The organism is Brevundimonas basaltis, assembly GCF_014202075.1.
Taxonomy (GTDB): Bacteria; Pseudomonadota; Alphaproteobacteria; order Caulobacterales; family Caulobacteraceae; genus Brevundimonas; species Brevundimonas basaltis.
In genome coordinates this window covers 110647-165788 of sequence record NZ_JACHFZ010000004.1, presented here as the reverse complement: position 1 = coordinate 165788, position 55142 = coordinate 110647, and the positions used below count along the sequence as shown (strand labels likewise).

59 protein-coding genes, 1 pseudogene and 1 riboswitch (2 of these 61 only partly in view) are annotated in these 55142 nt (G+C 68.8%); of the genes and pseudogenes, 35 read left to right on the top strand and 25 right to left on the bottom strand.

Translation table 11 applies throughout. The features are described from left to right. From HNQ67_RS10510 to HNQ67_RS10495, 4 genes are all read right to left on the bottom strand, one after another. Nucleotides 1-48: the beginning of a peptide chain release factor 3 gene (locus tag HNQ67_RS10510; protein ID WP_183255133.1), read on the bottom strand. Its footprint begins 1584 nt before the window's first position; 48 of the gene's 1632 nt are visible here — the first part of the coding sequence; the start codon lies at nt 46-48; the stop codon falls past the left edge of the window. A gap of 344 nt (nt 49-392) precedes the next feature. Continuing rightward, complete coding sequence (locus tag HNQ67_RS10505; protein WP_183255131.1) at nt 393-1964, bottom strand: tetratricopeptide repeat protein; 1572 nt, start codon at nt 1962-1964, stop codon at nt 393-395. Between the two features lie 66 nt (nt 1965-2030). Continuing rightward, complete coding sequence (locus HNQ67_RS10500; protein ID WP_183255129.1) at nt 2031-2411, bottom strand: hypothetical protein; 381 nt, start codon at nt 2409-2411, stop codon at nt 2031-2033. A 118-nt stretch (nt 2412-2529) separates the two neighbouring features. Beyond that, on the bottom strand, nt 2530-2880 hold the full coding sequence (locus HNQ67_RS10495; RefSeq protein ID WP_183255127.1) for a DUF1491 family protein: 351 nt from the start codon (nt 2878-2880) through the stop codon (nt 2530-2532). A 56-nt stretch (nt 2881-2936) separates the two neighbouring features. On the opposite strand from HNQ67_RS10495, the gene HNQ67_RS10490 reads away from it, so the two are divergent. The 8 genes from HNQ67_RS10490 to flhA all read left to right on the top strand — a co-directional run bounded on the left by HNQ67_RS10490 (nt 2937) and on the right by flhA (nt 12066). Continuing rightward, entirely contained in the window at nt 2937-3797 is an 861-nt protein-coding gene (locus tag HNQ67_RS10490; protein WP_221247847.1) for a hypothetical protein, read from the top strand. 136 nt (nt 3798-3933) lie between these two features. After that, nucleotides 3934-5574 carry a flagellar basal-body MS-ring/collar protein FliF gene (fliF, locus tag HNQ67_RS10485; RefSeq protein ID WP_183255126.1) on the top strand — a complete coding sequence of 547 codons (1641 nt, stop codon included), beginning with the start codon at nt 3934-3936 and terminating at the stop codon, nt 5572-5574. Further along, entirely contained in the window at nt 5574-6611 is a 1038-nt protein-coding gene (gene fliG / locus HNQ67_RS10480) for a flagellar motor switch protein FliG (protein ID WP_183255124.1), read from the top strand. Before fliF ends, fliG begins: the two co-directional genes overlap by 1 nt. A 1-nt stretch (nt 6612) precedes the next feature. Further along, on the top strand, nt 6613-7281 hold the full coding sequence (locus HNQ67_RS10475) for a FliH/SctL family protein (protein ID WP_183255122.1): 669 nt from the start codon (nt 6613-6615) through the stop codon (nt 7279-7281). Beyond that, on the top strand, nt 7281-7613 hold the full coding sequence (fliN, locus tag HNQ67_RS10470; RefSeq protein ID WP_168045029.1) for a flagellar motor switch protein FliN: 333 nt from the start codon (nt 7281-7283) through the stop codon (nt 7611-7613). The genes HNQ67_RS10475 and fliN overlap by 1 nt, the downstream gene beginning before the upstream one ends. Before the next feature lie 36 nt (nt 7614-7649). Continuing rightward, on the top strand, nt 7650-9047 hold the full coding sequence (flbD, locus tag HNQ67_RS10465) for a sigma-54-dependent transcriptional regulator FlbD (protein WP_183255120.1): 1398 nt from the start codon (nt 7650-7652) through the stop codon (nt 9045-9047). A gap of 2 nt (nt 9048-9049) precedes the next feature. Next, nucleotides 9050-9952, top strand: a complete 903-nt coding sequence (gene bla / locus HNQ67_RS10460; RefSeq protein ID WP_183255119.1) for a class A beta-lactamase — start codon at nt 9050-9052, stop codon at nt 9950-9952. A 20-nt stretch (nt 9953-9972) separates the two neighbouring features. Then, the gene (gene flhA, locus HNQ67_RS10455) at nt 9973-12066 is read left to right on the top strand and encodes a flagellar biosynthesis protein FlhA (RefSeq protein WP_183255580.1); all 2094 of its coding nucleotides are present in this window, start codon (nt 9973-9975) and stop codon (nt 12064-12066) included. Between the two features lie 9 nt (nt 12067-12075). On the opposite strand, the gene HNQ67_RS10450 is transcribed toward flhA, so the two are convergent. Continuing rightward, nucleotides 12076-12783 carry a hypothetical protein gene (locus tag HNQ67_RS10450; RefSeq protein WP_183255117.1) on the bottom strand — a complete coding sequence of 236 codons (708 nt, stop codon included), beginning with the start codon at nt 12781-12783 and terminating at the stop codon, nt 12076-12078. Nucleotides 12784-12897: 114 nt separating this feature from the next. Between HNQ67_RS10450 and HNQ67_RS13655 the strand changes: the two genes are divergently transcribed. The 3 genes from HNQ67_RS13655 (at nt 12898) to HNQ67_RS10435 (ending at nt 15051) form a co-directional block, all read left to right on the top strand. Beyond that, nucleotides 12898-14271: a sensor histidine kinase gene (locus HNQ67_RS13655; protein WP_246347550.1), complete on the top strand. Its 1374-nt coding sequence runs from the start codon at nt 12898-12900 to the stop codon at nt 14269-14271. A 24-nt stretch (nt 14272-14295) separates the two neighbouring features. Then, the gene (locus tag HNQ67_RS10440; protein WP_183255116.1) at nt 14296-14739 is read left to right on the top strand and encodes an NUDIX domain-containing protein; all 444 of its coding nucleotides are present in this window, start codon (nt 14296-14298) and stop codon (nt 14737-14739) included. 126 nt (nt 14740-14865) lie between these two features. Next, nucleotides 14866-15051 (top strand): CsbD family protein, encoded by a 186-nt coding sequence (locus HNQ67_RS10435; RefSeq protein ID WP_183255114.1) that lies wholly within the window; start codon nt 14866-14868, stop codon nt 15049-15051. Between the two features lie 285 nt (nt 15052-15336). Here the strand turns inward: HNQ67_RS10435 and HNQ67_RS10430 are convergent, their stop codons facing one another. The 6 genes from HNQ67_RS10430 to HNQ67_RS10405 form a co-directional block, all read right to left on the bottom strand. Next, nucleotides 15337-15846, bottom strand: coding sequence for a hypothetical protein (locus HNQ67_RS10430; protein ID WP_183255112.1), 510 nt, complete (start codon nt 15844-15846; stop codon nt 15337-15339). Between the two features lie 35 nt (nt 15847-15881). Then, a complete protein-coding gene (locus HNQ67_RS10425; protein WP_183255110.1) occupies nt 15882-17060 on the bottom strand; it encodes a vWA domain-containing protein in 1179 nt (392 codons plus the stop codon). Next, nucleotides 17060-17392 (bottom strand): HepT-like ribonuclease domain-containing protein, encoded by a 333-nt coding sequence (locus HNQ67_RS10420; RefSeq protein WP_183255109.1) that lies wholly within the window; start codon nt 17390-17392, stop codon nt 17060-17062. Before HNQ67_RS10420 ends, HNQ67_RS10425 begins: the two co-directional genes overlap by 1 nt. After that, entirely contained in the window at nt 17382-17669 is a 288-nt protein-coding gene (locus HNQ67_RS10415; RefSeq protein ID WP_183255107.1) for a nucleotidyltransferase family protein, read from the bottom strand. The genes HNQ67_RS10420 and HNQ67_RS10415 overlap by 11 nt, the downstream gene beginning before the upstream one ends. Before the next feature lie 87 nt (nt 17670-17756). After that, nucleotides 17757-18404, bottom strand: a complete 648-nt coding sequence (locus HNQ67_RS10410) for a hypothetical protein (RefSeq protein WP_183255105.1) — start codon at nt 18402-18404, stop codon at nt 17757-17759. A 96-nt stretch (nt 18405-18500) separates the two neighbouring features. Next, nucleotides 18501-19031: a GNAT family N-acetyltransferase gene (locus HNQ67_RS10405; protein WP_183255103.1), complete on the bottom strand. Its 531-nt coding sequence runs from the start codon at nt 19029-19031 to the stop codon at nt 18501-18503. 63 nt (nt 19032-19094) lie between these two features. On the opposite strand from HNQ67_RS10405, the gene HNQ67_RS10400 reads away from it, so the two are divergent. From HNQ67_RS10400 to HNQ67_RS10345, 12 genes are all read left to right on the top strand, one after another. Continuing rightward, nucleotides 19095-20015: an arginase family protein gene (locus HNQ67_RS10400; RefSeq protein WP_183255101.1), complete on the top strand. Its 921-nt coding sequence runs from the start codon at nt 19095-19097 to the stop codon at nt 20013-20015. 36 nt (nt 20016-20051) lie between these two features. Beyond that, nucleotides 20052-20705: a histidine phosphatase family protein gene (locus tag HNQ67_RS10395; protein ID WP_183255099.1), complete on the top strand. Its 654-nt coding sequence runs from the start codon at nt 20052-20054 to the stop codon at nt 20703-20705. Between the two features lie 49 nt (nt 20706-20754). Then, a complete protein-coding gene (locus HNQ67_RS10390; RefSeq protein ID WP_183255097.1) occupies nt 20755-21006 on the top strand; it encodes an exodeoxyribonuclease VII small subunit in 252 nt (83 codons plus the stop codon). Further along, complete coding sequence (locus tag HNQ67_RS10385; protein ID WP_183255096.1) at nt 21006-21374, top strand: tRNA-binding protein; 369 nt, start codon at nt 21006-21008, stop codon at nt 21372-21374. Before HNQ67_RS10390 ends, HNQ67_RS10385 begins: the two co-directional genes overlap by 1 nt. A 35-nt stretch (nt 21375-21409) precedes the next feature. Further along, on the top strand, nt 21410-22279 hold the full coding sequence (locus tag HNQ67_RS10380) for a farnesyl diphosphate synthase (protein WP_183255575.1): 870 nt from the start codon (nt 21410-21412) through the stop codon (nt 22277-22279). A 129-nt stretch (nt 22280-22408) separates the two neighbouring features. Next, the gene (dxs, locus tag HNQ67_RS10375) at nt 22409-24319 is read left to right on the top strand and encodes a 1-deoxy-D-xylulose-5-phosphate synthase (protein ID WP_183255094.1); all 1911 of its coding nucleotides are present in this window, start codon (nt 22409-22411) and stop codon (nt 24317-24319) included. 68 nt (nt 24320-24387) lie between these two features. Next, complete coding sequence (locus tag HNQ67_RS10370; RefSeq protein WP_183255093.1) at nt 24388-24741, top strand: hypothetical protein; 354 nt, start codon at nt 24388-24390, stop codon at nt 24739-24741. A 992-nt stretch (nt 24742-25733) separates the two neighbouring features. Continuing rightward, a complete protein-coding gene (locus HNQ67_RS10365; protein WP_183255091.1) occupies nt 25734-26096 on the top strand; it encodes an AtpZ/AtpI family protein in 363 nt (120 codons plus the stop codon). 7 nt (nt 26097-26103) lie between these two features. Beyond that, nucleotides 26104-26886 (top strand): F0F1 ATP synthase subunit A, encoded by a 783-nt coding sequence (locus tag HNQ67_RS10360; protein WP_183255089.1) that lies wholly within the window; start codon nt 26104-26106, stop codon nt 26884-26886. 51 nt (nt 26887-26937) lie between these two features. Then, entirely contained in the window at nt 26938-27162 is a 225-nt protein-coding gene (locus tag HNQ67_RS10355) for a F0F1 ATP synthase subunit C (RefSeq protein WP_183255088.1), read from the top strand. A gap of 72 nt (nt 27163-27234) precedes the next feature. Continuing rightward, nucleotides 27235-27828 (top strand): F0F1 ATP synthase subunit B family protein, encoded by a 594-nt coding sequence (locus HNQ67_RS10350; protein ID WP_183255086.1) that lies wholly within the window; start codon nt 27235-27237, stop codon nt 27826-27828. Further along, complete coding sequence (locus HNQ67_RS10345; RefSeq protein ID WP_183255084.1) at nt 27828-28340, top strand: F0F1 ATP synthase subunit B; 513 nt, start codon at nt 27828-27830, stop codon at nt 28338-28340. The genes HNQ67_RS10350 and HNQ67_RS10345 overlap by 1 nt, the downstream gene beginning before the upstream one ends. A 78-nt stretch (nt 28341-28418) precedes the next feature. On the opposite strand, the gene HNQ67_RS10340 is transcribed toward HNQ67_RS10345, so the two are convergent. The 6 genes from HNQ67_RS10340 to HNQ67_RS10315 form a co-directional block, all read right to left on the bottom strand. Then, complete coding sequence (locus tag HNQ67_RS10340; protein ID WP_183255082.1) at nt 28419-28925, bottom strand: DUF6789 family protein; 507 nt, start codon at nt 28923-28925, stop codon at nt 28419-28421. A 96-nt stretch (nt 28926-29021) separates the two neighbouring features. Beyond that, a complete protein-coding gene (gene gcvPB, locus HNQ67_RS10335) occupies nt 29022-30605 on the bottom strand; it encodes an aminomethyl-transferring glycine dehydrogenase subunit GcvPB (RefSeq protein WP_183255080.1) in 1584 nt (527 codons plus the stop codon). After that, nucleotides 30605-31945, bottom strand: coding sequence for an aminomethyl-transferring glycine dehydrogenase subunit GcvPA (gcvPA, locus tag HNQ67_RS10330; RefSeq protein ID WP_183255079.1), 1341 nt, complete (start codon nt 31943-31945; stop codon nt 30605-30607). Before gcvPA ends, gcvPB begins: the two co-directional genes overlap by 1 nt. A 117-nt stretch (nt 31946-32062) precedes the next feature. Beyond that, nucleotides 32063-32428 carry a glycine cleavage system protein GcvH gene (gcvH, locus tag HNQ67_RS10325; protein ID WP_183255077.1) on the bottom strand — a complete coding sequence of 122 codons (366 nt, stop codon included), beginning with the start codon at nt 32426-32428 and terminating at the stop codon, nt 32063-32065. Nucleotides 32429-32448: 20 nt separating this feature from the next. Continuing rightward, nucleotides 32449-33567, bottom strand: coding sequence for a glycine cleavage system aminomethyltransferase GcvT (gene gcvT / locus HNQ67_RS10320; protein WP_183255075.1), 1119 nt, complete (start codon nt 33565-33567; stop codon nt 32449-32451). Nucleotides 33568-33709: 142 nt separating this feature from the next. After that, a riboswitch (glycine riboswitch) is annotated at nt 33710-33805 on the bottom strand. Between the two features lie 83 nt (nt 33806-33888). Beyond that, nucleotides 33889-34533 (bottom strand): hypothetical protein, encoded by a 645-nt coding sequence (locus HNQ67_RS10315; protein ID WP_183255073.1) that lies wholly within the window; start codon nt 34531-34533, stop codon nt 33889-33891. 184 nt (nt 34534-34717) lie between these two features. On the opposite strand from HNQ67_RS10315, the gene HNQ67_RS10310 reads away from it, so the two are divergent. Beyond that, complete coding sequence (locus HNQ67_RS10310; RefSeq protein ID WP_183255072.1) at nt 34718-35188, top strand: protease inhibitor I42 family protein; 471 nt, start codon at nt 34718-34720, stop codon at nt 35186-35188. Here the strand turns inward: HNQ67_RS10310 and HNQ67_RS10305 are convergent. From HNQ67_RS10305 to HNQ67_RS10295, 3 genes are read right to left on the bottom strand one after another with little or no spacing between them, the layout of a single operon-like run. Then, a complete protein-coding gene (locus tag HNQ67_RS10305; RefSeq protein ID WP_183255070.1) occupies nt 35170-36180 on the bottom strand; it encodes an adenosine deaminase in 1011 nt (336 codons plus the stop codon). The genes HNQ67_RS10310 and HNQ67_RS10305 overlap by 19 nt on opposite strands. Before the next feature lie 32 nt (nt 36181-36212). Beyond that, nucleotides 36213-38015, bottom strand: coding sequence for an arginine--tRNA ligase (gene argS / locus HNQ67_RS10300; RefSeq protein ID WP_183255068.1), 1803 nt, complete (start codon nt 38013-38015; stop codon nt 36213-36215). Beyond that, on the bottom strand, nt 38015-38707 hold the full coding sequence (locus tag HNQ67_RS10295) for a Tat pathway signal sequence domain protein (protein ID WP_183255067.1): 693 nt from the start codon (nt 38705-38707) through the stop codon (nt 38015-38017). The genes argS and HNQ67_RS10295 overlap by 1 nt, the downstream gene beginning before the upstream one ends. Nucleotides 38708-38856: 149 nt before the next feature. On the opposite strand from HNQ67_RS10295, the gene ispH reads away from it, so the two are divergent. From ispH to HNQ67_RS10270, 5 genes are all read left to right on the top strand, one after another. Next, on the top strand, nt 38857-39828 hold the full coding sequence (gene ispH, locus HNQ67_RS10290; RefSeq protein ID WP_183255065.1) for a 4-hydroxy-3-methylbut-2-enyl diphosphate reductase: 972 nt from the start codon (nt 38857-38859) through the stop codon (nt 39826-39828). Between the two features lie 80 nt (nt 39829-39908). Continuing rightward, a complete protein-coding gene (locus HNQ67_RS10285; RefSeq protein WP_183255064.1) occupies nt 39909-40814 on the top strand; it encodes a DUF4232 domain-containing protein in 906 nt (301 codons plus the stop codon). Between the two features lie 47 nt (nt 40815-40861). Then, nucleotides 40862-42052, top strand: coding sequence for a glycine C-acetyltransferase (locus HNQ67_RS10280; protein ID WP_183255063.1), 1191 nt, complete (start codon nt 40862-40864; stop codon nt 42050-42052). Next, nucleotides 42052-43104, top strand: a complete 1053-nt coding sequence (gene tdh / locus HNQ67_RS10275; protein WP_183255062.1) for an L-threonine 3-dehydrogenase — start codon at nt 42052-42054, stop codon at nt 43102-43104. The genes HNQ67_RS10280 and tdh overlap by 1 nt, the downstream gene beginning before the upstream one ends. A 13-nt stretch (nt 43105-43117) precedes the next feature. Continuing rightward, nucleotides 43118-43570 (top strand): opioid growth factor receptor-related protein, encoded by a 453-nt coding sequence (locus tag HNQ67_RS10270; protein WP_183255061.1) that lies wholly within the window; start codon nt 43118-43120, stop codon nt 43568-43570. Between the two features lie 2 nt (nt 43571-43572). Here the strand turns inward: HNQ67_RS10270 and HNQ67_RS10265 are convergent, their stop codons facing one another. From HNQ67_RS10265 to HNQ67_RS10255, 3 genes are all read right to left on the bottom strand, one after another. Next, nucleotides 43573-43965 carry a hypothetical protein gene (locus HNQ67_RS10265; protein WP_183255060.1) on the bottom strand — a complete coding sequence of 131 codons (393 nt, stop codon included), beginning with the start codon at nt 43963-43965 and terminating at the stop codon, nt 43573-43575. Between the two features lie 102 nt (nt 43966-44067). Then, nucleotides 44068-44595: a thermonuclease family protein gene (locus HNQ67_RS10260; RefSeq protein ID WP_221247845.1), complete on the bottom strand. Its 528-nt coding sequence runs from the start codon at nt 44593-44595 to the stop codon at nt 44068-44070. Nucleotides 44596-44704: 109 nt separating this feature from the next. Beyond that, a complete protein-coding gene (locus HNQ67_RS10255; protein ID WP_343054890.1) occupies nt 44705-45709 on the bottom strand; it encodes a DNA topoisomerase IB in 1005 nt (334 codons plus the stop codon). 147 nt (nt 45710-45856) lie between these two features. Here HNQ67_RS10255 and rlmJ point away from each other — a divergent pair, with 147 nt between their 5' ends. From rlmJ to HNQ67_RS10240, 3 genes are all read left to right on the top strand, one after another. Continuing rightward, entirely contained in the window at nt 45857-46693 is an 837-nt protein-coding gene (gene rlmJ / locus HNQ67_RS10250; protein WP_343054889.1) for a 23S rRNA (adenine(2030)-N(6))-methyltransferase RlmJ, read from the top strand. Next, a complete protein-coding gene (locus HNQ67_RS10245; RefSeq protein WP_183255057.1) occupies nt 46690-47415 on the top strand; it encodes a glutamine amidotransferase-related protein in 726 nt (241 codons plus the stop codon). Before rlmJ ends, HNQ67_RS10245 begins: the two co-directional genes overlap by 4 nt. 119 nt (nt 47416-47534) lie before the next feature. Further along, nucleotides 47535-49979 (top strand): ATP-binding protein, encoded by a 2445-nt coding sequence (locus HNQ67_RS10240; RefSeq protein ID WP_343054888.1) that lies wholly within the window; start codon nt 47535-47537, stop codon nt 49977-49979. Nucleotides 49980-49989: 10 nt separating this feature from the next. Here HNQ67_RS10240 and hemF read toward each other — a convergent pair whose 3' ends face one another. Continuing rightward, nucleotides 49990-50865: an oxygen-dependent coproporphyrinogen oxidase gene (gene hemF, locus HNQ67_RS10235; RefSeq protein WP_183255055.1), complete on the bottom strand. Its 876-nt coding sequence runs from the start codon at nt 50863-50865 to the stop codon at nt 49990-49992. Between the two features lie 715 nt (nt 50866-51580). On the opposite strand from hemF, the gene HNQ67_RS10230 reads away from it, so the two are divergent. Further along, nucleotides 51581-52834 carry a dipeptidase gene (locus tag HNQ67_RS10230; RefSeq protein WP_183255054.1) on the top strand — a complete coding sequence of 418 codons (1254 nt, stop codon included), beginning with the start codon at nt 51581-51583 and terminating at the stop codon, nt 52832-52834. 450 nt (nt 52835-53284) lie between these two features. Here the strand turns inward: HNQ67_RS10230 and HNQ67_RS10225 are convergent. Then, nucleotides 53285-53731: pseudogene (locus tag HNQ67_RS10225) on the bottom strand (tRNA (cytidine(34)-2'-O)-methyltransferase); the annotation flags it as partial. Between the two features lie 195 nt (nt 53732-53926). Between HNQ67_RS10225 and petA the strand changes: the two are divergent. Together petA and HNQ67_RS10215 are read left to right on the top strand one after the other, a co-directional pair. Then, on the top strand, nt 53927-54463 hold the full coding sequence (gene petA / locus HNQ67_RS10220) for a ubiquinol-cytochrome c reductase iron-sulfur subunit (RefSeq protein ID WP_183255051.1): 537 nt from the start codon (nt 53927-53929) through the stop codon (nt 54461-54463). A 17-nt stretch (nt 54464-54480) separates the two neighbouring features. Continuing rightward, a protein-coding gene (locus HNQ67_RS10215; protein WP_183255049.1) for a cytochrome b crosses the window boundary here: on the top strand, nt 54481-55142 show its 5' portion. It continues 661 nt past the right edge of the window; the window shows 662 of its 1323 coding nt (coding positions 1-662); the start codon lies at nt 54481-54483; its stop codon lies off the right edge, out of view.

Sequence of the window (55142 nt, the reverse complement as noted above, 5' to 3'; positions counted from 1 at the left end):
GAAGGTCCTGCGGCGCAGGGCCTCCTGTTCGAGGGTCAGTTTCGACATGGTCAATCCCTTGGGCCGCGCGAACTAGCGCGGCTCCGCGGAAAAGTCACCGATGCGAGGGCGAAAGCCCTCGCGAGGGAGCGGCGGCAGTTAGCGTGTGCGCGCCCGGATGTCACCCGACGGGAATACGCCCTCGAGCCGAAAGGCTTTCAGAGTCAGGGTTCCCGCGAGCGGGACGGTCCGGTCACGCACCCGGTCGCCGCGTCCGGAGATACACGGACCGGCCATGGCTCACGACCATCCCGTCGACCCGCGGCTCCGAGGGGCGGCCCTCATCCCGCCATCAGCCTGATCGTCGGCTTCGGGCTGATCGCCTTGGGCGCGGCCCGTGTAGCATGGGGTGTTCAACGGGCTGGTCCAGGCGGCGGGGGGGGCGTCTCCTCGCCTTCGCCCTCAGGCTCGCCTTTGTCTTCGCCGGACCCCTCAGCGGAGGCGGCCTCAAGCTCTTCGGCGCTGAGCGGCTGCTGTCTATTCTCCGCGCGCTCCATCAATCCGGCGGCCATGTCGGCGGCCCGGCCGCCGTGGGCGGCGTTGGCCAGCGGCCGCAGCAGGATGACCGCCTCGTCGAACTCTTCGGCCTGCATCAGGGCGTTGGCGTATCCCAGGCGGATCGTGGCGAGCTGGGGGGCGAGCTGAAACGCCTGATCCCAAGTCAGGAGGTCGTTCTCGCTCGGATAGCTGTCATCAGCCTGCCGGGACTCTGCGAGCAGCTGCAGGGTGTAGTACTGGCCCGGATCGACGGTGTAGGCCCGGGCCAGGTAGCCGCGCGCCTGCCTCATCAGGGGAATCGTCTCTCCGGGTCGCTCGCGAGCGAGACGGGTGAAGCGGGTCGCCATCAGTTGCAGCGCCTCAACGTTCTCGGGTTCCCGCTCCAGAAGCCGGGTCAAGATGGCTTCACCGGCGTCGGGATCGCCGAAGTGCAGTTCGGCATGGCCGAGCTGAAGCAGGGCGAACGGATCGTCGGGGTGGCGGGCCGCGAGACGGCGCACGAGGTCGGCCGTCTCGGCCCGCTGGTCCTCGGAGACACCGACCTTGAGCCGCTGGCCGATGAGCAGGAGGTCATCCGCAGAACGGGGCAACCGGGTGACCGTCACCGGGGTTTCGGGGAAGTCGGCGGTATAGGTTTCGATCGTGAGACGCCGGTAGCGACGAAGCTGCTGCCGAAGCTGGTCCATCGTCAGACCGGTCGCCCTCTCCATGGCGGCGACGGACTCCTCGCCCTGCTGAATATCCATGATGTAGGCGGCAAGTTGGGCGCGGCGGATGTCGTCGCTCATGAACCAGTGCGTCATCAGCCACGCCACCGGATAATAGCTGGCCTGGTGGGTTCGGCGCACTTCGCCCACGCGTTTGGTCAGCAGGTCTTCCAGCGGCAACCAGGTCGCGTCGAATAGACCGTAGACACGGCCCTCGTTGTAGCCGCCGATCCTGACGCTCGTCTCCGAGATTTCCGCGGTCATGAAATACTCGGCGAGGCCTTCCAGCAGCCAGGCCGGGTAGCCCGCCGTCGACGCCAGCTGATAGCTGAAATGGTGAAAATACTCGTGGAACAGGTAATCCTGTTCACGATCATTGAAGGCCGCCGCGAAGATGTCCTCACCCACCGGAAAATAGGTCCCGGCCACGTTCGGGCCGGTGCGTGGATTGATCTGAAGAATTCCTGACCGACCATTCACCAGATAGATCGGCAGCTTTCGTCCGCCTGTGGCCGTCGGCAGGCCCATGCGCTGGCGCAGAAGGAAGTCGTAGATCTCCAGATTGCGCACGTAGCGGCGGAGATGGTGCTCGCTGCCCTGCGAGTAGACGATGAAACTGGGGCTTTCGGCCCGCCGCCAGTCGGCGTGAACAGGGCTCGCGGCGGACGTGAAGAGAATCGCGATCGCAAACAGGATCGCGCGCCTGAAGCCCGTGAACATCGTTACCCCTCCATCAGAAGGGACAACCTACCGTCGGCGCGCGGTGCGGTTCAAGCCTTGTGGTTGTTACGCCGCCAGACGCATCCACACCGCCTTGTCGGCGGCGACCGCGTCGAGCTTGCCCTTCGAGGCGCGGGTCTTCAGCTGGCGCATGACCGGCTCGGGCAGGGCGCAGAACTGCGGCTCGACCAGATCGGGATCGCAGGCCGCGGCCGGGGCGGCGAACAGGGCGGCGTTGATCTCGGGCGAGCGGTCGTGAATCATCCACGCCAGACGGCGCGCCCGTTGCGGGTCGTTGTGATGCAGCAGCGGGTCCTCGGCGAACAGCTCGCAGCCCAGCGTCAGCACATAGTCGAAGCCCAGCTTCTCGAAACGGCGCGCGTCGCCGGGCGTGACCGGGCAGGCCTCGTCCAGGTCGAACACAACGTCGTTCAGAAGAAAGAGCATCGAGGAAACCCACCATCATGTCGGGCTCATTGCGGCCCGTTGCATGTGACCATAGGCGCCCACGCTTGCGGTTCCGTTCCCGAACGCAGTTAAGGATTTCGCACTGGCCGGAGCGCCGTTAACCCCCCGGTTTGATCTCGGGCTCTGACACCTTCTCCGTAATGAAATGCCGCCCCTCGCGGTCTTCGATCTCGATGATCCAGAGGTCGGGGTCGTAGCGGATCTGGCGCTGGAGATAGTCGTCGAGCTCGCTCTCGAACTCGCTCTCGACCGGCTGCATCCAGAGCCGTTCGCCGTCGGGTCCGAAAGCCTCACTATAGAGTCTGGCGCGGCGGTTCGACGTGTCGAAGGTCTTGACGATGACCGTTCCGGCCCGCGCGTCGCCCTTTCGCGCCACCGTGGCGAAGGCCCCGGCCAGTTCGGCGCGGCGGATCAGGGCGGCGGCCCACAGGTCGGTGGAAAGAAGCAATTCGCTAACCCTGATCGGAAACCGGACCGGAACGCGTGATGCGTAGGGTGCGGTGCATGACGATAGGCCAGAACGCCGCCGCCGCCAAAGCCGTCCTCCTCGCCGCCGCCGTGCTGGCGACGTCGGCCCCGGCGTGGGCGGGGCCCGCCGACACCTATTACGAGCGCGCCTTTGTGGTCGCCGCCGACGCCCGCTGCGACCTGTTCGACGACCGCGTCGACGCCGCCCTGACCGCCGCCACGGCCCAGGCGCGCGGCGCGGCCCTGCGTTCGGGCGCGGCCGAGGCCGAGCTCAAGGCCGTGGCCGCCCGCGCCGTCGCCCGCGCCGGCGCCGTATCCTGCCGCGATCCGCAGCTGGCTGTTGTCCGCGAGCGCGTCGACGGCGCCTTCTCGGGCTGGGCCCGCACCCCGCGCATGAGCTTCCCCGGCAAGGCCCGCCCGTGGGTCGCCGACCGGAACGCCTGGAGCCGGCCGGGCTGGCGGCTGATGCAGGCCTCCCGCGTCGGCGCCTCGCCGGTGACCTTCGGCTACGGGAGTGAGAGTGAGGCGCCCAGCCTGACAGCCGTGGTCTCCTTCGTCGGCCGCTCGCGGCCGAATGCGGCGCGGATCGTATTTCGCGACGAGGCCAAGGCCCCGCGCGCCTGGCTGACCGGCAATGGTCTGGCCCCCGCTCCCTCGCGCGCCAGCGTGTGGGCCACGGGCGTCGCCGCCGCCGACGTCGCCCTGCTGGCCGAGGGCCGGCGCGCCGGCGACGCCTGGCGATTCCCGGCCGCCGCCGCCGACCGCCTGGCCGGCCTCGACCCGCGCGAAACCTTCCTGATCGAATTCCATTTCCGCGACGGCAGCGTGGCCCGGGCGCCGTTCGAGGCGGGCGACTTCGCCGCCGGCCGCGCCTTCATGGCCATGGGGCCGCTCTAGGGCTGCGCCGGATCGCGCCAGCGCCGCCATACAAAACCGCCGCTCGCCCTGACTCTTAACCGCTCGTTTACTACGCAGGCGGCAGTTTCTGCCTAGCGGGCGTGTTCGGTCTCCCGCGAGTATCGGGGCGGAACGCGTGGGCGGCTTCACGGCGGCGTTGCAGAGATTCGGGATCGGTCGCCTGACCGTGGTGCTGGGCGTCGCCGCCGGCGTCGCGGCGGTGCTGGTCGCGGTCATGCTGCGTATCGGCCAGGCTCCCGACGCCCTGCTCTATTCCAACCTCGATCTGCGCGAGGCTTCCGAGATCACCACCGCGCTGGACAGCGCCGGCATCAAATACTCCTCCAGGGGCGATGGCTCGACCATCTTCGTCAGCCGCGATCAGGTCGGCGAAGCCCGGCTGCTGGTCGCCGGCAAGGGTCTCGTGACCTCGGGCAGCGTCGGTTACGAGATCTTCGACAACCAGTCGGTGCTGGGCCAGACCGAATTTCAGCAGAACCTCAACGAAAAGCGCGCCCTCGAAGGCGAACTGGCCCGCACCATCATGAATATGCGGGGCATCACCTCGGCCCGGGTGCTGATCGCCCTGCCGTCGCGCCAGCTGTTCCAGACGGCCTCGGCCCCACCGACCGCCTCGGTGGTGGTGGGCGTCACCGGCGGCGGCCTGACCGGCGCCCAGGTCCAGGCCATTCGCAACGTCGTGGCCTCGGCCGTGCCCAATCTGAAGCCCGAGAAGGTCACCCTGACCGATACGGCCAACCGAACCCTGGCCGCGGGCTCGGACGACGCCGGCTTCAGCGCCGCTTCGGCCGATGAGGCGAAATCGTCGACCGAGGCCCAGCTGCAGGCGCGCATCAAGGACATCGTCGAGGGCGTCGTCGGCGTCGGCGCGGCCCGGGTTCAGGTCACCGCCGACATCGATCACAGCCGCTCGACCACCCAGGAGCAGCGTTACGACCCCGACGGCCAGGTCGTCCGCTCGACCTCGACCAACGGCTCCGAGAGCGCCGACACCACCGGCGTCAACGACGGCGGGGCGACGGCGACCAACAACATCCCGGGCGGGGCCGAGGCCGGCGCCACCCCGATCGGTTCGCGCGACACCCAGAACACCGAGACCACCAACTACGAGATCTCCAGCACCACCACGACCACCATCAAGGAGGCCGGCGAGGTCAAGAAGCTGGCCGTGGCCGTGGCCGTCGACGGCAAATACGCCCCGCCCGCCGAGGCCGGCGGCGAGCCGGTCTATACCCCGGTGTCGGAAGAGGACCGCGCCAAGATCGAGGCCCTGGTCAAGGCGGCCGTCGGCTTCGACGCCGAGCGCGGCGACGTGGTCCAGGTCACCGCCCTGCGCTTCAACCGCGATCTCGCCGCCGTCGGCGGGGCGGAGGCCGGATCGTCGCTGTTCGACTTCACCAAGAACGACCTGATGCGCGGCGTCGAACTGCTGGTGCTGCTGATCACCGGCGTGCTGCTGATCTTCTTCGTGCTGCGCCCGCTGCTGAAGAGCGCGACCGGCGGTGGGGCCCAGGCCGCGTTGGCCGGGCCCGCCGGACCCGCCGTGACGCCGCTGCAGGCCACCATGATGGCCGCCGGCGGCGGGCAGATGGCCCAGCTGGCCGGTCCCGCGCTCTCCGAAATGGAGCAGCGGCTCGACATCGCCCGCATCGAGGGTCAGGTGAAGGCCTCCTCGGTCAAGAAGGTCGCCGACTTCGTCGAGAAACATCCTGACGAGTCGACCTCCATCCTGCGCAGCTGGGTGCACGAAGGCTGATGTCGCCGCGGCTCGTCACCAAGAAACCGGCGGTCGAGGACATCAGGAAACTGACGGGCCCCGAGAAGGCCGCCGTCATCCTGCTGTCGCTCGGCGAGGACCACACCCGGCTTTGGCAGAGCCTCGACGAGGACGAGATCAAGGAGATCTCGCAGGCGATGGCCTCGCTCGGCACCGTCGCGGCGCACGTGGTCGAGGAACTGATGGTAGAGTTCGTCTCGGGCATGAGCGGCTCGGGCGCGGTGATGGGCAGCTACGAGCAAACCCAGCGCCTGCTCGCCGCCTTCATGCCGGCCGAGCGGGTCGAAGGCCTGATGGAGGAGATCCGCGGTCCCGCCGGCCGCACCATGTGGGACAAGCTCGGCAATGTGAACGAGGCCGTCCTCGCCAATTATCTGAAGAACGAATACCCGCAGACCGTCGCCGTGGTCCTGTCCAAGATCAAGGCCGACCACGCCGCCCGCGTCCTGACCAGCCTGCCCGAGGATTTCGCCCTCGAATGCGTCCAGCGCATGCTGCGCATGGAGCCGGTGCAGCGCGAAATCCTCGACAAGATCGAGCAGACCCTGCGCACCGAATTCATGTCCAATCTGGCCCGCACCTCCAAGCGCGACAGCCACGAGATGATGGCCGATATCTTCAACAGCTTCGACCGCCAGACCGAGGCCCGCTTCATCGGCGCCCTGGAAGAGCGCAACCGCGAGGCGGCCGAGCGCATCCGCGCCCTGATGTTCGTGTTCGAGGACCTCTCCAAGCTCGATCCCGGCGGCATCCAGACCCTGCTGCGCGCCGTCGAGAAGGATTCGCTCGGCCTGGCGCTGAAGGGCGCCTCGGAATCCCTGCGCGACCTGTTCTTCTCGAACATGTCGGAGCGCGCCTCCAAGATCATGCGCGAGGACATGGAGACCATGGGGCCGGTGCGTCTGAAGGACGTCGACCAGGCCCAGATGGCCATGGTCCAGGTCGCCAAGGACCTCGCCGCCAAGGGCGAGATCATGCTGGCCGGCCAGGGCGCGGACGACGAGTTGATCTACTGACATGACCGCTCAACCCGTCAGCACCCCGTTCGTCTTCGACACCGAGTTCGACGCCTCGGGCGTCGTCGTCCAGGCGTCGGCCTTCCGCCCGACGAAGCGCGCCTGGAGTCCGGAGGAAGTCGAGGCCCTGCTGGCCGACGCCCGGCTGGAGGCGCGCAACGCCGCCCTCGCCGAGGCCGCCAGCCTTCAGGCCATGGCCCTGTCGGCGATCGGCGAGGCCCTGACCGCCGCCGTGCCGTCCCTGACCCGGATCGCCATCGCCCACCGCGAGCAGTCAGCCGAGCTGGCGCTGGCCGCCGCCCGCGTCGTCGCCGCCGCGGCGTTGGACCGGTTCCCGACCGGGCCGCTGCAGGCGGCGCTGGAGGCGCTCGGTCAGGAAATCGACGCCGCGCCCCGCCTCGTTATCCGCTCGGGCCCGCTTGACGACGCCAGCCGCGCCCACGTCGAACGGCTGTGCGCCGACGCCGGCTTCACCGGCGTGGTGGCCTTCCGCGAGGACGCCGATCTGCCGGTCGCCGCCTTCCAGCTGGAGTGGGCCGACGGCCGCGCTGAATTCGAACCCGGGGCCGCCTTCGCCCGCATGCGCGAGGCGCTCGACTCCGCCCTCGCAGCCGAGGCCGGCCACGCTGAAATCCTCACCCCCGAACCGACAACGGAAGGGAGGCCGTAATGGCGTCCGACACCATGGCCCTGGAGGAGTTCGCCGACTCCACCGCGATCACCGTCAACGACGAGGCGACCGACAAGACCGCCAGCGACCTGGCGCCGGTCTTTGACGTGCCCGTCAACATCTCCGCCGTGCTCGGCAAGGCGCACATGTCGGTGGCCCAGCTGCTCAAGCTGAACCGCGGTTCGGTGCTGGAGCTGGACCGCAAGGTCGGCGAGGCCATCGACATCTTCGTCAACAACCGGCTGGTCGCTCGCGGCGAGGTCGTGGTGGTCGAGGACCGTCTCGGCGTGACCATGACGGAGATCATCAAGACGGAAGATTCCGGCGCCTGATCGGCAGCCGGTTGTAGAGATTAGAGGAGAAGACCGATGCGGCTTCTGGTGGTTGGCAGGCTCAGCGGACAGCTGGCGACGGCGGTGAAGATGGCCATGGCGCACGGCGCCAAGGTCAGCCACGTCGAGCGCGGCGACCAGGCGACGGAACAGCTCCGGCGCGGGCAGGGAGCCGACCTGCTGATGGTCGACTATCGGGTCGATATCGCGGCCCTGATCGCGGCCAACGAGAACGAGCGCATCCATGTGCCGGTGGTCGCCTGCGGGGTCGACGCCGACGCCACGGACGCCGCCAACGCCATCCGGGCCGGCGCCAAGGAGTTCATCCCCCTGCCGCCCGAGGCCGATCTGATCGCCGCCGTCCTGTCGGCCGTCGCCGACGACGAGCGCCCCATGATCTCGGCCGATCCGTCGATGAAGGCCGTCCTGCAACTGGCCGATCAGGTGGCGCGGTCCGAGGCCTCGATCCTGATCACCGGCGAAAGCGGCGTCGGCAAGGAGGTCATGGCCCGCTACCTCCACGCCGGATCGAAGCGGTCGGAGCGCCCCTTCATCAGCGTCAACTGCGCCGCCATCCCCGACAACCTGCTGGAATCCGAGCTGTTCGGCCACGAGAAGGGGGCCTTCACCGGCGCCATGGCCCGCCGCATCGGCAAGTTCGAGGAGGCCGACGGCGGCACCCTGCTGCTTGACGAAATCTCCGAGATGGACGTCCGCCTGCAGGCCAAGCTGCTGCGCGCGATCCAGGAGCGGGTCATCGACCGCGTCGGCGGGACCAGGCCGGTGTCGGTCGACATTCGCATCATCGCCACCTCGAACCGCGACCTGGCCAAGTCGGTCGCCGAGGGGAGCTTCCGCGAGGACCTGCTCTACCGCCTCAACGTCGTGAACCTGCGCCTGCCGGCCCTGCGCGAGCGGCCGGGCGACATCGCGGTGTTGGCCGACCACTTCGTCAAGAAATACGCCGCCGCCAACGGCGTGCCGGTCAAGCCGATCTCGGCCGACGCGAAGCGCGCCCTCGTCTCGCACCGCTGGAACGGCAACGTCCGCGAGCTGGAGAACGCCATGCACCGCGCCGTGCTGCTGGCGGTCGGGCCGGAGATCGACGTCGACGCCATCCGCCTGCCGGATGGCCAGCCGCTCAGCGCGGGCGCGCACGGCGCCGCGGTCCATGACGCCGGCCCCGCCGGCCGCGCCGCCCATGTCGCCGACGCCGTCACCCGCGCCCACGTCGGCCAGACGGTGGCGCAGATGGAGAAGACGCTGATCCTCGACACCCTGTCGCACTGCCTCGGCAACCGCACCCACGCGGCCAACATCCTCGGCATCTCGATCCGCACCCTGCGCAACAAGCTGAACGAATACGCCGACGACGGGACCTCGATCCCGGCGCCCCAGTCCGGCGTCGCCGCCTCCGGCTACGCGGCCGCCTGACCATGATCCGCGCGGACCGCAGAAGCGTCCTGACCGGCATGGGTGCGCTCGCGCTGGCAGGATGCGACCTCGCGCCTGCCTCGCCCGTTTCGGAGGTCCGTCAGACCCCCGGGGCGTGGGAGGTGGATCTCAGCGCTCTGGAAGCCGCCGACGGGGGCCGCATCGGTCTGCAGGCATCCGACTGGAATATGGCGTTTTGGCGCGCCCACGAGCGCTTCAACTACTGCTCGACGTTCAAGACCTTCCTCGCGACGGCCACACTGGAACGCGTTCAACGCGGCGAGGAACGGCTCGACCGCGCTATCCCAATCACCGCCGCCGACATGGTCTCCCACGCGCCGGTCACCGAGCCCGCCATCGGCTCGACGTTGACGATCGAACAGCTGTGCAAGGGAACGGTCGAAATCAGCGACAATCCGGCCGCCAACATTCTGATCCGCGAGCTTGGGGGCATCGACGCCTTTCGCGCCTGGTACCGGTCGATTGGCGACCAGAGCACCACCGTCGACCGGCTTGAGCCGATGATGAACCGCAAGGACGGCGACAAGGACACGATCACGCCGTCCCAGGCGGTCGCCAATCTGGGCCGTGTATTTGGCGCTGGCGTCATGGAGCCGCGACTCGAAGAGCCGATGCTGACGCGCCTGCGTCGCTGGATGATCGACAGCCCGACCGGCGCGAACCGGATCAAGGGCGGAGTTCCGTCCGGCTGGACCGTCGCCCACAAGACGGGGACGGGTGGAACCGGTCAGACCAACGACATCGGCGTCATCAACCCGCCTTCGGGCGACCCGATCCACATCGCAATCTACTACGACGCGCCCTCCGACCTCTCCGCAAGCCGCCGCGACGCCGTAATTGCTGAGGCCACGCGTCTCGCGCTGAAGACGCTCGGCCGCGCATGACCGACGTTCCCGCCTCCACCATGATGAAGGACGGCATGGCCCGTCCGACCGGCCGCGACATGATGGGCTGGGTCGCGCGCGGCGAGGTCGGCATGGCCGTCGGCGTCATCGGCGTCATCCTGCTGCTGATCCTGCCCATCCCCGCCTTCCTGATGGACGTGCTGCTGGCGATCTCGCTGGTCTCCAGCGTGCTGATCCTGATGACCGCGGTGATGATGAAGAAGCCGCTGGACTTCGCCATCTTCCCGACCGTCCTGCTGGTCTCGACCCTGTTCCGCCTCGGCCTGAACCTCGCCTCGACCCGGCTGGTTCTGACCCATGGCAACGAGGGCACGGGCGGCGCCGGTCAGGTCATCGAGGCCTTCGGGGCCCTGATGATGGGCGGCAGCTTCATCATCGGCATCATCATCTTCGCCATCATCCTGGTGGTGAATTTCGTGGTCATCACCAAGGGTTCGACCCGCATCGCCGAGGTTTCGGCCCGCTTCACCCTCGACTCCATGCCGGGCAAGCAGATGGCCATCGACGCCGACCTGTCCTCGGGTCTGGTCGACGAGGAGGGGGCCAAGCGCCGGCGCAAGGAGCTGGAGCAGGAATCGACCTTCTTCGGGGCCATGGACGGTGCCTCGAAATTCGTCCGCGGCGACGCCGTCGCTGGCCTGATCATCGTCTTCATCAACGTCATCGGCGGCATTCTGATCGGCGTCGTCCAGCACCAGATGCCGATCGGCGAAGCGGCCAACGCCTACGTCACCCTGACCATCGGCGACGGTCTGGTGACCCAGGTCCCGGCCATCATCATCTCGATCGCCGCCGGCTTCCTCGTGTCCAAGGCGGGCGTCGAGGGCACGGCAGACAAGGCCCTCGTCGCCCAGCTGGCCACCAACCCCGTCAGCCTCGGCGTCGTCTCCGGCGCCGCCGGCCTGATCGGCCTGATCCCCGGCATGCCGCTGCTGCCCTTCGCCGCCCTCGCCATCGGGACCGGCTTCATGGCCTGGCGCCTCGGCCGTCAGCGGCTCAGGCCCCAGCCGTCCGAAGCCGATCTGACCGCCGCCGCCGCCAGCCCCAAGGAAGACGTCGAGGAGCCGATCGGCACCGCCCTGACCATCGACGAGGTCAAGATCGAGCTCGGTTATTCCTTGCTGTCGCTGATCAATGATCTCGAGGGCCGCCGCCTGACCGATCAGGTCCGGGCCCTGCGCCGTTCGCTGGCCCAGGAGTACGGCTTCGTCATGCCATCGGTGCGCATCCTCGACAACATGCGCCTCGGCACCCAGGGCTACGCCATCCGCATCAAGGAGATGGAGGCCGGCTCGGGCGAGGTCCGTCTCGGCTCGTTGATGGCCATGGATCCCGCCGGGCGCCAGGTCGAGCTGCCCGGCGAACACACCAAGGAGCCCGCCTTCGGCCTGCCCGCCACCTGGATCGACGAGAGCCTGCGCGAGGAGGCCACCTTCCGGGGCTACACCATCGTCGACCCGTCGACGGTGCTGACCACCCATTTGACCGAAATCCTCAAGGAGAACATGGCCGAACTGCTCTCCTACGCCGAGGTCCAGAAGCTGCTGCGTGAGCTGGGGCCGGAAGAGAAGAAGCTGGTCGAGGAGCTGATCCCCACGGTCGTCACCGTCACCACCCTGCAGCGCGTGCTCCAGTCGTTGCTGCGCGAGAAGGTCTCGATCCGCGATCTCGGGGCCATCCTCGAGGGTCTGGCCGAGGCGGCGCCGCACACCTCGTCGGTGACCTCGCTGGTCGAACACGTCCGTTCGCGGCTGGCGCGTCAGCTGTGCTGGCAGCACAAGGGCGACGACGGCGCCTTGCCCATCGTCACCCTGTCGCCCGATTGGGAGCAGGCCTTCGCCGAGGCCCTGGTGGGGCAGGGCGAGGACAAGCAGCTGGCCATGGCCCCGTCACGGTTGCAGGACTTCATTCGCGCCGTTCGCGACGTGTTCGAGCGCGCCGCCATGTCCGGCGATACGGCCGTCCTGCTGACCGGCCCGCAGGTCCGCCCCTACGTCCGCTCGATCATCGAACGCTTCCGCGGCCAGACCGTCGTCATGAGCCAGAACGAGGTCCACCCCAAGGCGCGTCTGCGGACCATCGGGACGGTCTGATCCCCAAGTCTACGGCTGCGTCCAGCCGCCCGCCGAGGCCGCCCGCGCCGCATCGTTGGCGGGGCGGGCGATCAGGCCGGACTGGGTGATCCACACCTCATACTTCGCCCCGTCGGCCATCGGCATATAGGCGCCGCCGCCGTACAGGGTGTCGACCGCATCGACGCGGCCCCGGTATTTCCGCGCCATGTCCCAGGCGCTGACCTTCCAGGGCAGCCAGTCGGGCGTGGCGTCGCCGCCGGTCAGCGGATGCACGCTGCGCGCCCCGGCGATCTCCTGCTCGATCGAGCTGTAGCGCCCCGACAGCCGGTCCAGCCGGTACTGGGTGTTCAGGCCGAGCACATTGGCCCACGGCTTCCATTTCAGGACCTGGGCCTCGATCCGCCATTCGTCGCCGTGCAGGGGATACAGGTCGCTGACAGCCGGGGCGTCCTCGCCGGAGCCGGGCTGCATCACCGTGGCCTCGAAGTACTGCGGGCCGAGCTGGCGGGTCTCTATGGTCGCCACGGGCCGCTCATAGGTCAGGCGGGAATAGGTCTGCACATCCAGGCCCAGCAGGGCCGCGATCATGGCCGCCGCGAGAAAGCCGGCGCCGCCGACGCCGCCCAGAAGACCGCCGAAAAACCGCCCCCTGAACAGCGCCGCGACGCCGCGAAACAGCAGCACCAGCCCGATGAGCCCGACCAGCGCCGGCGCGATCCACCACCACCAAACCATATTTCTGCTCCCACCCGTGTCTCGACGACCTTTACCTTAATTCCGCAAAACGGGGACGGTTTCCCCCCTCACGCGACTGGACAGGGCAAAACGCGCCGCTAATGCTCGCGCCCGATGTTTTCGGCCGTTCGCCCGTCCCTGCCCGCCCTGCTCCGGTTCGCGCGGACGCCCAGCATCGGGCGCTCCATCGTCGCCCTGCTGACCGGCGCCATCCTGCTGCTGCTGGCGGCGAACGTGACCACCTTCGTCATGATCCAGCGCACCGCCGACCTGAGCGAGCAGGTCGAGCGCTCGCAGCAGGTCCGCCGCGCCGCTGGCGTGCTGCTGCTCTCCCTGGTCGACGCCGAGACCGGGCAGAGGGGGTTCCTGCTGTCCGGCGATCCCGCCTTCCTCGCCCCCTACAACGGCGCCGCCACCTCCGTTCCGGACCAGATGGACGAACTGGAGCGGCTGACCGCCGACGACCCCCAGCTGGAGGCGCAGGTCTCCGTCATGCTCGAGGCAGCGCGCGACAAGCTGGCGGAACTGGAGCGGTCGGTCACCCTGTCCCGCACCGGGCGCACCGGCGAGGCCGTCCAGCTGGTCCGTTCGGGCCGGGGTCAGGAGCTGATGACCACCATCCGAGCCGGGATCGGCGCCGTCGACGAAATCGAGATGGTCCGGCTCGACTCCCGTTCGCGTCAGTCGGAGCACGGCTCGCGCCTGACCCTGTGGGCCAACGCCCTCAGCGGACTGCTGGTGCTGGTGTTGGCCGGGATCATGGTCTGGCTGGTGCGCCGCTACATCGGCGAGATCCAACTCGCCCGCGACACCCTCGACCGGATGAACGCCGGGCTCGAGACCCAGGTCCGCGACCGCACCGCCCAGCTGACCCTCGCCCGCGACCGCGCGGAGGCCATGCTGCGCGAGGTCAACCACCGCGTCGGCAACTCCCTGCAGCTGGTCTCCAGCTTCATGTCGATGCAGCAGCGCCATCTGGCGGACGACGGGGCCCGGTCCGCGCTCAAGGAGTCCCAGGCCCGGATCGAGGCCGTGGCCCATGTCCACCGCCGCCTCTACACCTCCGACGACATGTCTTCGGTGGCCATGGACGACTATCTCGAAGGCCTGATCGCCGAGCTCGGCAAGTCTCTCGCCCCGGGGGCCGGATCGCCGACCCTGACCCTGAAGGCGCAGCCCCTGGCGGTCTCGACCGACCAGGCCGTGTCGATCGGGGTCATCGTCACCGAGCTGGTCACCAACGCGGTCAAGTACGCCTACGGCCCGGAACAGGGCGGCGAAATTCGCATCGTCCTCGAGCCCGACCCCGACAACGGCCGGGCCCTGCTGACGGTCGAGGACGACGGCCCCGGCCTCGGCGACGCCAAACCGAAGGGCACCGGCCTCGGCGGCAAGATCATCACCGCCATGGCTTCCGGTCTGCGCTCGAAGGTCGAATACGATCCGGCCCACCCGGGCGTGCGCGCCCGGCTCGCATTCGACCTCTGACCGTCGCGCGCCGGAGTCCCGACCATGCTTCAATTCGGCCAGCCCGACCCCGGCCTCGATTACGCCGCCCGGCCCACCGCGTTCGGTCTCGTCTTCCATGACGGCAAGCTGGCCTGCGTCCGGGTCGACCGCGGCGAGGGCAGCTATTTCGACCTGCCCGGCGGCGCGCTCGACGGCGACGAGACCGAGGAACAGGCCCTGACCCGCGAATTCGTCGAGGAGACGGGCATGACGGTTCGCCCCGGCCGGAGGATCGCCGAGGCGGCCCAGTATTTTCGCAGGTCGGACGGGACCCCGGTCAACAACATCGCCGGCTTCTGGGTCGCCGAGCGGCTGTCGCTCGACCCCGCCGCCAGGGTCGAGGCAGACCACGAACTGGTCTGGCTGGAACCGCACACGGCCCTGAACGAACTGCGCCACGACGCCCATGCCTGGGCTGTGGCGGTGTGGCTTCGGCGCGGGCGCTGAAGCCGGTCGCGGCCCGGCGCCGCGATCGTGACCAAGCCATTGACCCCGCAAGGGAACGTCCGGCCCGCCCAATGGTTGATTCCCCATGCGCGGCCGCTCCCGCCGCGAGCTTCAGGAGATTCACAGATGCCCCATCATGATCGAGTTGAAGGCGCTGCCAAGAACATGGGCGGCAAGGCCAAGGAAGCGGCCGGCGACCTCACCGGCGATGAAAAGCTGAAGGCCGAAGGCAAGGCCGATCAGGTCGAAGGCAAGGTCCAGAACACGGTCGGCGGCATGAAGGACAGCCTCCGCGACGACAAGCGGCACTAATCCGCTTTACAACAACCGACGCCGCGCTCCCTCCCCGGGGCGCGGCGTTTGCCTGTCTGCCAGGTCCAATCGATCTTCAGCGCTGCTGAGGTCCCCCCAACTACCGTCATTCCGGGGCCGCGTAGCGGAACCCGGAACCCAGGAGTTTTGGCTCGGGCTCTGGAAGCAGCTTTGGGACCGGGAGGCGATCCCCTGGGTTCCGGGTTCCGAGACGGGCTCACGCCCGCCACAGCCCCGGAATGACGGGGAAGGTCGAGCGCCACGGAGCCTGAATGTCGATGCGTCCTAGTCGTCGCCGCCCAGCCGGATGCGCAGCCCGTCGTCCGCCGGCTTGCTGCCGTCGGCGGGCCGGCATTCTTCGGTCCAGACCACGCCGCCCTCGGGCTGGACGCGCGGCCGCGTCTCGCAGGCCCGGTCGACCAGCCGCGGACCGCCAGGCGCCGCCCGGCTCGGCGCGCCGCACTGCAAGGCGTAGCGGTCGCCCGCCGCCTCCTGCCGGCACTGCTCCGCGGCCGCGCCGCCGGCCAGCCCGGGCGGCAGGTCGGCGCCGAGATCGAGCGCCAGCGCCGTACGGACGCGCGCCTGACAGGCCTCCAGGCTCTCGTTCGCCTTGCGCATCAGGGGGCTGCACTCGGACCGCTCGTAACCGTAAGGGTCGGCCCGGGCCCAGTCGGGCAGGGCGGGCGCGGCCGGCGTCTCGGCGATGATCGGCTGCGGCGCGGCGGCTTCCCGCCACACCACCGGCCCGGTGGCGGCCTGCTGCAGGACCATGGCGACGGCGACGGCGGCGAGCATGACGGACCTCCTGAAACCAGCCCGTGCAGACTAACCTATTTGGCGAGCGCCCGCATCGCCTTCTCCAGACCGTCCAGCGTCAACGGGTACATCCGCTCATCGACCAGTTCGCGGATCATCCCCACCGAGGCGGAATAGCCCCAGTAGCGCTCGGGCGACGGGTTCAGCCAGGCGACCTTGTCCCACTGCTGCGTGGCCCGCTTCATCCAGACGGCCCCGGCCTCCTCGTTCCAGTGCTCGACCGAGCCTCCGGGCATGGTGACCTCATAGGGGCTCATGGTGGCGTCGCCGACGAAGATGGCGCGCCAGTCGCCCGGATATTTGTGCAGCAGCTCCCAGGTCGGGATCTTCTCGCTGTGCCGGCGCCGGTTGTCCTTCCACACACCCTCGTAGAGGCAGTTGTGGAAGTAGAAGAATTCCAGATGCTTGAACTCGGTTTTCGCGGCCGAGAACAGCTCCTCGCACATCTTCACATGGGCATCCATCGAGCCGCCGATGTCGAGGAACAGCAGCACCTTGATCGTATTGCGCCGCTCGGGCCGCATATGGATGTCGAGCCAGCCCTGCCGCGCCGTGCCGTCGATGGTGGCGTCCATGTCCAGCTCGTCCGGAGCGCCCTGGCGCGCGAACCGGCGCAGCCGGCGCAGCGCCACCTTGATGTTGCGCGTGCCCAGTTCGACCTGGTCGTCGAGGTTCCGGTATTCGCGCTTCTCCCACACCTTCACGGCGCGGCCGTGCCGCCCGGGCCCGCCGATGCGCACACCCTCGGGATTGTAGCCGCCGTGGCCGAAGGGGCTGGTCCCCCCGGTGCCGATCCAGCGGTTGCCACCCTCGTGCCGACCCTGCTGCTCCTCCAGACGCTGCCTCAGCGTCTCCATCAGCTTGTCGAACCCGCCCAGCGCCTCGATCTGCGCCTTCTCCTCGTCGGTCAGGAACTTCTCGGTCAGCAGCTTCAGCCAGTCCTCGGGGATGTCGGTGGTCAGATCCTCGCCCGCCCCGACGGTCTCGACGCCGGCGAACACCTTGCCGAACACCTGATCGAAGCGGTCGTAATGCTTCTCGTCCTTGACCAGCACCGCCCGCGACAGATGGTAGAAATCCTCCACCCGCCGCCCGGCCACGTCCCCGTCCATGGCCTCCATCAGATGCAGCCATTCCTTCATCGACACGGGCACTTTCGCGTCGCGCAGGGCGGTGAAGAAGGGGAGGAGCATCAGAGGCTGTCCAGCGCTTTCGTCAGCGCGGGAACATCGCCGGTCGCCACAGCCCAGAGGATACGCGTGTCCGCTGACGGGTAATCGTGCGCCAATCGGTGCCGCAAACTGACCATCCCACGCCAATCGACTTGGGGAAGGCGGGTCTTGACGCTTTCTGGAAGATGCGAAGCCGCCTCCCCAATCATTAGCAGGCGGAAGGCCGTCGCGTCCCGGCGCATGGTGTCTGCGTGGAAATCGGTCAGCTCCATGCCATGGATGTAGCTCTCAATCAGCCGGATGCAGTCCCGGATCTCGGCGAGGAGCGCGAATTCGAAACGATCAGACCGCAATGCAGTCTCTCAGGGCTGTCGCGCGCATATAAGGGTTCCGCAGGGCGTCGTCCGTGACGAGGTCCACTTCACGGCCCAGTTCGTCCTCCAGTTCGTCCGCCAGACTGAAGAACCGCAGCCCGAGCGGCTTGCCCAGATCCACCAGCAGATCCACGTCGCTGTCCGGTCCCGCCTCGTCACGCGCGTAGCTGCCGAACAGGCGCACGTTGACGATGCCCTGCTCCTCGAGCCAGGGCTTCAGGTCGCGCAGCTTGGCCAGCAGTTCATCGCGGGTCATGGCCCAACATAGCGCGTCCGCCCCGTAATCGGAACGGGCGTCGACAACCGCTCCCGAGCCCGCGCCCCCAGCCGCCGCGTTCGCCGGTCAGTCCTTGGGCCGCTCGATCAATGCGGCCTCGAACAGGACGCCCGCGACCAGGGCCACGCCCATGGGCTCGTCGTAGGGACCCGTGGCGCGGGCCTTGAAGCTCCACTCGCCGCGGTGCGAAACAAGGACCATGGTCAGCTTCTGACCGCCGTCCAGCTCGACCTTGTAGGCCGCGCTCGATGTCGGCGGCTGACCTTCCAGGGTCATCGATGGCAGGCCCGCGGTATAGGGTTCGGCGTTCGGCCAGCGGTTCTCGATCGCCTGCCGCGCGCCGGCCAGAACCGCCGCCTGGCTGGGCATCGGCCGATGGCGGGTCGCATAGAGGGTGGGGTCGATATCCGTGGCCTCGTCCAGCGAAATGCAGCCGACGTCGTCGCCGCGCGGCGTTCCGGGGAAGATGTGAATCCGGTCTTCCGGACCGCCGTCGAAACTGCAGGTCATGCCGCTGGCGACGTGGGTCGCGCGGGCCAGGCCGTCGTCCCGGGTCGCATTGACGAAGATGCCGGCCGCGTCGGCGTCGGCGATCAGCCGGTCGGCGCGCGCCCTGGACTCGGCGATCTCCTGCGGCGTCGCCTTCGGCTCCTGAGCCGCCGCGACCCCCGTCGCCAGCAGCCAGATCGCCGTCCCCATGATGATCCGCTTCATCGTCGTCTCCCCCGTTGCCCTCACGACGGTTCGCGACGGTCGGGCGATCAAGTCACGGTTGCCCGGTTTCGTCCACCCGGCGTCAGCTTCGGTCAGTCAGCCGCGCCTCAGGATGAACTCGTCGTCCAGCCAGGCGCCCACCGGGTACTGATACTCGCCCGCCTTCTCGAACCCGTACGCCGCATACAGCCTTTGCGCCTTCAGATTGCCGCTCCACACGCCGATCCACAGCGGCCCGTCGCTGTGGGCCTCCATCCACGCCAGCGCCACGGCCAGCAGCTTGGTCCCGAGACCCAGCCCCTGCGCCGCCTTCGCCACATACAGCCGCCGCAGTTCGGCATGGCCGGAACGGGCCTCCGGATGGGGCAGGGTGTTGGGCCCGGCGTTGGCGAAGGCCAGCAGGTCGCCGTTCGCCGCTTCCGCTACCCACCACGCTGCGCCCGGTTCCCGGAGCTTCGTCCGGATCGTCTCGGGGCTGAAGCTGGCGTCGAGGAAGGCGGTCAGGTCGTCGGCGGGGTAGGGGATGCCGAACCTCTCCACGAAGGTGTCGACGAAGGTCTCCCGGCCCAGCGCGCCCAAGGCTTCGGCGTCGGCCTCGACGGCGGGGCGGATCACGGCTTCGGTCATCCCCGGCGCCTACAGGCTCGATCCGGGCGCGACAAGTGCGGCGCGCGCGCCTATCCTCGCTTCGTGAGCGTCGCCCTCTTCACCCACCCCGACATGATCGAGCACCGGCCCGGCGCCGGCCACCCGGAGCGGCCGGAGCGGCTGCGCGCGGTGCTCGATGCGCTCGACGACGCCGGTCTGTCGCGCGACGGCCGCGCCGCGACCGAGGCCTCGGTCGCCGACCTCGAGCGCCTGCACCCGTCGGACTACGTCGCCCGTCTGCTCAACGCCTCTCCCCGCGACGGCCTGAATCAGCTCGACGCCGACACCATCCTGTCGCCCGGCAGCGTCCGCGCCGCCCGTCTCGCCGGCGGCGCCGTGATCGACGCCGTCCGCGCCGTGGCCCGGGGCGAGACCGCCCGCGCCTTCGCCGCCGTGCGCCCGCCCGGCCACCACGCCGAGCCGGATCGCGCCATGGGCTTCTGCCTGTTTTCCAACGTCGCCGTCGCCGCCCGCGTGGCCCAGGCCGAGGGCATGGCCCGCGTCGCCGTGATCGATTTCGACGTCCACCACGGCAACGGCACCCAGGCCGCCTTCGAGACGGATGGCAGCCTGTTTCTCGGCTCGATCCACCAGATGCCCCTCTATCCCGGCACCGGCGCCGCCTCCGAGACCGGGGTCGGCAACATCGTCAACGTCCCGGTCGGTCCTCACGCGGCCCGCGAGGCATGGCGCGCGGCCTTCGCCGACGGCCTGATGCCCGCCCTCGAATCGTTCCGGCCCGACCTCATTCTGATCTCGGCTGGATTTGACGCCCACCGCCGCGATCCGCTGGCGCACCAGAGCCTTGAGGCCGGGGACTTCGCCTGGGCGACCCGCGCCGTGGTCGAGGTCGCGCGATCGTGCTGCGCCGGCAAGGTTGTTTCCTCGCTCGAGGGCGGCTACGACCTGGAAGGGCTTGGTCGTTCGGCGGCCGCCCATGTCCAGGCTTTGGGGGAGGACTAGGGGGCCGGATCGCAATCGCTGTTCCGCCCGTCGCTCATGTCAGCTCCCGCCCGAGAACCCTCCGTCGATCAGGCCGCTCCGGCGCCCGTGCAGCGCCCTGCCGCGCTCGTCGCCGTCCGGCCCGGCGCCATTATCCTGGCCCGCCACGGCGAGCCGGCCCTGTCACGCAAATGCCTGCTCACCTCCGACCAGTACCGCGACTGGTGGGCGAAGTATGAGGTGGGCGGCCTGCGCGCCGGCCAGACCCCGCCGCCCGAACTGCTGGCCACGGCCGAGGGCGCGGGCGCCATCTACGCCTCGACCCGACCCCGCGCCCAGGAAACCGCCGCCGCCATCGCCGCCGGCCGGGAGGTCATGTCGGACGCCCTGTTCATCGAGGCGCCCCTGCCGCCGCCCCGCTTCCCGTCCTGGTTCAAGCTGCCGCCGAAATACTGGGGCGCGGTGGCCCGCATCTGGTGGCACGCCTTCAACCATCACGAGGGGCAGGAGACCCGCGCCGAGGCCGAGGTCCGCGCCGGACAGGCCGCCCAGGCCCTGATCGCCCGCGCCGAGTCGGGTCAGGACGTGCTGGTCCTCGCCCACGGCTATTTCAACCATATGGTCGGCCGCCGCCTGCGCGCCGACGGCTGGAAACTGGTTCAGAACCAGGGCTTCAGATACTGGTCCCAACGCCGCTACGAGCGCCGCTGACCCCCTTCCCCGTTGAAGCGCGCATCCGGCCCCTCTAGGGTCGCCGCCGATGACCGACGCCGCCGCCCCCCTTTCCGCCGACCTCAGCTTCGAGGACGCCCTGCAGCGCCTCGAACAGATCGTCTCCCGTCTCGAGTCCGGGCAGGCCCCGCTCGAGGAATCGATCTCGCTCTACGAGGAAGGCGCCCGCCTCAAGGCCCACTGCGAGGACCGGCTCAAGGCCGCCCAGCTGCGCGTCGAGAAGATCGTCGTCGGCCCCGACGGCCAGGCGAAGGGCGCCGAGCCGGCGGACTTCGGCTGATGTCCGGCCCGGCCGCCGCCGCGGGTCCGACCCCGACCATCGGCTTCGACGACTTCCTGAAGGTCGACATCCGCGTCGGGCAGGTGATTTCCGCCGATCCCTTCCCCGAGGCCCGCAAGCCGGCCTTCAAACTGACCATCGACTTCGGCCCGGAGATCGGTGTCAGGAAGTCCTCGGCCCAGATCACCGTCCACTACACGCCGGACCAGCTCGTCGGCCGCAAGGTCGCCGCCGTGGTCAACTTCCCGCCGCGCCAGATCGGCCCCTTCATGTCCGAGGTGCTGACCCTCGGCTTCCCCGATGCGGCGGGCGAGGTCGTCCTCGTCGGCGTCGACCGCGAGGTCCCGGTGGGCGGGAGGCTGTTCTGACCGTCCTCGCCGCCAACTCCCCGGAACAGAACGTCATCGACCGCGTGGCCGAGACCGCCGATCTCGTCACCGTAGCCCTCGACGAACTGCTGCCCCGCGCCGATGGTCCCGAATCGCGCCTGACCGAGGCCATGCGCTACGCCGCCCTCGGCCCCGGCAAGCGGCTGCGGCCCTTCTTCGCGCTCGAAGCGGCCAATCTGTTCGACATCGAGGAGCGGCCGGTGCTGCGCGCCGCCTGCGCCCTCGAATGCGTCCACGCCTACAGCCTCGTCCACGACGACCTGCCGTGCATGGACGACGACGACATGCGTCGCGGCCGCCCGACCGTGCACCGCGCCTATGACGAGGCCACCGCCGTCCTCGCCGGCGACGCCCTGCAGACCGCCGCCTTCGACATCCTGCTGCACCCCGACACCCACGAGAGCCCGGCGGTGCGCTGCGAGCTCGCCGCCCGGCTGTCGCTGGCGTCCGGCGCGCGCGGCATGGCCGGCGGCCAGATGATCGACCTGCTCGGCGTGCGCGACGACCTCGGCGGCGTGGCCCGCATGCAGCGGCTCAAGACCGGCGCCCTGTTCAGCTATGCCTTCGAAATTCCGCTGATTATCGCCGACGCCCGCGATGTCCACCGCCAGGCCCTGACCAGCTTCGCCCACGACATCGGCCTCGCCTACCAGATCGTCGACGACCTGCTCGATGTCGAGGGCGACGAGGACATCCTCGGCAAGGCGGCGCGCAAGGACCACGCCCAGGGCAAGACCAATTTCGTCACCCTGCTGGGCCTCGACGCGGCGCGGCACAGGGTCGCGCACCTCGCCGACCAGGCCCGCGCCCATCTCGATGTGTTCGGCCCCGACGCCGACATCCTCAAGGCCAGCGTGGACTACGTTCTCCAGCGCCGGTCATAGCCCTGCTCCGTCATCGCAGGGCGCCAATCACCAACGCCTCAGGAATCCCTCACTGGCGTTCGCCGTGCTAGGCGTTCATGGAATAGCCTCCTCGTCCCGCCCGCTTCGGGCGCCGTTCAAGTTGCCTCGATGCCCGACACCCCGCTGCTCGACCAGGTCACGCTTCCCGCCGACACCCGGGATTTCGACATCCCGCAGCTGAAGCAGCTGGCCGACGAACTGCGCACCGAGACCATCGACGCCGTCTCGGTCACCGGCGGGCACCTCGGGGCGGGGTTGGGCGTGGTCGAGCTGACCGTCGCCATCCACCACGTCTTCGAGACGCCGAAGGACATCCTGATCTGGGACGTCGGTCATCAGTGCTATCCGCACAAGATCCTGACCGGCCGCCGCGACCGCATCCGCACCCTGCGCCAGCCCGGCGGCCTCTCCGGCTTCACCAAGCGTTCGGAGAGCGAATACGACCCGTTCGGCGCGGCCCACGCCTCGACCTCGATCAGCGCCGCGCTCGGCTTCGCCGCTGCCCGTGACCAGAAGGGCGAGAGCAACCGCGTCGTGGCCGTCATCGGCGACGGCTCGATGTCCGCCGGCATGGCCTATGAGGCGATGAACAACGCGGCCGAGACCACCCAGGGCCAGCTGATGGTCATTCTCAACGACAACGACATGTCGATCGCCCCGCCCGTCGGCGGCATGAGCGCCTATCTGGCCAAACAGGTCTCGGGCGGCGCCTATCGCAATTTCCGCCGCTTCGGGAAGTCGGTGGCCGAGCACCTGCCTCGCCCGTTCCGCAACGCCGCCCGCAAGGCCGAGGAATACGCCCGCGGCATGATCGTCGGCGGCACCTTCTTCGAGGAGCTGGGCTTCTACTACATCGGCCCGATCGACGGGCACGACATGGACAACCTCGTCCCCATCCTCAAGAACGCCGCCGCCATCACCGACCGCCCGGTGATCGTCCACGTCGTCACGCAAAAAGGTAAGGGCTACGCCCCCGCCGAATCCAGCGCCGACAAACTGCACGCGGTCGCCAAATTCGACGTCGTCTCGGGCAAGCAGTCCAAATCGGTCTCCAACGCCCCCAGCTACACCAAGGTGTTCGGGACCGAGCTGATCAAGCGGGCCGAACGCGATCCCACCATCGTCGCCATCACCGCCGCCATGCCGTCGGGCACCGGTCTGGATCTGTTCGGCCAGGCCTTCCCCGAACGCACCTACGACGTCGGCATCGCCGAACAACACGCCGTCACCTTCGCCGCCGGCCTCGCCGCCGACGGCATGAAGCCGGTTTGCGCCATCTATTCCACCTTCCTCCAGCGCGGCTATGACCAGGTCGTCCACGACGTCGCCATCCAGAAGCTGCCGGTCCGTTTCGCCATGGACCGGGCCGGTCTGGTCGGCGCCGACGGGGCCACCCACGCGGGCAGCTTCGACATCGGCTTCATGGGCGCCCTGCCGGGCATGGTGCTGATGGCCGCCGCCGACGAAGCTGAACTGGCGGCCATGATCGCCACCTCGCTCGAGATCGACGACCGGCCTTCGGCGTTCAGATATCCGCGCGGCGACGGCGTCGGCGTCGAAATCCCCGAACTTGCCGCGCCGCTTGAGATCGGCCGGGGCCGAATCGTGCGCGAGGGGACCGCTGTCGCCATCCTGTCGCTCGGCACCCGGCTGCAGGAATCGCTCAAGGCCGCCGAGGCCCTGGCCGCGCGCGGCGTCTCGGCCACGGTCGCCGACGCCCGCTTCGCCAAGCCGCTCGACGAGGACCTGATCCTGCGTCTGGCCCGCGAGCACGAATGCCTGATCACGGTGGAGGAGGGGGCCATGGGCGGCTTCGGCGGCTTCGTGCTGCAGATGCTGGCCGAGCGGGGCGCGCTCGACGCCGGCCTCAAGGTCCGCACCCTGCACCTGCCCGACGTCTTCCAGGATCAGGACGCGCCCGCCGCCATGTACGCCACGGCGGGCCTCAACGCCGACCATATCGCCGCCGCCGCGCTGCAGGCCCTCGGCGTCGAGGCCTCGCGCGCCGTCCGCGCCTGACGACGCCCACGCAACCGGACTCCCTCTACCGCCGTTCTGTCCCGGACGGGGTTCAGGGAGTACCGATTGTGAAAGTTCATGTTTTGCTGGCCGCCGTGATGATCTGCGGCGGCTGCGCCACGCAGCCCTCGGGCGACGCCGTGCCGGTGAACCGGGCCGGCGACGCCAATCTGACCTGCCGCCAGATCGCCGACGAGGCGGCCACGCTCAGCGAGCGTATGGGCGGAACGCCGACCGGCGGCGCGCTCGGCGGCGTGGCCCGGGCTGGCGCCGCGGCCCTGATCCCCGGGGCCGGACTGGTCATGGCCGGCGTCGACGCCCTCAAGGGTCCCGAGCGCGCCCGCCGCGAGGCCGACGAGAACCGCTGGCACTACCTCAACGGCCTCTACACCGCCCGCAACTGCCTCCAGGGCGGACGGTAGGCCCCGGCTGGCTGGTTCGTCACAACGACCACGACGAAGAGACGCCACAACGGACACGACGGGACCGCGCCCGCTTCGCCTTCGCGGGCCCTTGCCCGCAACCCATCGATTGCGTCTCCCTGACGGTCGCCGCGATCCCTCCGGCCCCGTCGTGTCCGTTGTGACCGTCGTTGTGCCCGTTGTGACGAACCTCGGCTCCCAAAGCCGCCGCCGACGCCATGTCGCTGTGCTGACTATTCCGGAAATTATAGTCGGGTTCAGCGGACGATCTCCCGTCTTTTCAGTCACATGGTCGAAACTAAAACCAATCTTCCATCCGCATAAACGGGCGGCTGTATGATCCTGGCTGTCCCGTCGCGGGGGAGGGCGTCTGGCGCCAGGGCCATCGCGTGCGGCGGGGTGTGATCGTTGCGGGACGCCGTACGGCTCTTCGGAGCCGCGCGGCGGAACCGGACCCTGCTGGAGGACGGGTTGCGCCCCCCTCCGCGCAGGCGAAGGAACTGTCCTCCGGGTTTGAAACGGAGGAGTCCGGGGGCCCTGGAGGCTCCCGCCCGTCCGGGCTTAGTTTCGAAAGGGCCTAAAGGCGAAACGGACCGGGTGCTGAAATTGGCGAAGCCCGGTCTCGCCTGTGATGCCCGCCCCGAAGCGCTCGGAGCCGCGATCACGGCGGAGCAAGGACGTTCAGCCGAAAACAGCACAGGCTCCCTACGGCGAAAGCACGGGAGCACCCATCACGGTTCCGGGCTGACGTCCGCGCGCCGCCGACCTCCCCACCTTTGCGCCGCCCGCGCCGCAAAGCGCAGACTCATGCCCCGAATCCGGCCCCGCGACAGCGACCGTTCGCCACGCCGCCAAATCTGGGAAACAAACGTGCGGAAAATCAACGATCTAATGCCGTTCCGCACCGCCTTGACCTGCGGAGGTCGCGCCTATAGGTTCCGCGCCGAATTCAGACCCCCTCCGGCATCCGTGCCGGAGTGCTGAGGCCGCCCATGTCAACCCCGCCGGAATCGCGTCAGGAGGCGATCGCTCGTCTCTCTAGGAGCGCATCTGATCTGGAGGCGCGCACGACCCGCCAGCTCTCTCACGAGGCGGCGGGCCAGAAGGCGGCGGGCCAGGCCTGGAAGATCATCGCCGACCTGTTCGGCGGCGTCTTCGTCGGCCTCGCGCTCGGCTTCGGGATCGACTACTTCGCCGGCACGACGCCGGTGGGAATCATCGGTGGAGTCCTTCTGGGTTTCGCCGTCTCGGTGTGGATGGCGTGGCGCACGGCGCAACGCCTGATGGCCGAGGCCAAACAGCATGGGGAGCCGCAGTCGGTTCCCTTCGACGACGACGAAGACCAGGGAGCCTGATCGCCCGATGGCCGATCCGCTACATCAGTTTCAGGTAAAGCCGCTGACGCCGGCCCTCGATTTCGGCGAGGTGACGCTGCCCGTCGTCGGCCAGGTGCATCTGGCCTTCACCAACTCGCACCTCGCCATGACCATCGGCTTCCTGCTCGTGGTCGGCTTCCTGACGTTGGTCACCTCGGGCGCCAAGGTGGTGCCGGGGCGGACCCAGGCGGTCGGAGAGACCCTTTTCGGCATGATCGACGGCCTGACCGACTCGATCATCGGCCATGACGGCAAGAAATATTTCCCGTTCGTCTTCACGGTCTTCACCTTCATCCTCGGCATGAACCTGCTGGGCATGTTCCTCAGCTTCACCGCCACCTCGCAGCTGGCCGTGACCGCCACCTTCGGCATGATCACCTTCCTGCTGGTCGTGATCATCGGCATCCGGAAGAACGGTCTTCGCTTCCTCAAGCTGTTCTGGCCCACGGGCGCGCCGCTGGTTATGCGTCCGATCGTCGGCCTGATCGAGTTCTTCTCCTTCCTGCTTCGCCCGTTGACCCTGACGCTTCGTCTGTTCGGCAACATGATGGGCGGGCACATCGCCCTAAAGGTCTTCGCCGGCTTCGTCGCCACGGCGGTGATCGGCGCCGCCGGCTGGTTCGGCGTGCTGATCTTCCCGCTGGCGCTGGGTATGACCATCGGCCTGACCGCGCTCGAGTTCCTCGTGGCCTTCCTTCAGGCCTTCGTCTTCGCCGTTCTGACCTGCATCTACCTCAATGATGTGGTCAACCTGGACCACGCCCACTAAGGGCTGCCCAGTTCCTTCCAACCAACCCAACCCAAACAGGATCTAGACACCATGGAAGCAGAAGCCGCCAAGCTCATCGGCGCCGGCATCGCGATGTCCGGCATGATCGGCGCCGGCATCGGCGTCGGCAACATCTTCGGCCAGTTCCTGGCGGGCGCCCTGCGCAACCCGTCGGCCGCCGGCTCGCAGATCGGCAACCTGTTCGTCGGCGCGGCCCTGGCCGAAGCCCTCGGCATCCTCGCCTTCGTCATGGGCATCCTGATCTGGATCTCGTAATCGGCTTCGGCGGCGCGGACCCGGTCCGCGCCGCCGGCTGACGACCTTCCAGACCTCTCCCTCAGGCGATCGATGACCGTTCAAGACACATCCGTGCCGTATGCCGACGCGCCCGCTCCGGTCGCGCTCGAGGACACGCACGCCACGACCGAGGCCGCCCACGGCGGCGAGCATGAGTCCGGCGGCCTGCCCCAGTTCGAATTCCAGCACTGGTTCGGTCAGATCGTCTATCTGATCTTCCTGTTCGCCATCCTCTACTGGCTGATCGCCAAGGTTTTCGCGCCGCGCATGCGCCGCGTCTTCGATGAGCGCGCCTCGACCATTTCGACCGCGGTCGAGACCGCCCGCCAGGTGCAGGCCGAGGCCGCGGGCCAGGCCGAGGCCGCCAAGGCCGAGGTCGAACAGGCCCGCGCCTCTTCCCGCGCCACCGCGGCCGCCGCCAAGGCCCGCGTCACCGACGAGGCCAACGCCCGCGCCGCGGCGGAAGAAGCCGTGGTCGCCGCTCGCATCGCCGAGGCCGAAACCGCCATCGGCAAGACCCGTGACGCCGCCATGACCAACGTCTCGGCGATCGCCTCCGACACCGCGGCGGCCATCGTCGAACGTCTCACCGGCAAGGGGCCGACGGCCGCCGAAGCCGCCGCCGCCGTGAAGGGCGCTGCCTGATGGAATTCTTCAATCCCCACCTCTACGACCTGTCGAACGCGGAACTTTGGGTCGCGGTCGGCCTGATCGCCTTCTTCGTCATCGTGGTTCTCGCCGGGGTGCCGAAGCTGGTCGCCGGCCAGCTCGACGCCAGGGCCGCCAGGATCCAGTCCGAGCTCGACGAGGCCGCCCGTCTGCGCGCTGAGGCCGAGGCCCTGCTGGCCCAGATTCGTCAGGAGAAGGCCGAGGCCGAGGCCCAGGCCGCCGCCATGCTCGAGGCCGCCGAGGCCGACGCCCGCGTCATGGAGGCCGAGGCCCGGGCGAAACTGGAAGAGACACTGAAGCGCCGTCAGGACCTGGCCGAGCGCCGCATCGCCCAGGCCGAGGTTCAGGCCACGGCCGAGGTCAAGGCCGCCGCGGCCGATCTCGCGGCCCGCGCCGCCGAGCAGATTCTCGCCGCCCGCTTGGCCGGCCAGAAGACCGATCCCCTGCTGGACGACGCCATCGCCCAGATCGGCTCGCGCCTCAACTAGGCCGTCGACCGGTCCGGAAACGACAAGGCCCCGCCGGCGTACCGGCGGGGCCTTTCGCTTTCGGGCGATGCGCGCCCGTCAGTGCGCGGTGGCGCCGTTGGTCACATGGTGGGCGTGCCGGTCCCGGGCGACGAGGCGCCCGTACACATTACCCAGCACGATGCCGTAGACCGCGTGTGTCGCGATCATCCAGACCAGGGTGCCGAACCCGGCCTGCATGAAGAACAGCCCCACGGGCCGTCCGCCCAGGGCGCCGACGGCCGGCGCGATGGTCAGGCCCATGACGATAAAGGCCCCGACCGCGAAGAGGATGCCCTTCGATTCCGGCGTCTCCGTCGGCAGCTTCGGACACAGGACGCCGAAGGCGGCGCCCAGCACGACCGTGCCGACGAGGAAGTGGGCGATCCAGCCGACGACGATCAGATCGGGCACCTGCAGCATGACCGACAACAGCCGGGGGAAACTCGCCGCCCAGGGCTCGATGCCCAACATGGGCGCCCCGTAGATGTTGGCCAGTTCCAGCGCCGACACCGCGACGGTGGCCGCGAAACCCGAGACCAAACCCTTTTGTACGCGTGACATCATGACCTGTGCGCCTCCCAACGCTCGTTCCTGGTTCTGATTACGCAGACCCAAGCATACGCCTGTCAGGGAGACCGTCGTTCACTTTACCGTGCGCACCTATTCGGCCGCGATGTTCGACCCCTCCGGCGCCGTCCAGCGCAGCACCGGCTGACGCGCGGCGCGGGTTTCGTCCAGCCGCTTCAGCGGCGCATGGAAGGGCGCCCCCTTGAAGCGGTCGACGTCCCCGGCCTTCGCCGCATTCGCCAGCGCCCGCATCGCCTCGATGAACCGGTCCAGCTCCTGCTTCGACTCCGTCTCGGTCGGTTCGATCAGCATCGCCCCGTGCACGACCAGCGGGAAATACATGGTCATCGGGTGGAAGCCCTCGTCGATCATCGCCTTGGCGAAGTCGAGCGTGGTCACGTCCGTGCCCTTCAGCCATTCGTCGTCGAACAGGGCCTCGTGCATGCACGGCCCCTCCGGGAAGGCCACGCTCATCACGTCCGACAGCCGGGCCTTGATGTAGTTGGCGTTCAGCACCGCGTCCTCGGCCACCTGCCGCAACCCGTCCGAACCGTGGCTCATCATGTAGCTGAGGGCGCGGACATACATGCCCATCTGGCCCTGGAAGGCGCACAGGCGGCCGAAGGCCTGCTCGGCCTCGTCCTCGGCGAACTCGACCAGGTTGAAGCCGTCCTCGCCCGAGACCACCCACGGCGCCGGCGCGAACGGAGCGAGGGCTTCTGACAGCACCACCGGCCCCGCGCCCGGCCCGCCGCCGCCGTGCGGCGTCGAGAAGGTCTTGTGCAGATTGATGTGCATCGCGTCCACACCCAGGTCGCCTGGCCGCACCCGCCCGACGATGGCGTTGAAATTGGCCCCGTCGCAGTAGAAATAGGCTCCCGCCTCATGCGTCAGCCGGCTGATCTCGAGGATGTCGCGCTCGAACAGGCCGCAGGTGTTCGGATTGGTCACCATGATGGCGGCCACGTCCGGCCCCAGTTTCGACGCCAGATCGGCGACGTCGACGCGACCGTCCTCGGTCTGGGCCACTTCCACCACGGTATAGCCGACGAAGGCGGCGGTGGCCGGGTTGGTGCCGTGGGCCGAGGTCGGCACAAGCACCTTGTTGCGCGGCGTGTCCGACCGCAGCCCGTTGCCCGCGGCCCGGTGGGCGGCGCGAATGGCCATCAGGCCGCACAGCTCGCCATGGGCGCCCGCCTTGGGCGACAGGGCCACCGCCGGCATGCCGGTCAGGGTCTTCAGCCAGTGGGCCAGCTGGTCCATCAGCTCCAGCGCCCCCTGGACCGTCGATTGCGGCTGCAGCGGGTGGATGTCCGAGAAGCCGGGCAGACGCGCCATCTTCTCGTTGAGGCGCGGATTGTGCTTCATCGTGCACGAGCCCAGCGGATAGATGGCCAGGTCGATGGCGTGGTTCTTCTGGCTCAGCCGCACATAGTGGCGCATCGCCTCGGGCTCCGAGAGGCCCGGCAGGCCGATCGGGTCCTTGCGCACCAGATCGCCCAGATCGGAACCGCTGGTCTTCGGTTCCGGCAGATCGACGCCGGTCTTGCCCCAGCCGTCGCTCTCGAAGATCAGGTGCTCGTCCTGCAGCAGGCCGCGCCCGCCGGTCAGGGTGGCGGGCTTGCTCTCGACCTTGTTCGGCGTGGTCGGACGGCCGACGGTGTTCATGGTGCTCATTACAGAACCTCCGCCAGGGCGGTCTTGAGGGCGGCGATATGGGCCTCGGTCGTGGTCTCGGTGGCGGCGACCAGCAGGACGTCGTCCATGCCGGCGGCGGGGGCGAGGCGGCCGTAGGGCACGCCGGCCAGCACGCCCTGCTTCGCCAGCGTGTCGACCACCTCGACGGCGTTCTTCGGCAGCTTCACGGCGAACTCGTTGAAGAAGCGCGGGGTCAGCACCTCGACGCCGGGAATGGCCGCCAGGGCGTCGCGCGTCGCCACCGCCGTCTCATGATTGAGCAGCGCCATCCGCCGCAGCCCCGTCTCGCCCAGCAGGCTCATGTGAATGGTGAAGGCCAGGGTACACAGGCCCGAGTTGGTGCAGATGTTCGAGGTCGCCTTGTCGCGGCGGATGTGCTGTTCGCGGGTCGACAGGGTCAGGACGAAGCCCCGCGCCCCGTCCGCGTCCACCGTCTCGCCGCACAGGCGGCCGGGCATCTGGCGGATCAGCTTTTCGCGGCAGGCGAACAGGCCGACGTAGGGCCCGCCGAAATTCAGCGCATTGCCGATCGACTGGCCCTCGGCCGCAACGATGTCGGCCCCCATCTCGCCCGGCGACTTCAGCAGGCCCATCGACACGGCCTCGGTCACCACCACGATCAGCAGGGCGCCGGCGGCGTGGGCGGCTTCGGCGATCTTCGTCACGTCGGTCGCCGTGCCGAACACGTTCGGGGTCTGGACCACGACACAGGCGGTGTCCGGCCCGATCTGGTCGATGACGGCGGCCTCGGCATCCACCGCGGCCGTCAGCACCTCGGTCTCGACGCCGACGGCGTGGACCACGGTCTCCGTCGCCGCCACATAGTGCGGATGCACCCCGCCCGAGATCACCGCCTTGTTGCGGCGGGTCACCCGGGTGGCCATCAGCACGCCCTCGGCCATGGCGGTCGACCCGTCATAGAGGCTGGCGTTGGCCACCGGCATGCCGGTCAGGTTCGCGACCTGGGTCTGGAATTCGTACAGATACTGCAGCGTGCCCTGGGCGATCTCGGGCTGGTAGGGCGTATAGCTGGTCAGGAACTCCGAGCGCTGGATCACATGATCCACCGTCGCCGGCACATGGTGGCGATAGGCTCCGGCCCCGCAGAAGAACGGAACCGACCCGGCCGCCGTGTTCCTCGCCGCCATGGCGCCCAGGGTCCGCTCGACCTCCAGCTCGCCGGCCACGCGCGGCAGGTCCACGAAGCCCTCCCGCCGCGCCGCCTGCGGCACATCCACGAACAGGTCGTCGATCGTCTTGGCCCCGATCGCCGCCAGCATGGCGGAGCGGTCGTCGGGCGTCAGGGGGAGGTAGCGCATGGTTCGTATCCAATTCCGTCATTCCGGGGCCGCGCAGCGGAGCCCGGAACCCAGGGGAGCAGCCGCCCCGGGTCCCGGATCGTCGCTACGCGTCGTCCGGGATGACGGATCAAAAAATCAGAGCGTGCTCAGGAATTGATCGTAGGCGGCGCGGTCCATCAGGGCGTCCAGCTGCGACGCGTCGGACACCTTGATCTTCGCGAACCAGCCGTCGCCTTCCGGATCGGCGTTGACCGTCTCGGGGGCCGAGGCGAGGGCGGCGTTGCCCTCGATCACCTCGCCTGAGACCGGGGCGTAGACGTCCGAGGCCGCCTTGACGCTCTCGACGACGGCGAAGCTGTCGCCCTTGGCGACCGACTTGCCGGCTTCCGGCGTCTCGACGAACACCACGTCGCCCAGGGCGTCGGCGGCGTGCTTCGAAATACCGACGGTGGCGACGTCTCCGTCGACCTTGACCCACTCGTGATCCTTGGTGAAGCGCATCTCAGTTCTCCGGGTAGCCGTCAGGCGGTCTTGGGTTTGCGGTAATAGCGTTGAGCGACGAAGGGCATGGCCACGACCTCGGCGGCGGCGGGTTTGCCGCGCACGAGAACCTTCAGCTCCGTGCCCAGCTCGGCGAACTTTGGCGGCACATAGCCCATGGCGATGTTGCAGCCCAGCGTCGGCGAGGGGCCGCCCGAGGTGACATTGCCGATGATGTTTCCGTCCATGTCGGCGATCTCGGCGCCCTCGCGGGCCGGGGCGCCTTCCTTGACGCTGAGGCCGACGCGGACCCGGGCCGGGCCTTCGGCCAATTCCTTCAGGATGCGGTCGGCTCCGTTGAAATCGGCGCGCTCCTTGCGCGACTTCGACAGGGCGAAGGTCAGGGCGCCCTCGACCGGCGATGTCGAGGCGTCGACGTCGTGGCCGTGCAGCGGCAGGCCGGCCTCGAGGCGCAGGCTGTCGCGGGCGCCGAGGCCGATCGGCTTGACCCGGGCGTCCTTCAGGATTTCGCTCCAGATGCGTTCGGCGTCGGCGGCCGGGACCGAAATCTCGTAGCCGTCCTCGCCGGTGTAACCCGAACGCGAGACGAAGCAGTCGACCCCGAACAGCACCAGCCGGGCGCAGTCCATGAAGCCGAACTCGGCCAGCACCGGCTCGTGGGCCTCCATGACCTCGGCCGCTTCCGGTCCCTGGATCGCGATCAGGGCGCGGTCGTCGAGCACGGTCAGCCTGGCGTCGCCCGACAGATTGTCGCGCAGGAAGGCGAAGTCGGCGTCCTTGTTGCCGGCGTTGACCACCACATAGAGGCCATCGTGATCGGGCTTGCCGGCCATCAGGTCGTCGAGGATGCCGCCCTCGGCGTTGAGCAGCAGGCTGTATTTCTGTCGGCCGGCCTTGAGGATCGCATAGTCGCCGGGAACGAAGCGTTCGAACTGGGCGATGGCGTCGGCGCCGGTGATCTTGCATTGGCCCATGTGCGACACGTCGAACAGGCCGGCGTGCTCGCGGGTCCAGCGGTGCTCGGCCAGCACGCCTTCGTACTGCACGGGCATGTCATAGCCGCCGAAGCCGACCATGCGGGCGCCGGCGGCGCGATGCGCGGCGTTGAGAGGGGTGGTCTTCAGCTGATCGTCGGTCATCGGAATCCTGCGGTCGCGTGTTCTGGCGGAAGCTCCGCCGGTCTCGCGCCCCCGCTGTCCTGAAGCCTGAGAGATTCCGGCGCCGGAGGAGATCCGTCGCCTTGCTCCGTCGGCGAGCCTTGCGGCTGCTTTCCAGCGTCCGTGCGCCTTCGCGGTCCTTTTGCCTGAGCGTTTCCGGGGCGGTTGCGCCTTCGGCTCCGGGTCCAGAGAGCGGCCCGGTCTCTCCCGCGAGAGCGCGCGACCTAGGCCCCGACTCCAGCCGCAAGTCAAGCGCCACGGGGTCTCACACGCGGCGAATCCGATCGCCGCCCCGCGCCGCCGTCAGCGCTCGGCCTGGCCCTGTTTCCAGACTTCCGCGTTCAGGCGCGCTCGTTCCCAGACGCCCGGCAAGGCGGCGTCCGGCACGTGGAAGGTCGCGTAGTCATAGCCTGTGCCCGAATAACGATGGACGACGAACGGCCCCTGGACGTTCAACCAGTCGCCATAGCCCCCGATCCGGTAGGGCAGGTTTTCCGGAATGTCGGTCTGCGCCGGCAGAACGATCGTGCTGGCCCGGGCCATCGGGGGCCCGCTGGCCTGCACATCCACCATGCCGTCGCGCCAGCAGTGTCGGCCCTCCTCGCCCTCGCTGATCGCAGTGCGGCAAGGGTCGATGGTGATCCGGGCGCGCCCCGGTTCTGGCCAGGGCTGGTCGGGAAACTCTGAAAGGTCGCGGCTACAGAGCCCCGCGCCTGCATCCGCCTCGATCACCGCGTCCAGGTAGACCACCTCGCCGTCATGGGCCTCCGCGAAGGCCAGAAGGTCCATGATCCCCTCGGCCTCGGCCGCCGTCGTATCGGCGCCGTTGTCGAAGCAGTGGAGCCGCAGGGTCGCGGATGGCAGGGCGGTCTGCGCCTGGGTTCCCGTTGGCGCCAACCCCCACGCCACCGCCCCGGCGACCATGCACGCCGTCCACTGATACCTCATGCCGTTCTCCTTCGAGTCCGATGGGCGGGAATCGATCGGTCAGTCCGACGAATTTCGCCTGCCGCGCCGACCGCGTCGCCGCGCAACCGGAGGCCAAGGCCGCCCGACGGTCGACATATCACTGGTGTGTGCGCAGTCTGCAACCCTGTCCAAGGCGCCCGAAACCACTCAAGGAGGGGTCAATATGGTCCGTCGTCCCGTTATTGCAGCCCTGATCGCCGCCGCCCTCACGGTCTCCGCCGCCGGATGCGAGCGGCGGGCCAACCCTGACTTCACCCCGATCGAGCCCCCTGCCGTGGGCGGTCCGGCCGTCCGTATACGTCCAGGGGGCATGACGTCGGAGGTCGACCTGGTCGTCGGTCAGACCCTGGCCGTGGAACTCGACACCCACTTCAACTGGCGGGAGGAATCCGCGCCGACCTTGCTCCGGCAGATCGACACGCTCTGGGGACCGGCCGACCGGGCGACCCGCGACGAGGGTGTAACCGGTGGTCGATACTGGACGGTCTTCGTGTACCGGGCTGAACGCGAAGGAGAGGAGACCCTGCGGCTGATCGAGGCCCGCGAATGGGAGCCCGAGACCATTACGGACCGGCACACGCTGAGCGTCCGGGTGCGAGCACGCGCCGACGAGGCTCAGCCGCCAGCGCCGTAGGCCTCGACCTCGGCGATCCGCGCGGCCCGCTCTCCCCCGCTGAGGAACGACCCCTCGAAGCTGTTCTTCGCCATGCGCGTGACCTGCTCCCGGGTCAGCCCCACGGCCTCGGCCAGACGGCGGTAGTTGTCGTTCATATAGCCGCCGAAATAGGCCGGGTCGTCGGAGTTCAGGGTCACGTGCAGCCCCCGGCGCAGCATCTCCGGCACGGGATGGTCCTTCAGGTCCTTCACGACGCAGAGCTTCAGGTTCGACAGCGGGCACACGGTCAGCGTCATCTGCGACGCCGCCAGACGCTCGATTAGCGCTTCGTCCTCCATCGACCGATTGCCGTGATCCATCCGGTCGATGTGCAGCAGGTCCAGCGCCTCGCTCACATACTCCGGCGGGCCTTCCTCACCGGCGTGGGCGACCCGCTTCAGACCCATCTGCCCGGCGCGTTCAAAGATCCGCTGGAATTTCGACGGCGGATGGCCGATCTCGGACGAGTCCAGCCCCACCCCCTCGATCCGGTCCAGCCACGGCTCCGCCTGATGCAGGGTGTCGAACGCCGCGTGCTCGTCGAGATGGCGCAGGAAACACAGGATCAGCTTCGAGGTGACGCCCAGCTCCCGTTCGGCCCGCTTCATCCCGGCAAGCAGCCCCTCGGCCACCACGCCGAACGGAACGCCCCGGTCGGTGTGGGTCTGCGGGTCGAAGAAGATTTCGGCGTGGCGCACATTGTCCGCCGCGGCGCGCCGGAAATAGGCGAGGGCCAGATCGTGGAAATCCTCTTCCGTCAGCAGGACCCTGGCCCCGGCGTAATAGATGTCGAGGAAGTCCTGCAGGTTGGAGAAGTCATAGGCCGCCCGCACCGCCTCGACGCTGTCGAACGGGATGGCGACCTTGTTGCGCCGCGCCAGCTCGAACATCAGCTCGGGCTCCAGCGACCCTTCGATGTGCAGGTGCAGCTCCGCCTTGGGCAGGCCGGCGATATAGGCGTCCAGCGACATGACGAGCTCCCCGGTGACGGAGCCAGTCTAGCCTACATCTGCTCAGGCGTGTCGATGCCAAGCAGGTCCAGCGCCCGCTCCAGCTGGTCCAGCACCGCTCTCGACAGGGTGAGGCGCGAGCTCCGTGTCGCCTCGTCCGGCGCCACGAGCACCGGGCAGGCGGCGTAGAATTTCGAGAACGACTGGGCCAGCCGGTAGGCGTGCTCCGAGATCAGGTGTGGCATTCGCTTGTCGTAGGCCTCGGCCACCGCCTGCGAGAAGGCGTCCAGGGTGAGGGCCAGATCGCGCTCGGCCGGCTCGCCGATCGCAACTGGCCCGGCCGCCACGCCTTGGTCGGCCGCCTTGCGCAGCAGGGATTTGATCCGCACCGCCTGGTACAGCAGGTACGGCCCGGTCTTGCCCTCGAAGCTCATGAAGCGGTCGAGGTCGAAGACGTAGCTGGTGGTCCGGCTGTTCGACAGGTCGGCGAACTTCAGCGCCGCCACCGCCACCTTGCGGGCGATGTCATCGAACTCCGCCTCGGGCAGGTCGGCCCCCAGCTTCGCCTCGCGCAGCCGCTCGCGGGCCTTGTCGGTGGCCATGGTGATCAGGTCGTGCAGCTTCAGCACGCCGCCCGCGCGGGTCTTGAAGGGCTTGCCGTCCGGCCCGTTCATGGTGCCGAAGCCGAGATGCTCCAGCGAGCCCTCGTCCGCATAGCCGGCCAGACAGGCCGCCCGGAACACCTGTTCGAAATGCTCGGCCTGCCGTTCGTCCACGACATAGAGGATCAGGTCCGGGTCGATCGCCTTCCGACGATCGAGAATGGTCGCCAGATCGGTCGTGCCGTACATGGCCGAGCCTTCCGACGAGATGACCAGCAAGGGCGGCGGGCTTGGCGCTTCGACGACGCTGCCGTCGGCCAGCTTGCGCTTGCGCGTCTCGCCGGGCCGGGCGACGTGCACGACCCGCGCGCCGTCGTCCTCGACCAGAAGTCCGGTTTCCTCGAGATGGGCGATCATCTCGGGCATCAGCGGGTCGGCGTCGCTCTCCCCGTTCCACAGGTCGAAGGTGACGCCCAGAGCCGCGAACTCACGCTGAAGGCCGCTCATCGAAACGTCGTGCATGTGGCGCCACAGGGCGCGGTAGCCGGGACGCCCAGCCTGCAGCTCCGCCGTCGCCTTGCGGGCGCGGTCGCGGAAGTCCGGGTCCTCCTTGGCACGGGCGGCGGCGGCCGGATAGAGCCGCTCCAGGTCCTCCAGCGTCACCGGGCTTTCGGTCGGGAACGGTCCGTCACCGTCTGCCAGGAAGGCGTCGGCCCCGCCCTCGTCGGCGACGGCGCCAATCAAGAGGCCCATCTGGAAGCCCCAGTCGCCGAAATGGGCGTCCCCCCAAACCGTGTCGCCGCGGAAGCGGAACAGCCGCTTCAGGCTTTCGCCGATGATGGAGCTGCGAAGGTGACCGACATGCATCGGCTTGGCCACGTTCGGCCCGGCGTAGTCGATCACCACCTTGCGCGGCGAGGCGACCAGCGAGGCGCCGGCGTGCGCGGCGTCCGCCGCCACCTCGGTCGCCCGGGCCGCCAGCGCGGCGTCGGCGACCTTCAGATTGATGAAGCCAGGTCCGGCGACCTCTACCGACGCCAGCCTCTCATCCGCCTTCAGCCGCTCGGCCACCCGGCCCGCCAACTCGCGCGGATTGGCTTTCAGGGCCTTGGCCGCCGCCAGGGCCCCGTTCGACTGGAAATCGGCCAGGTCGGGCCGGTCCGAAGCGGTCACGCGGGCGAGGGCGGGGTCCACGCCTTCGGCGGCGAAGGCGGCCCCGACCGCCTCGCCAAGAACAGTCCTGAGATCGGTCATTACTGGTCGGTCGACGGCGCCGGGACGCCCGCGTTGACGCGGAAACGGCTGCCCGTGCGGTTGAACTCGGCCATCTCGGGAGTCACGTCAAAGCCGACCAGAATCTCGAAATTGTCGCCGCTGGTGGTCGCCTCGGCGCGCGGAATGACCACGACCTGATCGTGCGTGACGGAGGCCGTCAGCTGCCCTTCGCCGAAATTGACCGGCAGATCGAAATATTCCTTGGCCAGAACGGCCTTGTTCCGCTCGGTTACCGCGATCCAGTAGCGGTAGGTGCGGCCCTGGCCCTCGGCCTGCGGCCCCCGGCCCAGGTCGAACTGGACCCGGGTGTAGACAGTGATCGGTTCATCGTTCTGATAGGCGCAGTCCGAGACCAGACCCTGGATTTCGCCCGTGTAGGCGACATTCGACGCGGCCACACGGTCGCCGGTCAATTCGACATAGCGGGCGGCGTCATAGAGGATCTTCACATAGGGGCAGGGGCCGGCAGCCGCGGTGCGGCGCAGCGGCGCGATGCGCGGCGCGCGCTGGCGCTGGTTGACCGGCGAACCGTCGGCGTTCTGGCCGCGGTCCGAGCCTCCCTGGGGTTGTCGCGGGCGCGACTGGGCATCGGCCGTCAACGGAACCAGAACAGTCGAGAGCATCGCGGCCGAGGCGACCGAAACCAGGGAAATCTTGAAGACGCGACGCATCAAAGGCTCTTCCACAAACGAGGAGGCGCGCGACAGCCCGGCGCCGGGCGTAACGCTCGTTGCTGATAGCGGCTAAAGCGAGGCGCGGCAAACCCGCGCTGGCGCAAACCGTGGTGGCGGCGCGGGGACCAAACGACTAGGTTCCGGGCATGACCCTGCACGCGCCCATCCCGGCTTCCGATAAGCGCCCGCTGACCGTCCGGCTGGCCACGCCGCGCGGCTTCTGCGCCGGCGTCGACCGGGCCATCCAGATCGTCGAGCGGGCCATCGGCAAATACGGCGCTCCGGTCTATGTGCGCCACGAGATCGTCCACAATCGCCACGTCGTCGACCGGCTCAAGGCCATGGGCGCGGTATTCGTCAAGGAGCTGGACGAGTGCCCGGATGACCGGCCGGTGGTCTTCTCCGCCCACGGGGTGCCCAAGTCGGTGCCGGAGGGCGCGCGAGCCCGCGAGCTGCTGTTCCTCGACGCCACCTGCCCGCTGGTGTCCAAGGTTCACGTCGAGGCCGAGCGCCACCACGCGGCCGGCCGCCACATCATCCTGATCGGCCACGCCGGCCACCCCGAGGTCGTCGGCACCATGGGCCAACTGCCGCCTGGGGCCATCAGCCTGGTCGAGACGGTCGAGGACGCCGAGGTCTTCCAGCGCCCCGGCGAGGCCCCCCTGGCCTACGCCACCCAGACGACCCTGTCGGTCGACGACACAAGCGAAATCCTCGCCGTGCTGAAGCGGCGGTTCCCCGAATTGCCCGACCCGCACAAGGAAGACATCTGCTACGCCACCACCAACCGGCAGGAGGCGGTCAAACGCTTGGGCGCGGGCTGCGATCTGGTTCTGGTGGTCGGCTCGAAGAACTCGTCCAACTCGGTGCGGCTGGTCGAGGTGGCGCTCCGGGCGGGCGCCCGCGACGCCCGGCTGGTCGACGACGCGACCCAGGTCGACTGGTCCTGGCTGGAGGGCGTCTCCACCCTCGGAATCACCGCCGGCGCTTCGGCCCCGGAGCCGCTGATCGAAGCCCTGGTCGAGGCCGTCCGCGTCCGTTTCGACGCCGAGGTGATCGAGGACGCGGGCGAACGCGAGACGGTGACTTTCAAGCTGCCGCGGCTGCTGACCGCCTGAGCGCGGCCCGCCGCCCTTGCGCGGCCGGAGCCTTTGCCCTTGGCTGTCGTTCAGCTACCGTTCCTTCGGGGGAAATCATCATGCGGCGGTTTCGGTTTCTCGGCATCGGCCTGTCGGCTCTGGGCGTGGCGGTTCTCGCGGGTTGCGGGCAGCCCGAAGCGCCCGTCACCCCGCCCCCCGAGCCCGCCACCCCGATTGAAGCCGCCGCGCCGGTGTCCGCGACTTTCGTCTGCGACAGCGGGCTGACGGTGGCGGTGGCCTACCCCGATCCGCAGTCGGCCCAGGTCACCTACAAGGACCGTACCTGGGTCATGCGTCTCGCCCCGGCCGCCTCGGGCGCCCGCTACATCAACGCCGAGGTGGAGTGGCGGGTTGTGACGCGGGAGGGCGAGGAAACCGCCACGCTCAGCCGTCTCGGTCCGACCGACGAGGCGGGCGTCGTCATCCTCGAGCGTTGCCGCCGCCCGGCGGTCAGCGCCCTCCCGGTCACGCCGGAGCCGGCGGTCGAGCCTACGCCGGCCGGCTCCATCCAGGTCTCCGCGCCCTGCAAGGGGCCGCAGCTCAAGCTCAGCCGCGTCGGCGGGGATGCAGGCGCGGGCAATCGCATCGCCATCCTCGGCGTTCAGAACGTCGGGGCGCGTCCCTGCAGCCTGACCGGCTATCCGTCGGTCACGCTCGAGGATCAGAAGGGCGACGCCCTCGGTTCCGTCCGCGCCGATCGGACGTTGGGGCGCTATTTCCGGCCGGGCCAGGTGCCGGGACCCGTTGAGCTCGCCCCCCAGGGACAGGGTTTCTTCGATATCGCCTGGACCGCCATCCCGAATGAGGGTGCCGGCCAAACGACCTGCCCGTCGGCCGCCCGCATTCGCATGACCGCCCCGGGCGACACCTCTCCCGTCTCCCTCGCCCAGACGCTCGATCCCTGCGGCGGCCGCATAAGGGTCAGCCCCTTCCGGACGATGGCCGAACCCGAGCCGGCGACCTGACGCGCGAGGGCTTCAAACCGGATCGAAAACGGCGTAGCGGAGCGCGCATGACAGCGACCTTCTACGACCGCGTCTCCGCGGAACTCTCCGACATCGACGCCCAGGGGCTGACCAAGCCCGAGCGGGTCATCGCCTCCCGTCAGGGACCGGTCATCAAGGTCGGCGGGCGCGACGTCCTTAATTTCTGCGCCAACAACTACCTCGGCCTCGCCGGCGACGAGCGGGTGACCCGGGCGGGAATCGAGGCCCAGGAAAAATGGGGCGCCGGCACGGCCTCGGTCCGCTTCATCTGCGGCACGCTGGAGATCCACAAGGAGCTCGAACGGGCCATCGCCGACTATCTCGGCTTTGAGGACACCATCCTGTTCGCCGCCGCCTTTGACGCCAACGGCGGCATCTTCGAACCCCTGTTCGGTGCCGACGACGCCATCGTCTCGGACAGCCTGAACCACGCCTCGATCATCGACGGCGTGCGTCTGTGCAAGGCCAAACGCTACCGCTTCGCCAACTCCGAAATGGACGATCTCGAGGCCCAGCTGAAACAGGCCCGGGCCGACGGCGCCAAGGAGATCATCATCGCCACCGACGGCGTTTTCTCGATGGACGGTTATGTCGCGAAGCTGAAGGACATCCGGGCGCTGGCCGACAAATACGACGCCCTGATCATGGTCGACGACTGCCACGCCACCGGCTTCCTCGGGCCGAAAGGGCGGGGCTCCTACGCCCACCACGGCGTCGAGGTCGACTTCGTCACCGGCACCTTCGGCAAGGCGCTGGGCGGGGCCATGGGCGGCTTCATCTGCGCGAGGGCCAAGGTCGTCGCCCTGCTCAAGCAGCGGGCCCGGCCCTATCTCTTCTCCAACGCCCTGGCCCCCGCGGTGTGCGGCTCCAGCCTGGAGGCCATCCGCATCGCCGGCGGCTCCGAGGGCGACGTCCTGCGTAAGCAGCTGTTCGCCAACGCCGCCCGCTATCGCGGCGCCATGGCCGAGGCCGGCTTCACCCTGCTGCCGGGCGAGCACCCGATCATTCCGGTGATGCTGGGCGACGCCAAACTGGCACAGGATTTTGCCGCCCGGGCGCTGGAGCTCGGCGTCTACGTCATCGGCTTCTCGTTCCCGGTGGTCCCCCGCGGCCAGGCCCGCATCCGCACCCAGATGTCGGCGGCGCACACCTTCGAACAGATTGATCAAACGGTCGCGGCGTTCACGACGGCCGGCAGGGAATTGGGAGTGATCTGATGACCGACACAATGAAGGCCCTGGCCAAGACGAAACCCGAGGTCGGCCTCGAGCTGATCGATGCCCCGATCCCCGTGGCCGGCGACGAGGACGTGCTGATCAGGGTCAAGCGCACCGCCGTCTGCGGCACCGACATCCACATCTGGAACTGGGACGAGTGGAGCCAGAAGAACGTTCCCGTCCCCATGATCACCGGCCATGAGTTCGCCGGCGAGATCGTCGCCATCGGCAAGGACGTCGACCGCCGCCTCAAGGTCGGCCAGCGCGTCTCGGCCGAGGGCCATGTCATCGACCTGAACTCCGAGGCGGCCCGCGCCGGGCATTTCCACCTCGACCCCGACACCCGCGGCATCGGCGTCAATCGTCAGGGCGCCTTCGCCGAATACGTCGTGGCCCCGGCCTTCAACGTCATCGAACTGCCCGACGACGTGCCCTATGAGATCGGCTCGATCCTCGATCCGTTCGGCAACGCCGTGCACACGGCCCAGCAGTTCGACCTGCTCGGCGAGGACGTGCTGGTCACCGGCGCGGGCCCTATCGGTATGATGGCCGCCGCGGTCGCCCGCCACGCCGGCGCGCGCACCGTTGTCCTGACCGACATCAACGATTTCCGTCTCGAGCTGGCGCAGAAGGTCGCGCCGGGCGTGCGCACCGTGAACACCACCAAGGAAGACCTGCACGACGTCATCCACGAGCTGGGCATGAAGGTCGGCTTTGACGTGGCGCTGGAAATGTCGGGCTCGCCGATCGCCTTCAAACAGTGCGTCGACACCCTGATCATGGGCGGCGGCATGGCCATGCTGGGTATCCCGTCGAAGCCGATGGAGACCGACTGGGGCGCCATCATCCTCAAGGCCCTGACCATCAAGGGCGTCTACGGCCGTGAGATGTTCACCACCTGGCGCAAGATGCTGGGTCTGCTCAAGGCCGGTCTCGATCTGACCCCGCTGATCACCCACCAGATGAGCTACGAACGGTTCGAGGAAGGCTTCGAGGCGATGCGCTCGGGCCAGTCGGGCAAGGTCGTGCTGAACTGGGACAAGGCGGCCTGAGGCTGACGGCGTCATGACCGCCGGTCCCATCCTGGCCTTTCTGGAAGGCGAGGGGCCGGACGGTCGCGGCCGGACCCTGTTCGAGGTGCTGGCGTTCAACGACGTCGCCCTCGAACAGACCCACGACTTCATCCAGTGGCTGTTCCCGCTGCCGGAGCCATCGGGCGCCATCCCTGACGCCCCGGTCCTGAGCGGGGTCGATATCCAGGCGATCCGCGACTCGACGCTGGCCCAGTGCGCGTTGGCGGCGGCGACCGACCGGATGGTGGCCTTCTACCGCGCCACCCATGACTGGTTGATGCCGAACGACCACAACCACCTGCGGATCACCCGGATCATCCGGTCGCTGCGGATGCTCGTTGGTGATGAACAGGCGGACGCGTTCAAGGCCGCCATCCTCGCCCGGGTCGAAGAGACCCGGGCGCCCGTCAGCGCCCGCAGCCGCGGCTACTGGCAGACGGCCTGAACTCAGGCCGTGGTCGCGTAGTCCTTTTTCATCGTCGCCATGAACACGATGATGACGAACAGCAGCATCGACCCGACCAGCATGATCTCCGAGGCGATCATGAGCGGCAGGACGAACGGCTTCTGCAACAGCATCAGCGCCAGAGACGGCATCAGGATCAGGAAGCCAAGCACCGACAGGATGAAGTGAGCCATCGGCAGCCAGCCCCGACCCGCCGCCGGGAAGGCGCGGTAGAACAGGCCGAACAGCATCATCGAGGCGAAGCCCAGCAGGTTGATGTGGGCGTGGACGGGACGGAGGACGAAGTCCTCGTTCGCGCCCATCCACACGCCGAGCGACATGCCGACCAGCGCCGACAGGACGCCCAGGCGAAGGAAGTTATTTGAAACGAACATCACGGTCCCTCCAATGGACGGCGGCGTAAAGCGCCGTTCTCCCAAGGGATCAAGTTACATACCGTTCAGCTTGCGGGCGCAATCGGGACCGGCTCAGGGCGGCTAGCGGCGGGACCGGCCACGCCATTGTTCTGGCCGGTCGAACGATCCGTTCCAGGCCCCTGCCGCGCTTGCCTGAGCGACCCGTTCGTCATCGACATAGTCCCGGCTGTAGCGGCGATACGCCAGAGCCAGACCCTCGACCACCAGCGCGCGGGCGACATCCACGCCGGCCTGTTCGCAGCGGCTGACCTTGCGGCCATACCGGTCGATGTCCATCACGTCGCAGACCAGTCCCCGGCCGTCGGCCCGGGCCTTCAGCGCCTGCGTCGCGGCGGCGCCGCACGCCCAGGGCCCACCCGGACCGTCGCAGGTCTGGTTGCGCTCAAAGGCGTCAATGCCATGCAGGCGGACGCGCACCCCGCCGACGTCGAGCGTATCGCCGTCGATCACTCGACCGACACCTACCACCCGGTCCCCCCGCGCCTCGACGCTTTCCGGCTCGACCTCAGCGTACGCGGCGTCCGTTCCGGGCCGCAGGCTTATCGTCACCGCCAGCACCATGACCGCCAGCAGCAGGCCGTTGGTCAAGCGGCCGACGGGCCTCCGTGCCCGAAACCAAGGGCTTTGCGCCCCGCGGGGATGCCTACGTCCAGCCATTCCGGCAGGATCGTCGATCAACCTTTCCTGATCGTTGCCCTCAGTCCGCGAGGAGCTTGGCGAGGGCGCGCTCGAACGACGCCGCCTCGGGTCCGGGCAGAGCCTCGCACAGCCGACCGTCCTGATAGAGCTCGAACACCTTCGGATGAACGTAGGACGACCGGCACACCGTCGGCGTATTGCCCAGCAGACCCGCCACCGCCTTGACGCAGACGGTGATCCGCCGTTTCGCCTCGGTCGGCGAGGCCGGCGGCTCCAGTTCGCGCAGGGCCCGGGCTGTCGACACTGTTCCGGCCCAGGTGCGGAAGTCCTTGGCGGAGAACTGCCCGCCCATCGCCTCGCGGATGTAGGCGTTCACGTCGTCGGAAGTGACGGCGCACAGGTCTCCCTCCGCGTCGCGATATTTGAACAACTGCTGGCCCGGCAGTTCGCGCAGGTTCCGCACCACGGTCGCCAGCCGGCGGTCGCGAACCCTGACCTCGTGCTCGACGCCGCTCTTGCCCTTGAAGGCGAAGGTCAGGGCCGCGCCATCGACGTCGAGGTGGCGCTTGTGCAGGGTGGTCAGACCGTAGGAACGGTTCTGCTTCGCATATTGCGCATTGCCGACCCGGATCAGGGTGATCTCCAGCAGCCGCACGGCGGTGGCCAGCACCTTCTCGCGGGACACGCCGCGGCGGTCGAGGTCCGCCTCGATCCGGCGCCGCAGTTTCGGCAGGGCGCGGGCGAACTCGGGCAGCCGATCGAATTTGGTTTCGGCGGCGTGGGCGCTCCAGTCCGGGTGGTAGCGGTACTGTTTGCGGCCCTTCACGTCGCGCCCCACCGCCTGGATGTGGCCGGAGGCGCGCGGGCAAATCCATACGTCGGTCCAGGCGGGGGGGATGGCCAGGGCGCGGATGCGGGCCAGCACCTTCTCGTCGGTGATCCGGCGTCCCTGCCGGTCATGGTAGGCGAATCCCTTGCCGGACGCCGTCCGCTTCAGCCCCGGCTGCTCGTCGCTGCACCAGGTCAGGCCGGCGGGGATGTCGGCGGGATCGGCGAACGTCACGCCCCGGCCTCGTCGCCGAACGGGGGGCGGTCGTCGGTCGGGGCGGCGGGGTCGATCATGGCGCGGCTCTCGGTGGCCTGCGCAAACGACGGGGGCGGCCCCCGGTTCCTGCGCCCTTGACCGCGCCGACGCCGCGGGGGAACAGCGATGATGAATTATCGCCACAGCTTCCATGCCGGAAACTTCGCCGACCTCGTCAAGCACGCCCTGGTGCTGTGGCTGCTGGAGCGCCGGCAAGGCTCGGGGCCGGTGACGGTGATCGACAGCCACGCCGGGGCCGGTCTCTACAACCTGACCGGCGACGCCGCCCGCTCGAGGGAGGCCGAGGCGGGGATCGCCCGGTTGATGGCCGCCGCCGACCGCCCGCCGCTGATCGAGGCTCTGGCGGCCGAGGTGGCGCGGCTCAATCCGGAGGGCGGGGCGGACCTCTATCCGGGCTCGCCGGTGCTGGTCGCCGGCCGGCTCCGCCCCACCGATCGCTATGTCGGCTTCGAACTGAATCCGCCGGTCCTGACCCTGCTGGAGCAGGCGCTGGAGCCGTTCCCCCAGGCCGTCGGCATGGGCGGTGACGGCTATGACCAGGCCATCGGCTGGGCGGCGCGGGCGCAGGGCCCCTTCGTGCTGATCGACCCGCCGTTCGAGCGCCCGGACGACTACCACCGCGCCGCCGACGCCGGGTCGGAGATCGCCCTCGCCGATCCGCGCGCTATCGTCGCCATCTGGACGCCGCTCAAGGACATGGAGACCTTCGACGGCTTCCTGCGCCGGCTGGACAAGTCGGGACTCAAGCGGGTTCTGGTGGCCGAGGCCCGGCTGCGCCCCCTGACCAATCCGATGACGATGAACGGCTGCGCGTTGGTGGTGCTGAACCCGCCGGCGGGGACCGAGGCCGCCGCGTCGCAAGTCTGCGGCTGGGTCGCCGACCGTCTGGGCGAGACCGGAGCCCGATCCGAAGTGTGGATGACCGGCGCGGGCCCGGCATGAGGCGGATCGCCATTCTCGAAACCGGAACCCCTCCGCCGGCCCTGGCCGACCGGCACGGCGACTATCCGGCCATGTTCCGCACCCTGCTGGGCGAGGGTCACGAGATCGAGGTGTTCCGGTCGCAGGCCGGCGAATGGCCGGACCCGGCCGACTTCGATGCGGCCATCATCACCGGCTCGGCGGCCGGGGTCTACGAGGATCAGCCGTGGATCGCCGATCTGCTCGACTGGGTTCGCGGCGCCAAGGGCCGGACCGGGCTGATCGGCGTCTGCTTCGGGCATCAGGCCATGGCCGAGGCGCTCGGCGGGCGGGTCGAAAAGTCGGAGCGCGGCTGGGGCGTCGGCCTGCATCGCTACGAGGTCGCCTCGACGGAGCCGTGGATGAGCCCACCCGCCGGGACCGTCGCCATCCCGGCGTCGCATCAGGACCAGGTGGTCGAGAAACCGGCGGAAGCGCGGGTCATTCTGCGCAGCGCCTTCACGCCGTTCGCGGGACTGGCCTGGGACGATGACGCCATCAGTCTGCAAGGCCATCCGGAGTTCAGCCCCGCCTACGCCGCCGATCTCACCGCCGGTCGCCGCGAGCGGATCGGTGCGGCGGTCACCGATGCGGCGCTGGACAGTCTGGCGCGGCCGGACGACCGGGCGGTCATTGGTCAATGGCTGCGCCGGTTCATCGCGTCCCGTCCCCGGCGACAGGCCGTGCAGTCCCGCGCTCGATAAAGCTTGGGCAACGAATGTGTGCGACGACGACCGGACAGGTCGGGATGTTCATGTCGCTTTTTCGTTTTCTTGCGGCGAGCGTTGTTCTGCTCGTTGTGCTTGCCGGAGCACCGCGCGGCGTGGCGCAATCCGCGGCCGCCGCGGAGGGCGCCGCCGATGCGCTGGCTCTCGCCCGCTTCGTCGAGCGGCGGGCCGCCTCCACCGATTTCGCCGCGCTCGAGCGCTTCGGCCTCGCCGCGGCCGAGCGCCGGAACCGGGAAGGCCTGAACCGGCTCTATCATGTCACCTGGACCATTCTGAACCAGGGCGAGTTCGAGCGCGCAGCGGTGTGGAACCGACGTCTGGCCGAGGCCGCGCGGCGCCAGAACGACGCGCGCTACATCGACATCGCCGCCCTGAACGATCTGACCGTCCGCTATGACCAGGGCGAGATCGGCGTAGCCGCGGAGATGGAGCGGACGGCCCGCGAGGGCCGCGACTGGTTCGTCCGGGCCCACGCCGCTCGTCTCGCCGCCCTGGCGCTGATGGACGAGGGCCACGTCGGCGCCGGACTCGAACTGCTGACCCGGGCGCAAGCGGACATTCCCGAGGACGAACCGTTCGCCGCAACGGCCCAGGCGGGGATCTGGGAAGTCGCGGGCATGGGCCTGAAGGACCTCAATGACGTGGAGGGCGCGACGGCCGCCTTCCGCAAATTCGAGATCGAATATTCCAATCCGGCCTATCCGCGGCCCGATTTCGACAGCCTCTACAATCTGACCATGATGGCGGTGAAGGTGGGCGATCAGGCCCGGGCCGCCGAATATTACGCGGCCCACCACCGGCTGGCTGCGCGTTCGGACCTGCCGACGCTGGCGATCTACGACGCCAATCTGTGCGCCACCGTGGCCGATGCACGCCGGGCCCCCCGGTCGGTGCTGGCCTGCGTCGCGCCCTATGGCGAAAGCCTCGGATCGGCCGCCTTCCTCGCCCGGGACCTGCTGCCGCTGCGGGCCATCGCGCGGGCCCAGACGGGGCAGACCGCGGCCGCGCGCCGCGACCTTGAGGCCCTGCGGCGTCTCGAGGCCGACGGGGTCGGCACGGAGGTCGATCACGTCGAGGCCGAGGTGCTGTTCGCCGAAGGCCGGACGGCGGAGGCGTTCCGGCTGCTGCGCGCGCATATGCAGGAGAGCGAGATCGCCTCGGCGCGCAGCTTCAGCGCGGGCATCCATCAGGTCACCGGCGACATGCAGCAGCAACTGGCGGAGCGCCGCAGCCAGCTGGAGACGGCGCGGGCCAACACCAATCTGCAGTGGGCCGTCATCGCCATCGGCATCATCTTCCTGCTGTGCGCCGTCGCCACCGTGGTGTGGCTGTCGCGCCAGGCCGACCAGCTGCGGGGCGCGCGTCGCCGGGCGGAGGAGGCCAACCGGACCAAGAGCGAGTTCCTGGCCAATATGAGCCACGAGATCCGCACGCCGCTGAACGGGGTGGTGTCGATGGCCGACGCGCTGACGCGCAGGCCGCTGGGCCAGCCGGAGCGGGAGATGGTCGAGCTGATCCGCTCGTCAGGCGTGACGCTGGAACGGCTGCTGTCCGACATTCTGGACAGCGCCCGGATGGAGTCCGGCCAGGTGGCGATCGAGCCCGCGCCCTTCGATCTGGAGCAGGCGGTCAGCGATATCGGCGCCCTGTGGCGGGTCAAGGCCGAGGACAAGGGCGTGGCCCTGGAGGTGGCGTTCGATCCCGACCTGACGGGCCAGTTCGAGGGCGACGCGGTGCGGCTGCGCCAGATCCTGACCAACCTCGTCAACAATGCGCTGAAATTCACCAGCCATGGCCACGTCCGCCTCAGCGTCGCGGCGGCGGGGGACGACCGGGTCGCCTTCCGGGTCAGCGACACCGGCGTGGGGTTCGACAGGGAGCAGCGCAGCCGTATCTTCCGGCGCTTCCAGCAGGCGGACGGATCGATCACGCGGCGCTACGGCGGCACCGGCCTCGGCCTCGCCATCTCGACCAGTCTGGTCGAGCTGATGGGCGGGGCGCTGGACTGCGAAAGCACGCCGGGCGAGGGGTCGACCTTCTGGTTCGAGATTCCGCTGCCGCGTGCCGAACAGCCGGCGGCGCAGACGGCCGCGGCGGCGCAACCGGCGACGCGGGATGTCGAAGGCGCCGCGCTGCGCATCCTGCTGGCCGACGACCATCCGGCCAACCGCAAGGTGGTCGAGATCATGGTGGGCGGGACCGGGATGGAGCTGGTCACGGTCGAGAACGGTCAGGAAGCGGTCGAGGCCTTCGTCGGGGGCGGCTTCGACCTGGTGCTGATGGACATGCAGATGCCGGTCATGGACGGGCTCAGCGCCACCGCCGCCATCCGGGCGCACGAAGCCGATCACGGCCTGAGGCGAACCCCGGTGCTGATGCTGACGGCCAACGCCATGTCCGAACACGTCGAGGCGGGACGCGCTGCCGGCGCGGACGGCCACCTGACCAAGCCGGTGACCATGGCCGGGCTGTTCGACGCTATCGGCACGGCGCTGGAGCCGGGTCGGGAGCCCCAGGCCGAAGCGCTCGAAACGGCCTGACCGCTGTCGGTCAGGGCCACTTCACAAGCGGAGGCATCGAGCTGAGGATCGACTCGACGTTGCCGCCGGTCTTCAGCCCGAACATGGTGCCGCGGTCGTAGAGCAGGTTGAACTCGACGTAGCGGCCGCGCCGGACCAGCTGTTCCTCGCGCTCATCAGCTGTCCAGGACTCGGCCATGCGACCCCGCACGATCTCCGGATAGACCTGGAGGAAGGCCTCGCCGACGTCGCGGGTGAAGGCGAAATCGCGGGCGCGATCGCCGCTGTCGAGATGGTCGTAGAAGATGCCGCCGGTGCCGCGCGGCTCGTTGCGGTGCGGCAGGAAGAAATATTCGTCGCACCACGCCTTGAACCGGGCATGCCATTCCGGATCGTGGGCGTCGCAGGCCGCCTTCATGGCGGCGTGGAAGGCGACGGTGGCGGGATGGTCGTCGCGCCGGTCGGCGTCGAGCACGGGCGTCAGATCGGCGCCGCCGCCGAACCAGCCCTTCGTCGTGGCGATGAAGCGGGTGTTCATGTGCACCGCCGGCACGCGCGGGCTGACCGGATGGGCGATCAGGCTGATGCCGGTGGCGAAGAAGCGCGGGTCCTCGGCCGCGCCGGGCACGCCCTTCGCATAGTCGGCGGGGAAGGTCCCGTGCACCGTCGAGACATGCACTCCGACCTTTTCGAACAGCCGGCCGTGCATCATCCCCATGACCCCGCCGCCGCCGTCCTTGCGGTCCCATGGCGTGCGGACGAAGCGGCCGGCTTCGCCGGGGAAGAGGTCGACCGGGGCCTGATCCTCCAGCGCCTCGAACGCCGAATGAATGCGGTCGCGCAGGGTCTCGAACCAGGCGCGGGCTTCGGTCTTCTGTCGGGCGAGCGGGTCAGGCGTGGCGGTCATGGGGTTGGCTTGTAGGCGGTCGGGAGGAACCGGTGAAGCGGACCGTTCCGCTTTCTTCCTCTCGTCATCCTCCGCCCGCCGGCTTCCTCCGGGCGGCTCCGCCGCCCACCTTCTACCTCGAGGAAAGAAGGGAAACCGCGATTGCTGCGCTGCAAGTTAATGTGCAATCCGCACACTTCGAACAGCCAACCAACTGATTTTCCTGCACATCACCTCTCCAGGAGCGTCCTGAACCCGCCTGAGGGCCGACCCGTGGGACAATCGGTCCGTCCCGTCGCTCGGGGAGGCGCAGAGGCCTTGCGTGTTCTGGCGGCGGGATGTGGAGAAGCGGGAGCCCGGATCCCGGTCGTCTTCGTCATCCCGGACTTGATCCGGGAGCAAGGCGACCAACGCCCGGGGTCTGTCCGGCTGAGGAAAAGGCCGGATGCGATGTCAGGGGCGAGGGGGATACTCGCCCGGTCCGGGGCCCGTGTCGCAAGCACGGCCCGCCCGCCGGAGGCGCTGCGGTAAGGCGATAAGACCGCCACCCGACGCAAGCTTCCGCCCAATCTCCGCGCGGAGCGTCAGTACGGAGTCGAAACGGTTAGTTGAAATTGTCTCCGGGCTCCGGCCCGGCGCTCCGCCGCCTTCCCATCACCGACGGCTCATCGGCTGGCGGCGTTGACGTTCGGCTGCGCTCTGCCACTGTCCGCGTCGCCGTTTCCGGGAGCCTGCAATGATCCGCGCCGTCCTGCTGTCCACCGCCGCCCTTCTCGCGACGGCCGTCCCCGCCGCCGCCCAGGACGAGGCCGCGGCGCGGCGGATCCTGGAGCGGACGCCGCTGATCGACGGGCACAACGACCTGCCGTGGGCGCTGCGTCAGGCCTTCGGCAACGACCCGCACGCGGTCGACCTGAGCGCCAACCTCGACGCCTCGACCCAGCTTCACACCGACATCCCGCGGCTGCGCGCCGGCGGCGTCGGCGGCCAGTTCTGGTCGGTCTATGTCCCCGCCAGCCTGACCCCGGTGGAGGCGGCCAAGGCCACCTTCGAACAGATCGATACGGTCAAGCGGATCGTCGCCGCCCACCCCGAAGTGTTCGAGCTGGCCACGACCGCAGACGACATCCAGCGCATCCACCGGCGGGGCAGGATCGCCTCGCTGATCGGCATGGAGGGCGGTTATTCGATCGCCGATTCGCTCGGCCTGCTGCGCGAGTTCCACGACGCCGGGGCTCGCTACATGACACTGACCCATTCGGCCACGACCAGCTGGGCCGACAGCGCCACCGACGCGCCGAAATGGGGCGGCCTCAACGCCTTCGGCGAGGAGGTGGTCCGCGAGATGAACCGGCTCGGCATGATGGTCGACCTGAGCCACGTCTCGGAAGAGACGATGATGGACGCCATGCGGGTGTCCGAGGCGCCGGTGATCTTCTCCCACTCCTCGGCGCGCGGGGTGACCGGCCATGCGCGCAATGTGCCGGACAGCGTGCTGCGCATGATGCCGGAGGACGGCGGGGTGGTGATGGTCACCTTCGTGCCGGGCTTCGTCAACGAGGCGGTGCGGAGCTGGGGCGCGGCCCGCTCGGCCGAGGAGGCGCGCCTTAAGTCGCTGAACCCGGGCGATCCGGGCGCCGTGACGGCCGGGATGCAGGCGTGGATGGCGGCCAACCCCGCGCCGCGCGCCGGGATCGCCGACGTCGTGGCCCATATCCAGCACGTCCGCGGTCTGGCCGGGATCGACCACGTCGGCCTCGGCGGCGACTTCGACGGCGTCGGCAGCCTGCCCGACGGGCTGGAAGGGGTCGACGCCTACCCCCGCCTGCTGGCGGCCCTGATGGCTGAGGGCTGGAGCGAGGCTGACATCCGCAAACTGGCCGGCGAGAACGTGCTCAGGGTCATGCGGCGGGTCGAGGCGGTTGCCGCCAGCAAGAGCGGCGAGCGCCCGAACCTGGCGAAGCTGCCGGAAGCGGGGGCGCCGGAGTAGGCTTCCCAATTGCCGACCATTTCTCGTCATGCGAGCATCCGATGTCGGAGCCGCCGTTGGAGCATGCCATGACCCGTTCGGAACCCAAGACGTCGCCGGCGCCGAAACGGGGGTGCTGTCCGAACTGCGGCCTCCGAATTTCGCTCTGGCAGTCGGCCCTGTCCCTCAGGGAAATGGAATGTCGGAGATGCGGCTACGGCCTTGATCGAGGACTTTCCAGCAGCTTGGTCGCACTTCCACTTGTTCTGCTAAATTTGCGGATGTTTTCCGAAATGAGCTTTGCCGCTTGGGAGCCGTGGGCAGCCTTCACGGTCTCGGCTGCCGTTCTGAGCGTCTGGCCAATGCTCTTTGCCCGGATCAAGCTCAGCAGCCACTCCTCCTGATTGTCGCAGGAGTGGCGCGGTGCGACCCCTGATCCCCCCCGCTTCGCGAGGCCACCTTCTCCCGCAAGGGGAGAAGGGCGGTGGAGCGCAACCCCTCCCACAGGGCGATCCCCGCGCTGACCGACAGGTTCAGCGACCGTGCCTCGGGCTGGAGGGGGATCACCACCCGCGCGTCCGCCGCCTCATGCACGAAATCCGGCGCGCCGGAGGATTCGCTGCCGAACAGCAGGGTGTCATCCGGCCGGAAGGCGAAATCGTTCAGCGGCGTCGCGCCCTTCGTCGTGAACAGGATCAGGCGTCCGGGGCCGCAGTCGCGCCGGAATTCGTCCCAGCCGGCGTGCCGCGTCATGTGGCCGAGGGGGCCGTAGTCCAGCGCGGCGCGCTTCATCGCCCGGTCGTCGAAACGGAAACCGGTCGGCTCGATGACGTGCAGTTCCACCCCGAAACAGGCGCTCAGCCTGATGCAGGCGCCGACGTTCTGCGGAATGGCCGGTTGAAAAAGGGCGAGACGCATTCTAAGGCCCTCATACGCGTGGCCCGGGGGCTTGTCGCGGCTCGAATTGCGACCGTTTCTCAGGAGGCGGCAGCGACTTGCGGCGATGCGCCGCAAAGCCGGGCCGGGTCAGCCTCAAGGGATTTCGCTAAGGAACGACAGCGTTGAAACGGCGCGCCGCGGGGCGACGCCGCCAACGGCTCAGGAGACGAATCGGTGGCTGCAGACCAGGGCGATCCGAACCATCAGGATCCCAATCGTAGAGACTTCATCCACATCGCGGCCGGCGCGGCCGCGGTGGGAGCCGGAGCCATGGCCGCTTGGCCGCTGATCAATTCGATGAACCCGGCCGCCGACACCCTGGCGCTGTCGACCATCGAGTTCGACCTGACCAAGGTTCAGGAAGGCCAGCAGGTCGTCATCAAGTGGCAGGGCAAGCCGGTGTTCGTGCGCTACCGCACCCCGGCCGAGATCGAGCAGGCCCGTTCCGTGTCGATGGGCGCCCTGAAGGACCCGCAGTCGGACGCCGAGCGCGTCAAGGACGGCCACCAACAGTATCTCGTGGTCATCGGCTCCTGCACCCACCTGGGCTGCGTGCCGACCTTCGGCTCGGGCGATTTCGGCGGCTGGTTCTGCCCCTGCCACGGCTCGCACTACGACACCTCGGGCCGCATCCGGAAGGGTCCGGCGCCGATCAATCTGGTCGTGCCGACCTATGAATACGTGTCCGACACCCGCGTGAAAATCGGCTGAGGACGGGCGAGAGAACGATGAGCGATCACGAATCCACCTACGTCCCCAAGACCGGCATCGAGAAGTGGTTTGACAGCCGCCTGCCGATCATCCGCTTCGGCGCGGACTACATGTCGCTGCCGACCCCGAAGAACCTGAACTACTGGTGGACCTTCGGCGGCATCCTGGCCCTCTGCTTGGTCATCCAGATCGCCACCGGCGTGATCCTGGCCATGCACTATGTGCCGAACACGGAACTCGCCTTCGCCTCGGTCGAGCGCATCATGCGCGACGTCAACGGCGGCGACCTGATCCGCTACACCCACGCCAACGGGGCCTCGATGTTCTTCATCGCGGTCTATCTGCACATGCTGCGCGGGCTGTACTACGGCTCGTACAAGGCCCCGCGCGAGATGATCTGGATCATCGGCTGCGTGATCTTCTTCCTGATGATCGCCACCGCCTTCCTCGGCTATGTGCTGCCGTGGGGCCAGATGTCGTTCTGGGGCGCGGAGGTGATCACCAATCTGATCGGCGCGGTCCCCGTCGTCGGCGAGCCGATCCTGATCTGGCTGCGCGGCGGTCCGGCCATCGACAACGCCACCCTGAACCGCTTCTTCTCGCTGCACTATCTGCTGCCGTTCGTCATCGCCGGCTGCGTGGTGCTGCACCTGTGGGCCCTGCACCACGCCGGTCAGAA

Bases quoted from the DNA above. Each gene is read 5' to 3' on its own strand.
- HNQ67_RS10505 (WP_183255131.1), bottom strand. From the start codon at position 1,964: ATGTTCACGGGCTTCAGGCGCGCGATCCTGTTTGCGATCGCGATTCTC.
- HNQ67_RS10500 (WP_183255129.1), bottom strand. From the start codon at position 2,411: ATGCTCTTTCTTCTGAACGACGTTGTGTTCGACCTGGACGAGGCCTGC.
- HNQ67_RS10490 (WP_221247847.1), top strand. From the start codon at position 2,937: ATGACGATAGGCCAGAACGCCGCCGCCGCCAAAGCCGTCCTCCTCGCC.
- fliG (WP_183255124.1), top strand. From the start codon at position 5,574: ATGTCGCCGCGGCTCGTCACCAAGAAACCGGCGGTCGAGGACATCAGG.
- HNQ67_RS10475 (WP_183255122.1), top strand. From the start codon at position 6,613: ATGACCGCTCAACCCGTCAGCACCCCGTTCGTCTTCGACACCGAGTTC.
- fliN (WP_168045029.1), top strand. From the start codon at position 7,281: ATGGCGTCCGACACCATGGCCCTGGAGGAGTTCGCCGACTCCACCGCG.
- flbD (WP_183255120.1), top strand. From the start codon at position 7,650: ATGCGGCTTCTGGTGGTTGGCAGGCTCAGCGGACAGCTGGCGACGGCG.
- bla (WP_183255119.1), top strand. From the start codon at position 9,050: ATGATCCGCGCGGACCGCAGAAGCGTCCTGACCGGCATGGGTGCGCTC.
- flhA (WP_183255580.1), top strand. From the start codon at position 9,973: ATGATGAAGGACGGCATGGCCCGTCCGACCGGCCGCGACATGATGGGC.
- HNQ67_RS10450 (WP_183255117.1), bottom strand. From the start codon at position 12,783: ATGGTTTGGTGGTGGTGGATCGCGCCGGCGCTGGTCGGGCTCATCGGG.
- HNQ67_RS13655 (WP_246347550.1), top strand. From the start codon at position 12,898: ATGTTTTCGGCCGTTCGCCCGTCCCTGCCCGCCCTGCTCCGGTTCGCG.
- HNQ67_RS10440 (WP_183255116.1), top strand. From the start codon at position 14,296: ATGCTTCAATTCGGCCAGCCCGACCCCGGCCTCGATTACGCCGCCCGG.
- HNQ67_RS10435 (WP_183255114.1), top strand. From the start codon at position 14,866: ATGCCCCATCATGATCGAGTTGAAGGCGCTGCCAAGAACATGGGCGGC.
- HNQ67_RS10430 (WP_183255112.1), bottom strand. From the start codon at position 15,846: ATGCTCGCCGCCGTCGCCGTCGCCATGGTCCTGCAGCAGGCCGCCACC.
- HNQ67_RS10425 (WP_183255110.1), bottom strand. From the start codon at position 17,060: ATGCTCCTCCCCTTCTTCACCGCCCTGCGCGACGCGAAAGTGCCCGTG.
- HNQ67_RS10415 (WP_183255107.1), bottom strand. From the start codon at position 17,669: ATGACCCGCGATGAACTGCTGGCCAAGCTGCGCGACCTGAAGCCCTGG.
- HNQ67_RS10410 (WP_183255105.1), bottom strand. From the start codon at position 18,404: ATGAAGCGGATCATCATGGGGACGGCGATCTGGCTGCTGGCGACGGGG.
- HNQ67_RS10405 (WP_183255103.1), bottom strand. From the start codon at position 19,031: ATGACCGAAGCCGTGATCCGCCCCGCCGTCGAGGCCGACGCCGAAGCC.
- HNQ67_RS10395 (WP_183255099.1), top strand. From the start codon at position 20,052: ATGTCAGCTCCCGCCCGAGAACCCTCCGTCGATCAGGCCGCTCCGGCG.
- HNQ67_RS10390 (WP_183255097.1), top strand. From the start codon at position 20,755: ATGACCGACGCCGCCGCCCCCCTTTCCGCCGACCTCAGCTTCGAGGAC.
- HNQ67_RS10385 (WP_183255096.1), top strand. From the start codon at position 21,006: ATGTCCGGCCCGGCCGCCGCCGCGGGTCCGACCCCGACCATCGGCTTC.
- dxs (WP_183255094.1), top strand. From the start codon at position 22,409: ATGCCCGACACCCCGCTGCTCGACCAGGTCACGCTTCCCGCCGACACC.
- HNQ67_RS10365 (WP_183255091.1), top strand. From the start codon at position 25,734: ATGTCAACCCCGCCGGAATCGCGTCAGGAGGCGATCGCTCGTCTCTCT.
- HNQ67_RS10360 (WP_183255089.1), top strand. From the start codon at position 26,104: ATGGCCGATCCGCTACATCAGTTTCAGGTAAAGCCGCTGACGCCGGCC.
- HNQ67_RS10355 (WP_183255088.1), top strand. From the start codon at position 26,938: ATGGAAGCAGAAGCCGCCAAGCTCATCGGCGCCGGCATCGCGATGTCC.
- HNQ67_RS10350 (WP_183255086.1), top strand. From the start codon at position 27,235: ATGACCGTTCAAGACACATCCGTGCCGTATGCCGACGCGCCCGCTCCG.
- HNQ67_RS10345 (WP_183255084.1), top strand. From the start codon at position 27,828: ATGGAATTCTTCAATCCCCACCTCTACGACCTGTCGAACGCGGAACTT.
- HNQ67_RS10340 (WP_183255082.1), bottom strand. From the start codon at position 28,925: ATGATGTCACGCGTACAAAAGGGTTTGGTCTCGGGTTTCGCGGCCACC.
- gcvPB (WP_183255080.1), bottom strand. From the start codon at position 30,605: ATGAGCACCATGAACACCGTCGGCCGTCCGACCACGCCGAACAAGGTC.
- gcvPA (WP_183255079.1), bottom strand. From the start codon at position 31,945: ATGCGCTACCTCCCCCTGACGCCCGACGACCGCTCCGCCATGCTGGCG.
- gcvH (WP_183255077.1), bottom strand. From the start codon at position 32,428: ATGCGCTTCACCAAGGATCACGAGTGGGTCAAGGTCGACGGAGACGTC.
- gcvT (WP_183255075.1), bottom strand. From the start codon at position 33,567: ATGACCGACGATCAGCTGAAGACCACCCCTCTCAACGCCGCGCATCGC.
- HNQ67_RS10315 (WP_183255073.1), bottom strand. From the start codon at position 34,533: ATGAGGTATCAGTGGACGGCGTGCATGGTCGCCGGGGCGGTGGCGTGG.
- HNQ67_RS10310 (WP_183255072.1), top strand. From the start codon at position 34,718: ATGGTCCGTCGTCCCGTTATTGCAGCCCTGATCGCCGCCGCCCTCACG.
- HNQ67_RS10305 (WP_183255070.1), bottom strand. From the start codon at position 36,180: ATGTCGCTGGACGCCTATATCGCCGGCCTGCCCAAGGCGGAGCTGCAC.
- argS (WP_183255068.1), bottom strand. From the start codon at position 38,015: ATGACCGATCTCAGGACTGTTCTTGGCGAGGCGGTCGGGGCCGCCTTC.
- HNQ67_RS10295 (WP_183255067.1), bottom strand. From the start codon at position 38,707: ATGCGTCGCGTCTTCAAGATTTCCCTGGTTTCGGTCGCCTCGGCCGCG.
- ispH (WP_183255065.1), top strand. From the start codon at position 38,857: ATGACCCTGCACGCGCCCATCCCGGCTTCCGATAAGCGCCCGCTGACC.
- HNQ67_RS10285 (WP_183255064.1), top strand. From the start codon at position 39,909: ATGCGGCGGTTTCGGTTTCTCGGCATCGGCCTGTCGGCTCTGGGCGTG.
- HNQ67_RS10280 (WP_183255063.1), top strand. From the start codon at position 40,862: ATGACAGCGACCTTCTACGACCGCGTCTCCGCGGAACTCTCCGACATC.
- tdh (WP_183255062.1), top strand. From the start codon at position 42,052: ATGACCGACACAATGAAGGCCCTGGCCAAGACGAAACCCGAGGTCGGC.
- HNQ67_RS10270 (WP_183255061.1), top strand. From the start codon at position 43,118: ATGACCGCCGGTCCCATCCTGGCCTTTCTGGAAGGCGAGGGGCCGGAC.
- HNQ67_RS10265 (WP_183255060.1), bottom strand. From the start codon at position 43,965: ATGTTCGTTTCAAATAACTTCCTTCGCCTGGGCGTCCTGTCGGCGCTG.
- rlmJ (WP_343054889.1), top strand. From the start codon at position 45,857: ATGATGAATTATCGCCACAGCTTCCATGCCGGAAACTTCGCCGACCTC.
- HNQ67_RS10245 (WP_183255057.1), top strand. From the start codon at position 46,690: ATGAGGCGGATCGCCATTCTCGAAACCGGAACCCCTCCGCCGGCCCTG.
- hemF (WP_183255055.1), bottom strand. From the start codon at position 50,865: ATGACCGCCACGCCTGACCCGCTCGCCCGACAGAAGACCGAAGCCCGC.
- HNQ67_RS10230 (WP_183255054.1), top strand. From the start codon at position 51,581: ATGATCCGCGCCGTCCTGCTGTCCACCGCCGCCCTTCTCGCGACGGCC.